This window comes from Sphingomonas sp. TX0543 (assembly GCF_048565505.1).
In the GTDB taxonomy this organism is placed as follows: domain Bacteria; phylum Pseudomonadota; class Alphaproteobacteria; order Sphingomonadales; family Sphingomonadaceae; genus Sphingomonas.
On record NZ_JBLZUS010000004.1, the window covers coordinates 227,098 to 284,768 of the forward strand.

The following is a 57,671-nucleotide window of genomic DNA, read 5'->3' on the forward strand; positions in this document are numbered from 1 at the left end:
CGCCTGCGTATAAAATGTCTCGCCCAGCATGTTCGCATGGTCGCGCGCCAGTCCGTCAAGCGTGGCATTAGGGCTGCCGCCTAGCGCCTCCACAGCGCCCTTCACGCCACGCGCGGCAGCGGCGATCAGCCGCTGCGCCGCCTCAGGCGCGTCCGCGTTCTTTTCAAGCAGACCCAGCATGACCTTGTATTTGGCGATCGTACCAAAGGCGAGCGTTGGAAAATTGACCATCAGGAAATCCTGATTGGCCCCCCCGAGGGTGGGTGACAGGCGCTCGCCCCCAACGCCGATGACCTTGACCGCAAAGCCGCGCGGGGCCGGCACTGCATCGCTGTGAATATCACCCGGCGCCGATGACAGTCGAGCTACGATCTCATGTTCGCCAGGGTGGGCGAAGATGCCCTGCGCCAATTCGGCAGGCAGATCCTGATGGACTGTCATCCGCCCTTTCAGGATCGCATGGCTCTTCGCATGTGCGTCTCGGTGCGCATGATGATGCCGCTCTGCGTGAGCAGCCTGTGTCGCCGCCATTCGAGCCACGATCTCACGCGTCAGCGCAGCTTCGTCGGGCTGCTCGATTTCGAGATCGTCGCGATAGGCGATGGGGCGGCGGGTGGTCACGGATGACGGCTTTCATTGAGGCGGGCGTCATTAACATATCAAGCGATATATTAGTTGCAATACCTGTGTGGCTGTTGCTCTTGACGCCAACGGGCTGCATCTGGTGTCGGTGGATTATGAGACGACACCGACGACGCAGACGGTACCACGCCGCAGGAAGCGTCCCGAGATGCGCATGGAGACGCGGACACGACTGCTCGACGCCGCGATAGGGCTGATCGTTGCAGGAGGGGTCGCAGCCGCCTCGATTCGAGGCATCTGCGAACGGGCCGGCTTTTCGCAGGGCGCATTCTATTCGTATTTCGCCAGCAAGGACGATCTGCTCTTCACGCTGGTCGAAGAGCATATGGCGAACCTCGCAAGAAAGTTCGACATGTTGGTGGCAGACACCCGGTATCAAACGGCGGAAGCCATCCTGGATACGATCGGTGCCAGTCTGGATGCCTTGTCCGTCGACGCCAGCTATTCGGTTCTGGTGGTCGAACTTCACCTGCACGCACGTCGCAACGCCGCGTTCCGTGCTCGCTTCGAACCGGTCAAGATCGCGTACGAGTCCGCTTTCGCCGGTGTAATGTCCCATCTGCTACGGCGTACCGGCCTGACGCCGGTCATACCGAGCATTCAACTGGCGCGCATCCTTCTTTCGCTGTGGTCCGGTTTGACCCTTCAGGAAAGCAACGATCCTCCTCCCTCTATACAAATGCGACATGTGTTCGCTGCGCTCGCGCAAGTTTGATCGATGCCGCCCGGCAGGATAGTCAACGTTGCCGATGCGGTTGGGGGCGGTACCGCGGAGATGGCTGCCTTAGGAAGTCGCGGTGGCGGCCAAAGTAAGTGCCAGTCGCAAAAGGCTCATGATGCTATCTCCTAGGCATATTTTTACGAACGCTCCCGAAGTGGAGAGACCCTCAGTTCCGCGATGCTAAGCAATCACTGAGGAATCTGTCGATCACTGCGCGGTAGGCCGTGGCGGCGAACGGCGCCTCAATCGAATGGCCGATCGCTGCAGGCAGTTCCCGGATCCCGTCGCACTGAAGCATTGGCTTTATGGCGGCAAGATCGCCGCGCAGCACCGCGAAATCGCCCGAGGCATGGACGATGCGAACGTTTTCGTGTGGGCCGGGTCCGATCAGAGCAGCAATGTCTCGATCCTCGCTGCCAGCGAAATAATCGAGCAATGCCCTATCGAAAGCCTGCTGTCGTCAGTCTGAATCCGACACTCGCGAAGGTCCGGCCGCAGGTGAAGTCATTCCTCTCTCGAAGCCAGTTGCTCGCCGCGAACACACGCGAGCGAATGTCGCTCCCGCAAGACACGAATGGCGCTGACGGCGGCATATTGGGAACGGGAGTGAACTGGGCCTCTGGATCGGGGAGGGCGATGGTTTCCCCCGCAATGATCAACCTCCGGGTGCCGGCACCCGCAGTGTCATGTGCCCACGCCTGCGCCGGCTGCCCGCGATCCGCCGCGCGGCGCCAGTGTTTGTTCTCCGTCCACCACGTAACTCCAGCGAAATCCTGCAACTTTGCCACAGTTGGTGCGGATCCACATGCAGACGTCCCTGGACGCACCGACATAATCATGGAGCCAACCTGCGCACCTGCCTCCCTAGCTGATTGCCGGTCGTTACACGCGGTGATCAGCAGGGGCAGCGCGAATCACAAGAAAAATCGGATGCAGCGTGGCATCAGGTGGCTGTTTCCCTTTACGCCTTCGCCACATCGAACGATGCTTATCATCGTGCCAGCGGTTTGTTGTGATTACGACAAGGTTTCATTTCACGGTCGATCAGCGAGGAAAACGACCGGGGCTGTTGAAAAATGCGCCGCTGGTGGCCGGGTCCGGTTGGGGGCGGAATGACACCCCAACGCATAGCGATCCCGTCTCGCATGGGATGGCATTTCAGGAAAAACCTACCCGTCCCACAGCCTGTGGGCCTTGCATTTGGGACCGGCTTTCGAGCTACTCGCTACACGAGATCATCGGAACTGCCTCGGTCGTTTCACAGTTAAAACGAGCGAAAGCGGGAAAGTCGGCATGATCGCGTGCCTGCTTCGCTTCGCGATTCCGAAAAGGGTCGAAGCCGGCCGACATCGAAAGCACGCGCATGAATGCTGGCCTCCGCCGCCTCGCTGACTATCTGGGTTCCAGCTACTGGTTCGTGCCCACACTCATGGCCTTCGCCGCCATCCTGTTAGCCGGTGGGATGGTGGCGCTGGACAGCTACATTGGTTCGGCATGGATGGACGGCTACGTCTGGCTCTACGCCTCGCGCCCGGATGGCGCCCGCCAGGTGCTGTCCTCGATCGGCGGTTCGATGATTACGGTCGCTGGCACCGTCTTCTCGGTGACCATTGCGGCTGTGGTGTACGCATCCGGTCAGTATGGGCCGCGCCTGCTCACCAATTTCATGCGCGATCGCGGCAATCAGGTGACGCTCGGCACCTTCATCGCGACGTTTCTGTACTGCCTTCTCGTCCTGCGCACCATCCATTCGCCGGAAGAATCCGACGGGGCCGGCTTCGTACCGAACCTGGCCTTGCTCGTCGGCGTAGTGCTCGCACTCTGCTCGATCGGCGTGCTGATCTATTTCATTCACCATGTGCCATCCAAGATTCACATCAACAGTGTGCTCGAGGATGTGGGTGATCGGCTGCTGCGCGGTGTCGACGACCGGTTTCCTCGCTTCGTCGGCGAGGCGCCGGACGATCATCAGGCTGCATCGTCCGACATCCCCGCGACGTTCCGCGACAATGCGGACGCAGCGGCCGGGCGGGAGCGGCAATCGGTCAAAGCCAAAGATACCGGCTACATCCAGTTCCTAGACGACGAAGCCGTCATGCGCCTCGCCAAGAGGCATGATCTCGTGCTGCGCCTGCAATATCAGCCGGGCGACTTCGTCCATGTCGGGCGCACACTGATGGAGGTATCGCCTCCAGCGCCGTGTGACGATGACTGCACGGACGCTCTGCGCGGGGTATATACCATCGGCTCTCGGCGCTCGGCGCTGCAGGATCTGCGGTTCCTCATTGACGAGCTAGTCGAGATTGCCGCCCGCGCCCTGTCTCCGGGCGTGAACGACCCTTTTACCGCCGTAACCTGCCTTGACTGGCTGGGGGCGGCACTATCGGATCTCGCCGAGCGGTCGCTGCCCTCGCACCTGCGCGTCGATGACGAAGGCACTTTGCGCGTCATCGCCCATCCCGTGACATTCGGCTCGTTCATGGACCGGTCGTTCGGCGCGCTGGCGCAATATTGTGCGACCGACATGATCGCCGCCATGCGCTACCTCAACGCATTGGGCGAAGTGTCGCTGGAGTGCGATCAGCCTGATCGTCGCGCCGTCGTCCGGGACTATGCCGACAAGCTGGTCGAGCTGGCGGCAGAGGGCCTGAGCGGCTTCAATCTCGCCCGCGTCCGAGAGCGTGCCGACGAACTGCGCCGCGCGCTCGACGCGCCCGACTTCAAGCGCCGCCTGCGGGACGGCACCGCCTGGCTTGCCGGAACGGCTTGATCCCCATGCTGACACCCTTCGATGCCGCCGCGATCTTGATCGTGCTTGCCGCCACCCTCGGCTATCTGAACCACCGCATCCTGAAGCTACCATCCTCGATCGGCCTGACGGTCATGGGCTTGGTCGCGTCGCTGCTCGTCATCGGCCTCGATCATCTTCTGCCCGGCAGCGACGTCGGCGAACAGGTGGTCGGGTTCATCGCCGGCATCGACTTCCATACGACGCTCATGGATGGCATGCTGTCGTTCCTGCTGTTCGCGGGTGCCCTGCACGTCAAATGGGACGATATGCGCCGTGGACGCTGGCCGATCATCGGGCTGAGTACCGGGGGTGTCCTGCTCTCGACGGCGGTGATCGGCTTCGGCTTCCACTATGTCGCTGGTTGGCTGGGCCTCATCGTGCCTTTGATCTGGTGCCTGGTGTTCGGAGCGCTCATCAGCCCGACCGATCCGGTTGCGGTCATGGGCGTGCTCGGTCGCACCGATGTGTCGCCGACGCTGAAGGCGACGGTCGCCGGGGAAAGCCTGTTCAACGACGGCGTCGGCGTCGTGGTGTTCGCGATCCTGCTGGAAGCCGCGCTCGGCACCGAACCGCTGTCGATCGGACATGCGGGTGCCCTGTTCTTGCAAGAGGCGGGGGGCGGCGTGCTGCTCGGGCTCGCAGTCGGGTGGATCGGTTACCGCGCGATGCGATCGATCGACGAATACAATGTCGAGGTGATGATAAGTCTCGCGGTGGTGATGGGCGGCTACGCGCTGGCCTCGCAGCTCCACCTCAGCGGCCCGGTCGCAATGGCCGTCGCCGGTCTGCTGATCGGCAACAAGGGCGTGGCCGACGCCATGAGCGATGTCACCCGCGACTATCTGCTCAAATTCTGGTCGCTGATCGACGAAATCCTGAATGCGGTCTTGTTCCTCATCATCGGCCTTGAGGTGGTGGCGATCCCTTGGGATCCGCGTCTCGTCACATTGGGCGTGGCGGCCGTGCCGCTGGTCCTGCTGGCCTGTCAATCGGCGTCCAAAAAGGACCCCCTATCGGCGTCCAAAAAGGACCCCCTATCGGCGTCCAAAAGGGACCCCGTTTGTCGAGCGGTGTGACGGGTATGGCGGGCGTGCCGTTCGCGCTGGTTGCGGCGTAGGGCGGGCGTAGCCCGACCGGAGGCGCAACCAGCGCGAAGCATCTTCTGCCGGTGGTCCCGCGCGTCAGCTGCGGTGCTTGAATCGCCAGCTGTCGTTGCCGGTCTCGACGATGTCGCAGTGGTGGGTAATGCGGTCGAGCAGCGCGGTGGTCATCTTGGGGTCGCCAAAGACGGTCGGCCACTCACCGAAGGCCAGGTTCGTGGTGACGATGACCGAGGTCTGCTCATAGAGCTTGCTGACGAGATGGAAGAGCAGCTGACCGCCCGAGCGTGCAAACGGCAGGTAGCCAAGCTCGTCGAGCACCACGAGGTCGAGACGCGAGAGCTGGGCCGCCAACGTGCCGGCCTTGCCGAGGCGCGTTTCCTCCTCGAGCCGGTTCACCAGGTCCACCGTGTTGAAGTAGCGCCCGCGGGCGCCGGCTCGTACCACATTGGCGGTGATGGCGGTGGCGAGGTGCGTCTTGCCGGTGCCCGTCCCACCGACCAGCACGACGTTGCGCCGGCCGGGGAGGAACGAGCCGCTGTGCAGGGAGCGCACCAGTCCTTCGTTGATGGGAGTGTCGCCGAAGACGAAGGCGTCGAGGTCCTTCACCGCCGGCAGCCTGGCGGCCGACATCCGGTAACGAACCGACGCTGCATGGCGGTGCGTCGCCTCGGCACGCAGCAGGTCGGTCAGGACCTCCATGGTCGTGCGCTTGCGCTGGAGACCGGTGGTCACCGCCTCGTCGAAGGCGCCAGCCATGCCCTTCAGCCCCAACTCGGTCATGGCCGTCATCATCTCATGCCGCTGCATGGAGGCCTCGCAGGCTGTCATAGCGGTTGCAGTCGGCGCGGGGCGGATGGCGCAGCGCCAGGTCCTCGGGGGTGACAATGGTCAGCGGTCGTGGCGGTTCTCGCCTGCGGGCCAGGATGTTGACGATGACGTCGTCGCTGGCGGTGCCGGCCAGCAGCGCCTCTCGCACGGCCGCTTCCACCGCCTCCAGTCCGTCGTCGAGCACCGCTGCCAGCACCCGCACGAACCGCCGGTCGGCATCGTCACCGACGCCGAGCTTGCGCCGCAGTCGTGCCAGCGCAGGCGGCAGCTCCCAGCCCTGGAACGGTGCGCCGTTGCGCAGGGCGCCCGGCTTGGTCGCCAACACCGGCAGATAATGCCACGGGTCGTAGATGGTCCGGTCGCGGCCAAAGAACCGGGGATGGTCGGCGACTACTTCACCATCGCAGCGCACGACGATGCGGTCGGCATAGGCGCGAACCTGCACCGCGCGTCGCGCCACCCTGGCAGAAACGGAGTAGCGGTTGCGGTCGAAGCTGATGAGGCATGTGCCGCTTACCGCATGCTCGCTCTCGTGGAAGCCGTCGAAGGGCGCGACAACAGGCTGGAGTACAGCCTGTTCGGCTGCCCATGCCTCAGCGACCGTCAGTTCCTTCTGCTCGGGATGCTGGTGCATGTCGGCCCAGCGCCGACACTCGGCCTCCAACCAGCCGTTCAGCTCCGCGAGGCTGGTAAAGCGCAGGCGTGGCTGGAAGAAGCGGCCGCGCGCGGTCTGCACCTGGTTCTCGACCTGACCCTTCTCCCAACCCGACGCGGGCGAGCAGGCGGTCGGCTCGACCATGTAGTGGTTGGCCATGACCAGGAAGCGCCGGTTGAAGACACGCTCCTTGCCGGTGAACACGCTCGTCACCGCCGTCTTCATGTTGTCGTAGATGCCGCGCGTCGGCACGCCTCCGAAGAAGGCAAACGCCCGCGCATGCGCGTCGAACAGCATCTCCTGTGTCTCGCGCGGATAGGCCCGCACATACATGGCCCGCGACGCGCACAGTCGCACATGCGCGACCTTCACGCGCATCGGCTTGCCCGAGATCTCCACGTCCTCATGGCTCCAGTCGAACTGATAGGCCTCGCCCGGTCGGAACAGCAGCGGGATGAACGCCGGCGCATCCATCACATCGCGACGTCGCGCCTGCCGCCAGCGGGCCGCATAACGGCGAACCGCGTCGTACGAGCCGTCGAACCCTTCGCGTAGCAGCAGGTCGTGGATGCGCGTGAGGCGCAGCTTCTCGCGCCGCGGCCGTGCCTCATCGTCCTCCAGCAAAGCATCCAGTCGCGCCTGGAACGGACCCAGCTTCGGCAGCGGCTGCACTGCCCGCCGGTAGCCCATGTCCGCCTCCGGTGCCCGGATCGCCTTGCGCACCACCTTGCGCGACAGGTGCAGGTCCCGCGCTATCGCCTTGATGGCCTTCCCCGACGCGTGCTCGCGCCGGATCCTCAACACCGTCTCCAATACCAGCATCCCGCTCTCGCCGCCTGACACACCGCCAAGCGAACAGCCTAGACCACCGGGATGAGGGGTCCCTTTTCGACGCCGATCACCCCGCTACCGGGGTCCTTTTTCCACGCCGATCCACATCGTTTGAGGGTCGAGAATGCTCGCAGCTGTTAGGACAAAGCGACGGGCTCTTCCCGATTGGGAACGATCATCGAGACGGCCGGAGCGTTGGACAGCCCGTGCCCCGTAGTGACCGACCGGCTTTCCCGAAACCTGTTCCCGAATGCGCTTTCCCGAAACTGCCCGCTGGACATGGAGAAACGGGACGCTCCGCAAACGAGCGTATGCGTGACGGCGCCTGCCCCGCGTAATTCCATAAGGCGGTGTCACCTAACCCGTCATGCGATCTATGCACCGTAATCGGTCCGGCTTGGGGCGGAATGACATGCTAACGCCGGACCCTTAGCGTACGATTTTGACCATCCTCTCACCGGCCCCGTAGACTGAGACCAACGGTCGACTTCAGCGGCCTCAGGTCCAGAGCCAATGCGCTCAGTTCGGCGATCTTCGCATCGCTGCCTCTCGCCAGATGATTGACCAGATCCTCCTGGTTCGGCTGGCCGAGCGCGAGGCGATAGAGCAAACGCTGACGCTGGAGGTAGTCGAACCGTGCGATGTCACGGCTCCTCGACAATGCAAGCACGTGGCGATCGATATCGGCATGCTTGAACGTCCACCAGGGTGCCAGCCCGGTGCCGTCTTGAAACAGGAGCTCGCCCAACGCTGCGGCCTCCGTCCAGGGCGAGCAACCGGTACCTGCCGCGGCCACAGCGTCGTCCCGCACCAGCGCGCCGAGCGGACGTCGTACAAGGAGACCACCATAGCGCAATATGCGACCTTCACGCTGTTCAAGGTCGACCGGGTTAGATGGCAAATCCCAGTGAACGATGCGTCGGCACCAGCTATGGAAGTCGAGCCCTTCCTGACCGATCGAGGTCGTCGCGAGCACATGGGGCCAGAATGGCGTGTTGAACGCGCGCCGGAGGCTTTCAGCGCGTGGCGGCGCTTCGGCTTCAGGCTCGCTCAACGCGCGTTGTGCTGATTCGGCATCCCCGCTTTCGGTGCCGCTGAACGGCACGGCAGCGTGGCAACGAAGGCGGATTGAGCTCGATGTTGTCGGGATCCCACGAAAGGTGAACCAACCGAGCGAGGCGTGCAGCGCCGATGCCAGCTCATCGAGAAGGTTCGGGGCGTCGGTCTGCCCTTGCGCTAGCCAAAAATGCTCGTCGAGCACGCTCTCGAGCCCGCCGTCGCGGACCGCCGCCATCAGCACCTCGGTGGGATTGCCGTCGCCCAGCCGGCCCCAGAACACCCGGTTGTCGAGATAGGGGCGCAGCCTGTGCCAGCAGAACGAGACGAGCTTCGAAAGGTGGTCTGCCTCGATGGCCGCCGGAAAGTGCCGGAGCAGTGCGCGGCCGACAGCGACCGCCGGTGAGGCCAAGGCGATCTCGGCCAAGCGTTGCAGCTCCTTGGCGCTGATCCAGTCGATACTCTCGACGTGGTTGCGCTCGGTGACGATGCGCCCGAGCACTGCCTCAGCCCCCGCCGTCTCGTTCCATGCCGCCTGGGATGCCGCGAAATCGCCGGACTTTCGCTCGATCGCGGCAAGGAGGTTCCAAAGCGGACGTGCCCGTTCGGCGTCCTTCTTCGGCTTGCTGCGAATCTCGACCTTCTGATCCCTGAGCGCCTTCCGTAATTGTCCGATGACCGTGCGCAGCGCGTAGCGGGCGGACGAATGGTTGCCCTTCAAAGGATCGGTCGCCCGGATCAGAAACGGCGATGGATGGAACAACGACATCACGGGCAGGCCGGACTGCGGAGCCAGCCGCTTGCTTTCCCAGGGTCGCCGGCGGGCGGTTGGTCCGACGTCGAGGTAAGCGTCCTCGACACCGAGGCTGATCAAGGATGCAACACTCTGCGGGGTGGCGCGAAAACGGCTGAACAGAAGCGTTTTCTGCGCCGGGCTGTGCGCCCAGGGACCTGCAAGCGGCCACCACTGCATGGAAGGGGCAACCCAAGGGAGCGCGAGATCGGGTGCTCGCGCGATCTCGCGAAGGGCTCGGAGCTTCGGGCTGCCCCAGCCGTCCTTGCCGTCGCCGGTGCGTCGTGCAGAGCGCAGCACCGGCACGCCCGGTTGGCGGCCGAACTCGACCTTGTCGGCGATCTTGTAACGGGACCCGAGCGCCTGCGCCGGTAGTGGGACGGACAGCCAGTAGGCAGAGGCCGCGGTCTTGTTCCGGTCGGACACCTTGCTGGCGAAGTGCCGGAAGGTATGAAGATCGCCGGGGGCAAGGGCCAGCGGATCGCGGCGGGTGCGGTGATCCAGGCCTATAGAGGGCGGGCGCTCGGTACGTGCTATGCAGGGGCGCAGCAGGCGGTCGATCCGGTCGCGCGTCGCTTCCGCACGCTCCTTCAGAAGCGGATCGATGGTGTCACCCTCTGCGTCACCGATCGCACGCAGGATCTCGCCGAAGCTGGCAAAGAGCTGCTCGGCGTCCTCCCGCACGGCGGTGCTGCGCGTCAGAAACTCGATCGTGTCGAAAAGCTCCTCGTGAGCCTGAGGACCGTCTTTTCCGTCCCAGGACTCGCCATACAGGCGATAGGGTGTGGCCGACAAAAGCAGCATGGCAGGCTTTTTCGAGCCGATTCCAAGAAGGGCGCGCCCCAGCCGGTCGCTTTTCGAAGGTGCCAGCAGCTCGCGGAAGCGCTGAAATTCGTCGAAGACGATAAGGTCCGGCGGGGTCGCCTCGAGACATGCCTCCGCAAGAAGGCGGCGCAACACCGTCAGCGTCCGCGCCTCGGGCTTTGTCTGTGCGGCTGTCGCGATGCGTTCGCGAAGACCCGGACGTTTACCCTCCGGATTGAAGCGCGACTTGAGCGCGGTGCGGAAGGTGCCGACAAGCTTCGGATCGATGCCGCCCATCAGCCGCTGCGCAGTACGGCAGGCGCCCTCCCAGCTTACGGTCGCGCGCTGTTGGATGAAGCGCTCGGGGAGTGTCTCCAATATCCCCGGCACGGCGCGCTCGAGCAGCAGGCTCAAAAAGGCACGCTCGACCGCAGCGCCAGGTGTCGGTCGTGTGCCTTCGGGCGGGAAGGAGGTCTGAGGAGACAGCGAATAGAGCCGGAGCGGCGATGGCGGCTCCTTGTCGTTCGGCCGTTGATCGAGCGGGATCATCGACAGCCGATCGACCTTGGAAAGGGCCCGCAGCTTGGCGCGCTTGTCCTCCAGAAAGTCGACCAGACGCGCCGCGTTCTGGTCGGAGACACGGGCATTGCTGGTGACGTAGTAGACCGTAAACTTCTTCCTACCGCCACGCGACAGCTGCCGGACGACCTCCCGAGCGACTGTCGTCTTGCCGAGGCCGACCTCGTCGGCCACCAGAAAGCGGCGACTGCCATTACCGGTCAGCGCGGCTACGGCAGCGCCTACCGTCGCGTTCTGAAAGGCGCGCGGTGTGCTGCTCATCTTGCGATTAGGACCTCGCGCGCGATGCGCCAAGTCTGCTGGAGGGCGGTCAGATCGTCTCTGTCCGCCTGCGTAAGGTGCTCGCCATGAGCCAGGACCGCAGCCACATAGCGGTCGATCACGGCATCGACACGCTTCAACGAACCGGACTTGTTGGTCTGGTCCTTGGCCCAGGCGGTCAGGATATCCTCGAGCGCGAGCCCGTCATGCTTCCAGCTGCTCCGCTTGGGCGCAACCGCTTCCGGCTCCGTGTCCCAGTCGTCCTCGCTCCCCGCCCCTGCTCCACCCTCGAGCATCTCGCGCAGCCACGCCTGCAGGCCGTCGACGCTCAGAAAGCGGCTGATCGCGGCAGCGTCCCGCTCCGCGTCGATCGAGGGGACCACCGGCACGCGCAGGAGCCATGACGCCGGCGGCAGATCCCCGATCGTCAGCCGAAACTGAACAAGATCCGTTTGCAGGGACAACGGAACCTCTCCGAGCTCGATGTGCGTCACGCCGGGCTGCCAGCGGTGGAGCGCCATCGTGGCGAGCCCTGCTTCCAACTGAGCTGAGGGCGGCAGCGGCACGACTTCGCCAGAGGTGAGACGATACTCCCTGCCGTTGCGGTCCAGGCTGAGTGACGTGTCCGCAAGCGTCCAGCGCAGCCTTTCGAGAGCAAGTTCGGCTGTGTCAGCTTCTGTTTCCGTCAGCGTCTGCAGGAGAGCATCGGATACCGGTGTCGCTGACCCGACGATCGCCAGGACGCCGTCGATCTCGGCGCTGCCGCCGGTGAAGCGGGCGGCGACTTCCGCATTGCGGCCCGACCAAGCCCGGTCGGTGGCATTGGCGCTGCCGGCGACGATCTCGATCCGCTCGCCCTGGATCGCCGCGAACAGCTTGGCGTGCAGCCCCGAATGACTAGCGCCGCCCGAACCTTCGTCTTCCTCGTCCGTTGCCGGCTCCCGCCCTATCAGCTCAACCTCAGCGACGTCGTCTCCGTCCGGGATCGGTGCCCCAAGCGCCAACAACTTGAAGTCGGAAAGACCCGCGCGGCCGTCATTGCCAAGCTTGCGCAGCGCCGGCAGCGTCGTCACCAGAGTGCGGTCCGCGCTTGCCTTGGTCATATCGGCAAGGGATCGTGCGAAAGCATCGCAGAGGAACGGGCTCAGGACGACGATCTTGTCTCCGGACGTCGCATCGAGCGGAGCGATCGGCTCCGAGCCGCGCGTCCAGAGGTCGATCCGTGACACATCGATGTCGTCCGGCGCGATCCAGCGCACGGCCCTGAGCTCCTTCGCGAGATCGTCCGGATCGACGTCGGGCAGCTTGGCTGCGCGCGCGAGGGTTACACCCAGCGCATCGATGCCATCGACGACCTGGCTCCCCTTCCTGCGGCGGCTTTCGCCGTCCAACACCAGCCCGAGATCCAGGTCACGGCTCATGGTCAGGTTGCGGCTGCCGACCCAAAGCCGCCAGAACCGTGGCAATCCCTCCGCTTGATAGCAGATCAACGCAGCCTTCGGGTGCCAGCTGTTCGCGCTTTCCCGATAGGGCATCTCCACCACGAACTGGTCGAGCACGGCCGCGATCTTCGGGAGCCTCGGTCCACGATGGATGCGCCCGCGCTGGACAATGAAGCGCACCCGTTCGCGCAAGGCCTCGATCGCGCCGGCGAAGTCGGACTTGTTGCCGCGCGCATTGTCGCGGCCGCGGGCGTGGAGATTCAACAGAGCGCCCCCAAGAACGATCGGGTCGGCGGAGTAGGCGGCGAACAGGGCCAAGCGGGTTGTGGTCAGCTTGGGTGGCCGCAGGAGCTCAAGAAAGGCCTGGCCGGGGAAGTCCTTCGGCGCCCTTCTCATGCGCCGACGAGGTCCTGCAGCAGCATCTGCACCCGGTCCCAGCGGTAATGAAGCGGCGCACCCAGCGGATGGTGATCATTGTCCCAGTCCGCACGCTGATCGACGCCGAACTGGCTGCGTGAGAGCCGCGCTCGTCGCCCCTTTCGCGCCTCTTCGGCGTCACGGTACACGCGCTCCAACCGCATCGGATCGGTGTGTCCGGCGCGTACCCATGCGAGCGTGTCCTGAAGCGCAACAGAGACGACGGGAGCCAACTCGGTCCGGTCCGTCATATCGTCGAGAAAAGCTGGCCAGTCCAGGCGAGCGGCCTGGGCCTTCCAGCGCTGGACGATGCCGGTCAGTGCCGCGCGTTGCGTATCGGAGCGCTTGCTACGGTCCAGCTCCTCGCACAGCGTCTCCACTTGGGCGGCGTAAACGCCGCGGCCGATCGCGGCGAGAGCAGCGGCGTGGCCGGCCCGCTCAAGCGCTGGCCGTTCGGTTTCCGCAAGGTCCCGGACTTGTGGACCCCAAGCAGTACGGCTCGACGACACGTCGTGCCCGACCAGCAGCGAGAAGATCGATCTCGCCCCGGGATTTCTGGGCGACGTCAGGCTTCGCAGGCGTTTGGCGAGGAACTTCCGCTCGCTACGAGTGAGATCGAAGCTCAGCGTACCCTCGCCCTCCCCGTACCAATCGTCGGCCGGTTCCGGAACGACGAACGGCCAGGAACCTCCTCCGAGCGGCGTCCCTTCGTCGTCCTTCAGTAGCGCGCCCGGCTTACCCGCGACCATCCGCTCGACCTGATAGCGGCTAAGCGGACCGCTGCCTTCCTGCTCGCGCACCAGCCCCCAGCGTTGCAGCGCACCCCAATAGACCTGGCTGGGACGCTGCTCGACCGGAGAGGGATAGTTGCGGCTGCCGATCACACCGCCCGGCTCGTTGATCAGGCGCCCGGTGAGCAAATATTCGCGCCGCTTCACGCTTTCCTGTGCGCGTTGCCCCTTGGCTGGTTTGAGGTGCTCATCGCGGTAGAGCCAGGGCACGAAGAGGACATAGCGCAAGCGGGTATGCAGGACTGACGTGCCGGGAAAGAACCGATCGGCGTAACGCTGGTGGACGATCAGGAACCCGATCTCGTCCCGAACCCCTTTCTGGTCCGAGTTCATGAATTTGCGCGCCTCGCGCATCGCGTCCGGCGACAGATAGGTCATTCCAAAAGACGCCAAACGCCACCCCCAAACTCTATAGCCGCCCACAAGGAGAGCCGCTGACAGATCGACGCGGTTAGGCTGTTTCCAGCACCCGCACTGCGCCGATCCCCTCATGTCGCGGCCGGACCCGGATCTCGACATCGTGGCCGAGTTTCCGGAGACCATCGGTGATGTAAGCTTCGCTGATGCCGTCGAAACGGCCGCGGAGGATCTTGGAAAGCTTGGGCTGTGGCATGCCCATGCGAGCAGAGGCAGCGGTCTGCGTCAGCCCCAGTTCGCCCATGCTTCGCTGAAGAGCGGCGGCGAGCTTGGACTTCACCAAACGACCTTCCGGATCCGAAAGGCCGAGATCCGCAAAGACGTTGCCACTGGAGGTCACATGCTCGATTGCCATGTCGGGGTCCTTTATAAGGCTTGTTTGCGTTGCGCTCTCTTCTCGGCAGCCAATCGTTGAGCCGCTTTCAGTCGAGCTTCGATCGTTTCCTTCTGGTGCTTCGGAACGGCGATGCCGCTCGTCGATTTTTTCTGGAAGGCGTGGAGAACGTAGATATCGTCGTCGATCTTGACGTTGTAGACGCAGCGATAGGTGTCGCCGTCGTACCGTTCGATCAGTTCGATACTCGAGCCATACGGCTTGGCGTTGACGTGTCTCATTCCAAGCTGGGCTAGGTAGAGGCCGTGTCCGAACTCGCTTCGGACATCCTCGGGCATGTCGACCAGGTCGTCCCTGCTACTACCCATCCACTCCAGTTCGCGCATTCTCCATCTCCGTTGACGATGGAAGAAGACCTATATCCATTTAGGTATAATGTCAACCGGGCTGACGGCTATCCGCTTGTTCAGTGCCCCGGACCTCGTCCGTTCTGCAGCCTTCAGTCCGCCTCCGGGCAGTTGGCGTTGATGCTATGTTCCGCTGCCGCTACACTGCCGGAAACGGCGAAAACGCCGATAGCCGTCAAGAGTGGGGTGGTCAGTGCAGCGCCAAACATTCGTCTCCCATGGCAGGCTGGCTGCTCGTGAGATCAGATTGGAGGCCGCGCGTGCCCAGCGGCACGGCGTCCAGGTCATGACATTGGAGCAGCTTGCGGCTCGATTGGCGGGTGGGTTCATCACCGGCATCGATCCGGAGGCGTTGCGCAACGCGATCCAGGCGTCGTTGACCGACAGCAACCTGGGCGAGCTCGACGACATCAAGGCCCTGCCCGGCTTTGTCGGCGCCGCGGCTGACACGCTGCACAAGGCATGGCGCGCTGGTGTGGATCTCTCGGCTCGTGCGGGCGAGCACCCGCGCCTCGCCGCCATTGCCGCGCTGGAAGATGCCGTCATCGGCCGTCTCCCCCACTCGATGCTGCGGCCCTGCGATCTCGTCGCGCGTGCAACCGAGCGCCTCGCTCATGCCCCTGCCCTGTTCGGGAGCATCGACGTCGTCGGTCACTCCGAACTCTCGCCCTGCTGGCGCGAACTCCTGTTCCTGTTGGCCGACACGGTAGCGGTCCGCTGGCATGCCGGCCCCCGTTCCGTGCCAAACTGGCTTGCCGGTTGCGCCATCGAGGTGCTCAGATCCGACCCCGCCAGTCCGAGCCTTGGAGCGGTGACCTGTGCAACCGGTCATCACGAGGCCGTCGAGGCGATGCGCTGGGCACGCGAGCTGATCGCCAGCGGGGTTGCCCGCCCCCATGAGATCGCCATCGCGTCCGCGGCGCCAGCCGCCTATGACGATGTCTTCCTCGCGCTGCGCGCCGATGCCAATCTCGACCTCCACTTCGTTCATAGCATTCCCGTTGTATCGACCCGGCCGGGCCAGGCAGCGGCCGCCCTCGCCGATGTCCTCGTGCGCGGAGTGTCGCAGGCGCGCATCCGCCGGCTGGCGTCACTGCTCGGCAGCGAAATGGGACCCATGGCCCAGCTGCCCGCGGGCTGGACGCGGCTGCTCCCGGATGGGGCGCCGCTCAATTCGATCAGTGCCTGGAACAGGCTGATCGACCGGCTTACCGCCGACGACTGGCCCGACGGTGTCGACCACGCGCCTGAGTTACGCGGCATCATCGCGATGTTGGCCGAAGGTACGGCGCTTGCGGCGGACACGGGCGAGAAGCTGCTTAGCGGTCCCGCACGCCGCATCTGGCGGCGCGCGCTTGGTCTCGGCAGTCCGGCCGCCATCGATATCACGATCGCGCAACTTCGCCTCGAGGACGAGAGCGAGCCCTGCGCGTCGGTCGCCTGGATGCCGGCTGAGGCGCTCGCGGCATCGCCACGGCCTTTCGTTCGCCTGTTGGGTTTGACGTCATCCCAGTGGCCCCGGCGCATCAGTGAGGATCGGCTCGTGCCCGACCACGTCGTGCCGCTGGCAGACCTTGATCCCCTGCCCGTCTCCGCTGTTGACCGGCGTGACTTCGAGACGATTCTGGTCACCACCGCCAGCCAGGTCGTGCTCAGCCGGGCGCGGCGTGATGAGGAAGGACGTCTGCTAGGCGCCAGTCCGCTGCTTCGGGGAAGTCCTCCGCCTGCCTATCTGCGGCGCAACCGGCGCCCCGACCACGCCATGAGCGAGACGGACCGGCTCGCAGCCCGACCGGGCGATGCTTCAGAACTGGCGCGGGCCGCCTCCGCTGCAACATGTTGGACGAACTGGCGCTCGTCGCACGTGACGCCCCACGACGGACAGGTTCGCCCGGATCACCCCGCGCTGGCCGCAGCCCTGGACCGCGTTCAGTCGGCCAGTTCGCTCAAGCTTCTCCTGCGAAACCCGCTTGGCTTCAGCTGGAAATATGCGCTCGGCCTCCGTGCTCCGGCCACAGCCGACGAAGCGCTCGTGCTTGATGCCCGAGCGTCGGGCGAGTTGCTGCACCACCTGCTCGACAACGCCGTGCAGCGGCTCGAAGCCGGTCAGGGGCTGGCCGGTGCCGACGAACAGGCCTGCGTGTCAGCGCTCGATGCGGCCTGTGCGGACGTCGCGGCGATGTGGGAGGCGGGTCAGGCCGTGCCGCCCGGTATTGTCTGGCAGCGGACCTTGGCGGACACCCGGCAAGTCGCGCTCGCTGCACTCGAGGGCCGACCCGAGCCCCTGCCCGGCCAACGCTCCTTTGCCGAAGTGCCGTTCGGCGGCCAGACCGCCAAGTCCGATGGTGCCCTGCCCTGGGCGGCTGACACGGTCGTGGAAGTCGCTGATACCGGCTTTCGGATCTCCGGTTACGTGGACCGATTGGACCTGTCAGACTGTGGCACAAAGGCGCGTGTCACCGATTACAAGGGCGGCAAATGCCCGAAGGACGCTGTGACGCTGGACGGCGGAAGTGAACTCCAGCGTTGCCTGTACGCCTATGCGGTTCACTCGCTTCTGGGCGATGACATGGAGGTGGAGGCGGCGCTCGTCTATCCGCGCGCGGGGGTGACCCGGCCGCTGCAGGACGCGAACGGCACGCTTGCCACGCTGGCCGGGCATCTGCGCGCTGCACGTGCCAACCTTATGGCCGGGCGAGCGCTCCCGGGCCCGGATACGGGCGGCGATTATGACGACCTCGCCTTTGCTCTGCCGGCAATGGCGGACAAGGGGTGGTGCCGCCGCAAGCAGGAGGCGGCGACGATAGCCCTCGGCGATGCCACCCTCGTCTGGGAGGCGGAGTGATGAACGTGATGGCACCCGTGCTTGCGGATGACCAGCCAAGGCTGACCGCGCTTACCGCTCACGACCGATCGCTGCTCGTCGAGGCCGGCGCAGGCTCGGGCAAGACCGCCGTGATGGCAGGGCGTGTGGCGCTGATGCTCGCCGCCGGCGTCGCGCCGAAAAGCATTGCCGCAGTGACCTTCACCGAACTCGCCGCCAGCGAACTGCTCGCGCGCGTGCAGGACTTCGTGGAAGAGCTGCTATCCGACCGCATCCCGCGCGAGTTAAGTGCGGCGCTCCCTCACGGGCTCTCGGACGAACAGCGCCAAGCGCTGACCGGTGCGTGCGAGAACCTCGATGAGGTCACCTGCTCGACCATCCACGGCTTCTGCCAGCGCCTGATCAAACCCTACCCCATCGAGGCCAACATCGATCCGGGCGCGAGCCTCGTGGACCCGGTCGAAGCGGAACTTGCGTTCGGTGACACGCTGGAACGCTGGCTGCGCGCGACGCTGGACGGCGCTCTGCCAAGCCTGATTTCGGAGCTGGTGTACCACGAGCCGGTGGGGGACTCGCTCTGGTGCGAGAGGTTGCCGACAGGTTGCGTCGACACCGCGTGCTGACAGGACCGCCGTCTCCCGCCCTCCCGCCTCTGATCGACGCCTTGCACGACGCAGTCGATGCCTACAGAGCCTTCGTCACCAGCACCTCCGCGCGGGAAGAAGAGAGCATCGCGGCAGCGGAAGCGTTCGCCGGGATGAGCGAGCGGCTCGTGGCGGCCGGGCAAGGTCAAAGCTCTCAGTCGTTGGTGGCGCTACTCACCGCCGAGCCCGACGCTTCGCTCCTCACCGGCTCCGGCTGGCGCAAGTATCAGAAGAAGGGGAAGTGGGAGGCTGCGGTCAAGCTGAAGGGCCTGCCCAAGGCACGCGGTGGCGAGTTGAACGGCGAGGCCGAGCGTCTGCACAACGCTGCGCGCGATGCCTGGATCGACCTCAAGGGGGCGGTCGCAGCGCGGGTTCTCTCGGAGGTGTTGGCCGCGGTCGCGCCCGTGGCGGACGGGTTCCGCGCCTACAAGCGCGCAGCGGCCTTGCTCGACTTCGATGATCTGATCTTCGCCGCGCGTGACCTGCTGCGCGATCATGAGCCTGTCCGGCAGGCACTCGCGTCGCGTTATGCGCATGTGCTGGTGGACGAGTTCCAGGATACCGACCCGCTTCAGTTGGAGATCTTCTGGCGCCTGTGCGGTGAGCCGATGGACGGTGCCGATCCCGCCGACTGGCAGACGTACCGGATCAGGCCCGGCGCATTGTTTCTCGTCGGTGATCCCAAACAGGCGATCTACCGTTTCAGGGGCGCCGATGTCGCCGCCTATGTCCGGGCACGCAACGCGATCCGCGCTCAGGGCGCGCAGAATCTGCTCAGCATCTCGACAAATTTCCGGTCCTGCGCCGGCATCCTGTCCTTCGTGAACAAGCGGTTCGAACCGCATATGAGCGAGGACAAGGGGCAGCCCGGGTTCACGGCGCTCGATCCCTTCCATCCCGATCCCGCCCACGGGCTGTGCGTCACCGCCCTGCCGGTCGCGTGCGCGGGCGAGGACGGGAAGGCGTCGGCCGACCGGAAGCGTGACTGTGAGGCAGAGGCGGTCGCGGAGCTGGTCGCGCGCCTGATCGGCAGCCATGAGATCGCCGACCGTCGGGCCGGAATGCAACGTCCGTGCCGACCCGGCGACATCGCTCTGCTCGCGCCGACCGGCAAGGACCTGTGGCGCTACGAGCAGGCGCTGGAGCAACGCGGGATCGCGGTCGCCACGCAGGCCGGCAAGGGCTTCTACCAGCGGCAGGAAGTGCAGGATCTGGTCGCGATCGCGCGCGTGCTCGCCGATGGCCGAGACACGCTCGCATTGGGTGCGCTGCTCCGGGGACCTCTGGTCGGGCTGACCGAGGAAGAGCTGCTCGACCTTGTCTGGACGCAGCCGCGCGCACCGGAGCGGCCGGGCGCTCTTCCTCACCTGCACGTCAACATGGACCTGGACGCGATTGCGCATCCCCTCGCGAGGGACGTGCTGGGCAAGCTTCAGGGGCTCAGGCGCCGGATCAACGCGACCACCCCGCATCAGCTGATCGCCGAGGCGATCGACACGCTGAACGTACGCGCGATCCTGCTGCAACGCCATCGCGGCCAAGCCGAACGTCCACTCGCCAACGTCGACCTGTTCCTGAGCCTGGCCCGGCCTTACGGCGTTCGCGGCCTGAGAGCGTTTGCACAAGCGATGGCGGACGCCTGGGCCGGCAAGGCGCGCTCGGCCGAAGGTCGGCCCGACGCGCAGGAGGAATCGGTGTCGCTTCTCACGGTGCACGCCTCCAAGGGGCTGGAGTGGCCGATCGTCGTCCCGATCAACTGCATGACGGCGACGATTGCAGCCGACACCACCGTCATCGATCGCGACGCCGGCATCCTGTTCATGCCGGTGGTGGGCAACCTACCCTCTGGCCACGCCGATGTGCACAGTGCTGAGAAGGCCGAGCAGGACCGCGAACGCATGCGCCTGTGGTATGTGGCTGCTACCCGCGCGCGCGAGCTGCTGGTGTTGCCGCGGCTCGATGTCGCGGCGGGCTCGAACAGCTGGTCGGGGCTGATCGACTTCGGGCTTGATGAGCTCGAGGTTCTCGACCTCGACGCTTATCCCGACCAAGCGCCTTCCGGCATCCACGAGGACGACAATCAGCAGACCCGGGAGCGCTTCGCGGAAGAAGCAACTGCGATCGTCGACGCTACCGCGAAAATCGCTTGGAGCGCGCCGAGCAGGGACGAAGGGCGCGGGGTAGATGACCACTCGCAGGCTGAACCCGAGCTGGTGTTCGGAGAGGTGGCCGGTGCTGCTCCATCGGGACCGGTTCAAGGCGGGCGCGAGCGGGGGCTGATCATCCACAAGCTGTTCGAGGAGGTGCTTACGGGTGAAATCCTGGACGAGGAAGCGCACCTCGCAGACCGGGCACGCGAGCTGATCGTGCAACTCGGGCTTGAGCCGGCCGGGGCCGCGGCGACCAGCATCTCCGAACAGGAGGTGGCACGGGTTGTTGTGCGCACGCTGGCCCTCCCCGAGATCGCAGCGATGCGTGACCGCCTCGTGCCGGAGCTTCCGGTTCTCGCTTCGGAGGAGGTCGACGGCATCGAAGTCGTCACCGCCGGGATCGTAGATGCGTTGCATCTTGATGAGTCCGGACAGCCGCGCGCGGCGATCGACTGGAAGAGTGATGTCGATCCGGATTTCGCCGCCACCGAGCAGTATCGCGGTCAGGTGAAGCGCTACCTTCATGTAACCGGCATCTCGGAGGGTATGATCGTGTTCGTGACGCGCGGAACCGTCATCCGAGTCTCGGCCTGATAAAACCGGCTCGCGCTTGCAGCTGCCAGAGTCAGGTCGGCGGAGCTGACTTCCTGCGAACTGTAGCTGTACGGTTGAGGGCGAAGCACCTCCCTGAAGTTCTGCGGCTCCGTCCTGACAATAATTGAAAACGGGACGGCCACCGTGCTCAGCGTACGATTTTTACCATCCTCTCACCGGCATCCTCATTGTTTACTCTCTTGCTCACGTTCGAGTCACGCAGCAAGGCGTTGGTACCCTGCCCGACCGCGACTAAGCATGGGCCCAGAATTGGGCGAAGCACCGCAGTCGAAGTACATCGCGTACTCCGGATTGTAGACTACGGCTTCAACAGGGGAGGTTGAGCCATAAATACACGGTCCATTCGGTTCATGAGGTCGGTGCGACCGCAGCTGTCTTTGCACGGTGGAGCGCGGTTACTCTCTTGACGTGGGCGATACTGCATCCGGCAAGGACCGCCGTCTTCGCGATGCTCATGCCCGCCTCGCGCAGCCCAACTATCCGCCTGTGATGGGCAAGATCGGGCTTGCGGCCGGTGTACCGGCCTGCCCGCTTGGCGATCTCGATGCCCTCCCGCTGCCGCTCGCGCCGCGTTTCGTAGTCATCCCGCGCAGTCTGGAGCGCGACGCGCAGCAGCATGTCTTGCACCGCTTCTAGCACGATCCGCGCGACGCCGGCGCTGTCCGCTACCAAGTCGGTGAGGTCCACAATGCCCGGCACCGCGAGGCGCGCGCCCTTCGACCGGATAGTCGCGACCAAGAGCTCGGCCTCAGACAGAGGCAGGCGGCTGATCCGATCGATCTTCTCGGCGATCACCACCTCGCCCGGCTGCAGGTCCGCCACCATGCGCAGCAGCTCCGGCCGGTCGGGTCGAGCGCCGGACGCCTTCTCCCGGTAGACGGCAGCGATATAGAAGCCGGCCGCTCGAGCACCGGCGACGATGCTTTCCTGCCGCGTGAGGTCCTGCTCGTCCGTGCTCACCCGCAGGTACACCCGCGCCGCTCGCACACCGCCATCTACCATCAGTTCGTCGCTCCTATGAGGCGTTTTTGGATATACCTTTGTTAGCCATCACTGCGGCAACCGGCTCGGAATCGCAATGACCGATACTGCGGAGCCTAGCCAAACGAGCCGAGTCTAAATGGCCTGTATCCGATAAGACAGTTTATCGGACAAAGGCCGTCTTGGCTCAAGGCGGGGCTCTTGCCTCATCGGGCAGAACACGCCACACTAGAACCCGTCCGCCACAACAAGGCATAGAGGGTTTGCAATGACATTACAGGTCACAGTGACGGCCAGTGGTCGCATGAGCCTTCCGGCTGACATCCGAAAACGCTTAGGGCTTGCTCAAGGCGGTGCGGTATATGTCGACGAGACGGACGACGGGATCGTGCTCCGCACTGCAGCACAGGCCGTGGAGCGCGCTCAGGCGCTCGCCAAACAATTCACCGGCGGCAACCCCGAGGCGTCGGTCGACGCCTTCCTTGCCCGCCGACGCGACGAAAGCGGCGAATGAGCGTCGTCTTCGATGCGTCTGCCCTCATCGCCATGCTCAAAGGCGAGCGCGGCGCGGCGAAGGTGGCCGATGCCATCGCCGACGCGCGGGTGAGCAGCGTGAACTATGCCGAGGTTGTCAGCCACTTTATCCATGCCGGCATGCCTGCCCGCGAGGTCGACGCAATGCTCGATCCGTTGCCGATGAGCGTGGTGCCGGTCGATAAGAGTCTCGCTCAGCTTGCCGGCCGGCTTCGTGCCGTCACAGCCGAAGCGGGGCTGAGCCTGGGCGACCGGGTCTGTCTCGCGTTGGCGCAGCGCGACGGTCTGCCCGCCTGGACCAGCGATCTCGACTGGAAGAAGGTCGCCGACGCTGCCGGCGTCAAGGTCGTGGCGATCCGGTGATGCCTGATCCCAACGCAGGCGCGTCATTGACGATCGGCGCGCAATGGCATCGCTGGGACCCGCACGTTCACGCGCCCGGCACCAAGCTGAACGACCAGTTCGGCGGCGCCACCTCATGGGACGACTATCTCGGTCGACTCGAGCAGGCGCAGCCAACGCTGCGCGCGATCGGCGTGACCGACTATTACAGCCTGGACTGCTATGAACGCCTCCGCGCGGATAAGAGCGCCGGGCGGCTTCCTGACTGCGCCCTGCTGTTTCCGAACATCGAGATGCGCCTTGGGATCGGCACGGTCCGGAACGCCTTCGTCAATGTGCATCTTCTGGTCAGCCCTGAAACCTACGATCATGTCAGCCAGATCAAACGCCTGCTCACCCGCCTGACCTTCCGTGCCCATGGCGAGACGTTCGCCTGCACGCCTGAGGAGCTGGCGGCGCTGGGACGCCGCAGCGACCCCGAGATCCGGGACACGGTAACGGCGCTCTCGGAAGGGTCACGGCAATTCAAGGTCTCGCTCGACCAGCTGCGCGACGCCTATGCGAACAGCGACTGGGCGCAGGAGAACGTGCTGATCGCGGTCGCCGGCGGCAGCACCGATGGCGCTTCGGGCGTGCGCGACGCAGCCGATCGGACGCTTCGCCAGGAGATCGAGGCGTTTGCGCACATCATCTTCGCAAGCACACCGTCGCAGCGGGACTATTGGCTGGGTCACAAGTCTTCGACCGCGGACATTATCGGCCGCTACGGCGCGCTGAAGCCCTGCCTTCACGGCAGCGACGCGCACAGTCTGGAGAAGGTGGCGGCTCCCGACCTCAACCGCTACTCGTGGATAAAGGGAGCACCACACTTCGACGCCTTGCGCCAGGCGCAGATCGAGCCAGCCGGCCGAGCGTGGATCGGGGACGCATCGCCTGCGACCGCAAGCTTTTCTCAGGTATTGTCGACCGTCGATCTGGTCGATGCGCCATGGGCGGTGACGCCCCGAATCCCGCTGAACCCCGGACTTGTCGCCATCATCGGTGCGCGTGGCTCCGGAAAGACCGCACTCGCCGACGCGATCGCGCACGGGTGCGACGCAACCGAGGATCCACCAAATGCCATGTCGTTCCTGGCGCGCGCTTCCGAGCTGCTCGCCGGCAACAGCGTCCGCCTGACCTGGGGTGACGGCGCGACCGACACGCGGCCACTCGACGGCAGCTATGATCCCGACGCCTCGGATTATCCGAAAGCCCGTTACCTGTCCCAGCAATTTGTCGACGGCCTGTGCTCGGCCGACGGCATAACCGACGCTTTGCTCGCCGAGGTCGAGCGTGTCGTGTTCGATGCCCACGACGCGACCAGCCGTGATGGCGCAGTAGATTTCCAAGATCTCCTGGAAGCCCGGGTCAGCCGCCACCGTCTCGCACGAGAACGTGAGGAAGAGGCGCTGGTGTCGCTGTCCGACCGCATCGGCAGCGAGATCGAGAAGACCAAAGGCGTGGCTGCCTTGGCCAAGCAGGTCGAGGACAAACGCCAGACGGTCGCCCGGTACACCGCCGATCGTGCGCGGCTCGTGTCGAAGGGGACGGAAGAAAGAGCCGAGCGTCTGGCGGAAGTCGCAACGGCTGCGGAGAAGGCGGCAGGCAATGTGCGGTGGTTCACCAACCGCGAGGCGGCGCTGCTCGTCCTGCGCGACGAAGTGGCCGACCTGCGGACCAACCGCGCACCGGCCACGCTGCGCGCCACGAAGGAGCGTCATAAGGCCAGTCGGATCAAGGAGCCGGATTGGGCACCATTCCTGCTGGACTATGAGGGCGACGTCGATGCTATCATCACGGCCGAGGTGGCGAGCGCCCGTTCCGGCGCCGCGGGCTGGCGTGGAAAGCCGGTGGCCGTACCCGCGGACATGACCGTCCCGTTGATCGCCGCCGACGCCGACCTGTCGAAGCAGACGCAAGCCTTGCTCGACGCCGAAGTCGCACGGCTCACAAAGCTGGTGGCGCTCGACACCGACACCCAAAAGCGCTTCACCGCCCTTACACAGAAGATCGCGGCCGAGAACATTGAGCTCGGCAAGCTGTCTGATCGCCTGGCGGACTATCAGGCCGCCAAGGATCGTATCCCACCGCTGCTGCAAGATCGGGAAAGCGGCTATGCGCGGGTCTTCGACTTCATCCTCGCCGAAGAGCAAGTCCTGCGGGATCTGTATGCACCAATCCGGCAGAGGCTGGAGGCCGAGAAAGGCACACTCGGCAAACTGTCATTCAGCGTGCGCCGGTCGGTCGATGTGGAACGCTGGGCCACGGCTGGGGAGAAGCTGCTCGACCTTCGCCATACCGGGAAGTTTCAGGGCCGCGGCTCCGTGGCGGAGCGAGCCGAGCGTGGCTTGGCGTCGGCGTGGCGCACCGGCGACGCGGCAGCGGTGACAGCGGCCATGGCCTCGTTCCGTGACGACAACCAGGACGAGCTGCTGGAGGCTGCGCGTGTGCCGAAGGGCAACCCCGTCGACTACCGGGCGTGGCTCAAGCGGTTCGCGCAGTGGCTCTATAGCACCGATCACATCCAGGTTCGCTACAGTGTCGATTATGACGGCACCGACATCCGGAGCCTGTCCCCCGGCACGCGCGGGATCGTGCTGCTCCTGCTCTATCTCGCGCTCGACACGGAAGACGATCGCCCGCTGATCATCGACCAACCCGAAGAGAACCTTGATCCCAAGTCCATCTTTGACGAGCTCGTCGGGCTGTTCATTGCTGCCAAGGCCAAGCGCCAGGTGATCATGGTCACGCACAATGCCAACCTCGTCGTCAACACGGACGCAGATCAGATCATCATTGCGGAAGCCGGGCCACGTGAGGCGGGCGGCCTGCCGGGGATCAGCTACATGGCGGGCGGCTTGGAGGACGCGGCCATTCGAGAACGCGTCTGCGAGATCTTGGAAGGCGGCGAGCACGCCTTCCGCGAACGAGCACGGCGGCTTCGCGTCCGCTTCCGGCGTTGACCTAACATGGTGTCGATGAAGTCACGCTTCCTGCAGCTTGTCGACCTCCCGCCGTTCCATCCCGATCATAGCTTGTCGAAAAGGGTGCTGAGCATCGATTCGAACAGCTGAAGCCTGATGGAGTCAGCCGTTTCGCGTCTCCGCAAGGAGCTCGTCAAGCTCGCTGAAATGACCCCAATCGGCACCCATTATTACGCGCAATCTAGCGAACCATTCGCGCGTCACGGACCGACCGTCCTGAACCTCATCCCTACAATGAGCATTGTAGATGCAACATGCGGCGTAAAGCGCCTGCTTGTCAGCCTCATAGGCGCTTGACCGTTCACCATGGCGCTGTCGAGTGCCTATGCTCTCCACATAGGCTAAACGCGACTCCATCATCTGCCCTGCTCGCGCGAAAAGCTGGTCGAGAGTTGCCCGTGCTCCCTCGGGAAGCTGATCGAATGCAGCCAAGTGCCTATCATAGGCTCTGTCATCGCGAGGACGTAGAAGACGTTGAGGAGTGGCTTTCGTCACGGCCACCGGAGCTGCGGCCCCAGGAAGCGACGATCGTTGCAGCTCCCGACGAACATTGTCGGAATAACGTAAGGCTGGGCGATCGTGACGGAGCTTGGTCATAGCGCGTGACCATAACCGGAGCCGTCCGGTGGTTGAAGCAACCCGATGACCACCGTTCAACGCGGGCTAATCGCCAATTCGTACCCAAAAGCACGAATCGATGCGCCATGATGACGACCTGACGGGTTGAACGTCGCACGTCAGCCCCATTTTCCCTTGAGTTCGGGCGTGGTGTGATCGACCATCAGCCGAACGCCGACGACATAGGATGGGAGAGGTGTCGAGCTGCTGGTTCACGGTCGACGTCGAACCCGATGTCCATCTGACGTGACCCCCGTTTCTTCATCCAGGTGGAACTAGAGACCGGCCCCTCAAAGGGACGGACAGAATGAAGCGGAAGCAGTTTTCGGAAGAGCAGATCATCGGCATTCTGAAGGAGGCCGAGGCGGGCGCGGTGGTGACCGAGCTGTGCCGGAAGCACGGGATGTCGAGCGCGACCTACTACGCGTGGAAGGCGAAGTTCGGCGGGCTGGAGGTGTCCGACGCGAAGCGTCTGCGGTCGCTCGAGGAGGAGAACGCCCGGCTCAAGCGGCTGCTCGCGGACACGATGCTCGACAACGCGGGTCTGAAGGATCTGCTGTCAAAAAAATGGTAGCGCCCGCCGCGAAGCGGCAAGCGGTCGCGCATCTCCAGGCGACGTTGGGGATGAGCGAGCGGCGGGCGTGTGCTGTCGTCGGGGCTGACCGCACGAGCATGCGGTATCGTTCGTGCCGGGCAGATGATGGCGACCTGCGGTCGCGGCTGTGCGAACTGGCGCAGCAGCGCCGGCGGTTTGGCTATCGACGGCTGCACATCCTGCTTCGTCGGGACGGCATCACGATCAACCGCAAGAAGACCCAGCGGCTCTACCGTGAGGAAGGTCTGACGGTCAGGCGCAGGAAGGGATGAAGGCGCGCCGTTGGCGCGCGGGCGCCTGCGCCGGTGCTGGCGCTCCCCAACCAGCGCTGGAGCTTGGACTTCGTCCACGACCAGCTCGTCACCGGACGGCGGTTTCGCGTGCTCAACATCGTCGACGACGTGACGCGCGAGTGCATCCGGGCGGTGGTCGACACGTCGATTTCGGGGCGGCGGGTCGTGCGCGAGCTGGCCGATCTGATCACCGAGCGTGGCAGGCCGAAGATGATCGTCAGCGACAACGTCCTATGTCAGGAAGCAGCGGCGGGTTTTGGCCAGCAGATATCCATGCGCCGACAACCGTCGGCGCGGCATGCAATCTGAGCCAGATGGCTCCCACCGTCAACGGGATCGCTCCCTGCCATAGCAAACACAGGATCCAGCAGCGCCGAGGCGGCCGTGGTCCTCACCATCCTTAAAACGAGATACGCACCCAGGTGGAAGGCCCGAACATTATCTACAGGGTCGCTCGACGAGCGCCCTCACGGCACTTGCAGAGAGGGGTCCTTCCACCTGGCATCCGACCGTTCGAGGAACGGCCGGTACTCTGTCCCCGTCTTGATGACGGCGTGAGCCACGCGCGCCATCTTGGCGGTGAGCGCCGTCATCGCCTTGCGGCGACGGTCGGCATCGTCCGCGTGCCCGGCGACATATCGTCCGAGCTTGTCGCGGAAGCTGTTGTCGCGCTGACGCGCGGCGACCTGGGCAGCCATCCAGAAGGTCCGGCGCAGGCGCGCATTGCCGTACTTGGACAGCTTCGTGCGGCCACGGAACGTGCCTGACTGACACGTTGCGAGATCGAGACCGCAGAACTTCAGGAACTGACGATGATGGTTGAAGCGCCGCAGATCACCGGCCTCGGCCAGGATGGTCAGCGCGTTGATCGGACCGATGCCCGGAATGTTGCGCAGCAGCTGGTAATCGACGTCATCGGCGAGCCGCGCATGGGCCAGCCGCTCGATCTCGTCTCGCTGGTGGATGAGGCTGCGGCCCTGCGCGATGACCATGCGGAACATGGTGATGGCGGCTGAGCTCTCCGGCACCGGCAGTGCCGTCGAGGCGGACGCCGTCTCGTAGATGTCGTTGATGAGGCGTGCCTTGGAGACCTTGCGGCCGATGAGCGGCCATGCCGCGGCCGAGAACGCCTCGCGGTCCAGCGCCGTGATGGTGGCCGGCGTCGGAAACCGCTCGATGAGCGCCAGGAACCAGTCGGACCGGCTGTTGCCTGCGAAGCGGGCGATCTCGGGGAAGTACAGCGGCAGGTAGTGGGTCAGGATCCGATGCCAGGTCTGCGTCTTCATCCTTGAGATCGTCTCGTGAGTCTTCGAGAGCTCCTGCAGGTCGTTGATTCCGGCCACCAGCGGGTCGACGTAGCGCTGCGTCGCACCGATCCGCAGCATGTGCAGGATGACCTGCGCGTCCTTGGAGTCGTTCTTGTCCCAGCCGTTGTGCAGCGCCTCGCGCGTTCTGGCGAGCGCGACCGACGAGATGAGGCGCAGCTCGAACCCTGCCGTCAGCAGCCGGTGCGCCAGCGTACGATGGTAATTACCCGTCGCCTCGAACCCGACGATGATAGGGCGCCCGATGGCAGCGAGTTGCTCGGCAAAGCCGTCATAGTCCTGCCTGGTCGCCATGACGGTCATCCGTCGGCGCCGGCCGCCTTCCGGTCGCTCGATGAGAACCTCCTGTCGGCTCTTGGACATGTCGATGGCTACCAGCACGGCGCCGGCAGGCGTAGAGGTGAGCTTGGTCATGGTCGGTCGGCCTCCAAAGTGTTGTCTCGACAACCTCACTTTAGATACCTGCTGACCGGCCATGGCTTGCCCTGATGAAGTCTACGGCCGCTACGCGGCCTTGTCTTCATCAGGGCCATAGCGGCTCCCGAACCAGCGCTTCCCAATGTGCTACGGCACCGAGCTCACCTCGAATGCGGTGCTCGCCTGGTCCGGCGACGCCGGCATCGAGTGGCACTACATCGCGCCGGGCAAGCCGACCCAGAACGGCTTCGTCGAGAGCTTCAATGGTCGTATGCGCGACGAGCTTCTCAACGAAACGCTGTTCTTCACCATCGGCCAAGCCCGTTCGATCCTGGCCCGCTGGGTCGACGACTACAACAACGAGCGCCCGCACTCCTCGCTCGGCTACGCCACCCCGGTGGCATTCGCCGCCGAACTCGAACAGCAACGGGCGGGGTTAACCCCGCCCGTTGCTTCACCTGCGCTCATGCGCGACATTGCCGGTCAGTCTCTGGTTGCCGCTGGATGAAAGGCGGGGGTCACGTCACTGCGATATAGGCAAGCGAATACCATCGCAGATCCAAACTACCGAGCGAAAGCGCTACCGGATGTAGGCCAAGGTCGGTAAACTGAATGTGGTGCATTTTGACGATCCCGGAGCATGACCGCGGACCGCGCTAAGCCTCCCCGGGCCTCCAGCCAAGACACGCATAGCAGCAGTAGCCGTCGATTGGCCCTGTACCTAATAGCAATGAGTCAGCGCGACCCGTCCGCGACCGACCTTGGAGTGCGTTTCTGACCGTAAACGTAGAGGATCGTCAGGCAGACGAGTGCCCAACCCGATCCCATTGCCCAGCCTGCAAGCACGTCCGTTGGCCAATGAACACCCAGGAACACGCGCGAAAAGCCAATTCCCATGACCAATGCGATCGATGCGCCGACAAGGAACACGCGGCCACGACGGGTCGGTGCCCATTGCGCAGCGAGAAGAGCGATCGATAGATAGACGATCGCCGAGTTCGCCGAATGGCCGCTTGGAAAGCTCGCGGAGCTGAAAGGCGCCCAGTGCTCCACCACATCGGGACGCGCCCGGCCGAACCAGGGTTTCACGAGCGCTGTGATTGACGTCCCAACTCCTGTCTCGGCTACCACGAAGGCAGCCAAAGCCGTTTTTCTACTAGCGGCGGCGAAGCCGGCGGTGAGCATTACCACGAGGGTCAGTGTTGCCGTGTCGCCCAACGCGGTCAGATCCAGCATCGCGGCACGTAGGGGTGCGATGCCACCCAGATGGACTCGCACCCAATAAAGCGCTGAACGATCGAAGGCATTTGTTTCGCCTTCCCGGATCTCGGAGCCGAGTTTCCAGACAACGAAGCCGACAATCGCAGCCACGGCCAACGTGACCATCAACAGGAGCTCAGGTTGGCGCCGCAAACGGTCCCACCCCATCGTTAACGTCGCCATGTCGCTACCCGCCAGACATATGCAACCACGAGCAGGACGATGATTCCAAGCGAGATCGGTCCGACGAAACGCTCTACCGCGCCATAGCCCTGCCCCAAGCCAGCGCCGGCGACGGCTAAGATCGACGTCCAGGCGGTGGTACCAAGGAGAGACCAGAAAACGAACCGGCCGAATGGCATCGCCAGAAGTCCTGCCGGGATCGATACGATCGAGCGGATTGTCGGCACGAGACGTCCCACGCAAACGAAGAGCGCTCCCCCGTTGGCAAAGAGGCGTTGCCCGCGGTCGACGTCGTTCCGGCTTATAGTGAGCCATCGGCCATACCGTTCGATCAAACCGTCGAACCGCGTAATGCCGAGCGCGCGTGCGACGAGATACCAGGCGATGTTTCCTGCCATCGCACCCGCGGTTCCTGCGGCGATCACTCCCGGCAGCGCCATCACGCCGCGACCCGCCTCCATGCCCGCAAGTGGCATGATCACCTCGGAAGGCAGTGGCGGGAACACCGTTTCTGCAAACATCAAAGCCGCAATACCGAGGTATCCGAGCTGCGCGATCAGGTCGTGGATCCAGCTGTCCATCGTTCACCAATTAGACCGATAGCGCGGCGAGGGAATGGCCGCAGGATTGTGATTTCCCAATCTTCGGGGCCAAGTGCCGACTTAGTGGCGTGCATTGGGAAATTGTATAGTTCCGGCAAGTGGGAGCCAATCGACTGCACCTATGACGGTGCCCATGCGCACACCCTTTCTTCTCGCTCCGTTGATCATCGCGGGCTGCGGCACCGAACCGTCGAAGTCGCCCGCCGCTCCGCCCGCTCATGCCGAGTTGATCGCGCATGAGGCCGAATTGCTCAAGCTGACACTGACGCCGGCCGCCCAGCAGCGTCTCGGGATAGCGTTGGTACGCGTGGCAGGTGGTTCGGCCAGCCAAAGGCGCCAGGTCGCCGGCGAGATTGTCGTACCCCCGATCAGCGCCAATGGGGTGCCGGTTAACTCGCTGACCAACCTTCAGCAGATCGGCAGCCAGCAAGCTGCGGCCAACGCCGAACTGGCCCGCGCGACGGCGCAGGCACAGCTGGCGCGTATCGCACTCAACCGCGCCGAAAGCCTGGTGCGCGAGGAAGCAGGCAGTGTGCGCGGTCGCGACGAAGCCGCTGCAGCGCTGGTTGCTGCTCAGGCCGCGCTCGGTGCTGCGCGCCAGCAGCGACAGTTACTGGGGCCAGCGGTCGCCTCACTTGGCTATCAAACTGTGTTGTGGGTACGCGCATCGGTGTTCGGCAGCGACGTGGGCGATGTGCGTCGGGAAGGCGCTGCAACGATCCGCGCGCTCGGCCAGGGCGGCGCACCCCGCGCTGCGCGTCCGGTGCAGGCAGCGCCATCGGCCAATACCGCCGCTGGCACCGTCGATCTCTACTATGCAGTCGATAACCGCGACCGCCATTTCCGCGTTGGTCAGCGTGTCTCCGTCGACCTACCGCTTGCCGGGCAGACCGAGGGACTGTCGGTGCCGTCGTCCGCGATCCTGCGCGATATCTATGGCGGTGAATGGGTCTATCAGAAGACAGCCGCCAACACCTTCGTTCGACAGCGCGTCGAGGTAGCAACGGAAAGCGACGGTCGTGCTCTGCTCGCCCGCGGGCTGGCGTCCGGCGCCCAGGTCGTGACGGACGGCGCGACCGAATTGTTCGGGACCGAATTCGGGGCGGCGCACTGATGCTCGGCCGGCTCGTCCATTTTGCGCTTGCGCAGCGCGTCCTCGTCCTCGCGCTCGCCGCCTTGCTGGTCGTGCTTGGTGTCCGCGCCGGGCGGGACGTGCCGCTCGACGTGTTCCCCGAATTCGCCCCGCCGATGGTCGAAATCCAGACCGAGGCGCCGGGCCTATCGACCGAGGAGGTCGAGAGCCTGGTCACGGTGCCGATCGAGACGGCGGTCAACGGCGTGCCCGGCCTTATGACGCTGCGCTCCAAATCGGTGCTGGGACTATCGTCGGTACAGATATTATTCGAGCGCGGGTCCGACGTGGTCAGCGCGCGCCAGATGGTCGGTGAGCGGATCACGCAGGTCCAGCCGCGCCTGCCGCTCGCGGCGCGTCAGCCGGTGCTGATGCCGCCGCTGTCCTCGACCAGCCGCGCGATGAAGGTCGGGCTGTCCTCGAAGAAGCTCGACCAGATGCAGATATCCGAGCTGGTGCGCTGGACGATACGGCCGCGGCTGATGGCCGTCCCCGGCGTCGCCAACGTCGCGGTATGGGGCCAGCGTGATCGCCAGCTTCAGGTGCTGGTCGATCCCGACCGCCTGCGCGCCGCCGGCGTGACGCTGGCCGAGGTCCGCGCCGCAGCGGGCGACGCGGTGCTGGTCGGCGGCGGCGGGTTTGTCGATACGCCCAACCAGCGCCTCGCGGTCCAGCAGGCGGGCACGGTCCAGACTGCGGCCGACCTGAGGCAGGCGATCGTCAAGCAGGCGGGCGAAGCGCCGGTCCGCATCGGCGACGTCGCTCGCGTGGTCGACGGTTTCGCCGCGCCGATCGGCAACGCCATCATCGACGACAGCCCCGGCATCATGCTGATCGTCGAGAAGCAGCCGACCGCCAACACGCTGGAACTGACCCGCGCGGTGGAGGCCGCCTTCGCCGAGCTGAAGCCGGGCCTGAAGGACGTGAAGGTCGATACCACGATCTTCCGCCCCGCGACCTTCATCGAACGGTCGATCGACAACCTCACCCGCGCCCTCCTGATCGGCTGTGTGCTGGTCGCGGTGGTGCTGTTCCTGTTCACTCGCGACTGGCGTCACGCGACGATCAGCCTCGTCGCGATTCCGCTGTCGCTGCTCGGCGCAGGCCTAGCATTGCTGTGGTCTGGAGCGACGATCAACGTGATGATCATCGCCGGGCTCGTCATCGCGCTGGGCGAAGTGGTCGATGACGCGATCATCGATGTCGAGAACATCGCGCGCCGCCTGCGGCTGAACCGCGAATCCGCCGATCCGAAGCCTGCGTTCGACGTGGTGCTCGCCGCCTCTTTGGAGGTGCGTTCGGCCGTGGTGTTCGCCTCGCTGATCGTGATGCTGGTCTTCATGCCGATCTTCTTCCTCGGCGGCGTCGCCGGCACCTTCTTCCAGCCGCTTGCCGTCGCCTATGTGCTGGCGATCGGCACGTCGCTGCTCGTCGCGCTGACCGTCACGCCGGCGATGTGCCTGCTCCTTCTCCCGAATGCGCCGCTAAAGGAGGAGCGCGACACCCGGTTCGTGGCCGCTCTGAAGCGTCGCTACGTCGGCTTCCTGCCGCGCGTCGTCGGGCGGCCGTCGCTCGCGGTCGGCATCGTCGCCGGCGGGCTGCTGCTCGCCGGGGTCGGCTATGCGACCTTCAAGGACCAGTTCCTGCCCGATTTCCGCGAAACGGACTTCCTGATGCACTTCGTCGAGAAGCCGGGCACTTCGATCGAAGCGATGGACCGGATCACGATGCGCGCATCGAAGGAACTGCGCGCGATCCCCGGCGTGCGCAATTTCGGCGCGCATATCGGCCGCGCGGAGCAGGCCGACGAGGTGGTCGGCCCGAATTTTACCGAACTGTGGATCAGCCTCGACGAGAACGCCGACTATGACGCCTCGGTGAAGCGCATCAAGGACGTGGTCGAGGGCTATCCGGGTCTCTTCCGCGACGTGCTGACCTATCTGCGCGAGCGGATCAAGGAGGTGCTGACGGGCGCCGGGGCCACGATCGTGGTTCGCATCTATGGTCCCGATCAGGACGAACTGCGTGCGGCGGGCGCGCGGGTCCGGTCGGCCATCGCGGGCATACAGGGCATTTCTGACCTGAAGCTCGAAAGCCAAGTGCTCGTACCACAAATTCGTATCCGCCCGAAACCGGCCGAACTGGCGCGGCTCGGACTGTCGGCCGGCGAGGTCCGGCGGCAAGCTCAGATTCTGGTGGCCCAGCAGAAGGTCGGCGAAATCTATCGCGACCAAAAAGCATTCGACGTCGCTGTCTGGGGCGAGCCGGCCGTCCGCAACAACATTCACGCATTGCGCGATCTGATGATCCAGACTCCGGCACCTGGTGGCACGCTGCCGAGTAACGGCAGTGGGTCGGGCGCCGGTGCGCCGGTACGGCTCGGCGACATCGCCGATGTTGAGATCGTCCCTGCCCCCAACGAGGTGAAGCGCGAGAACGGCCAGCGCCGGCTGGACGTGACGATGAACGTCGCGGGCGCAGACCTGGGAACGGTGGCGCAGGCGGTCGACGCCGCGGTCGCCACGGTGCCGTTCGCCACCGGCTATCACCCCCAGGTGCTGGGCGAATATGCCGCGCTGAAGGATTCGCGTCAGCGTCTCTGGTCCACCGGTGCGTTCTGCCTGATCGGCATCCTGCTCCTCGTGTGGATCGAGTTCCGCTCACGCCGCATCACCGCGTTGGTCGGCGTCAGCCTGCCGTTCGCGCTCGTCGGGGGCGTGGCGGCGGTGGCGCTCACCGGCGGTGTGCTGTCGCTGGGCTCGCTCGTCGGGTTCGTCACCGTGATCGGCATCGCGGCGCGCAACGGCATCATGCTGCTCTCGCATTATCAGCATCTGGAACGTCACGAAGGCGTGGCGTTCGGGCGCGAACTGGTGCTGCGCGGTGCGGAGGAGCGGCTGGTGCCGATCCTGATGACCGCAGCGTGTGCCGGCCTGGCGCTCGTCCCGCTGATCGTCGCAGGCAACGCGCCGGGGCACGAGATCGAGCACCCGATGGCGATCGTGATCCTCGGCGGCCTCATCTCGTCTACCGCGCTTAACCTGCTGCTGCTGCCGGCGCTCTACGCCCGCTACGGAGAGGAACGCGCGGCCTCGCCCTCGCCCGAGCGCAAGGAGGCGCTGGCATGACGCATCGCTGCCTGACGCCGATCCTCGCACTGCTCGCTTCGGCGTGCATGAGCGTGCCGAGGTCGCCGCCCACGGTCGCGCCGGGGAGCGCCACGGGCGGGTTCGCGACGCTACCCATCGCGTCCATCGCGCCCGTTCCGGACGACTGGTGGCGGCTCTACGACGATCCGGTGCTGGACGGGCTTGTGCGATCGGCACTGGCCGCAAATGCCGATCTGCGCGTCGCCTACGCCAATCTCGACGGCGCGCGCGCTGCGCTGCGGCAGGCACGGGCCGCGCGACTACCGCAGACCACGATCGAAAGCGCGCTGGGCGTCGACAACCCCGCCTCGCAGCCGAGCGCATCGGGCAACGTGCCCACGACGGATTACGATATCGCCGCGACGGTGAGCTGGGATATCGATCTGTTCGGTCGGCTGCGCTCCGCTGCGACCGCGACGCGTGCCGATGCCGACGCGCAGGTCGCCGTCGTCGACGGGCTGCGGGTCGCGGTCGTCGCCGACACCGTCCTCGCCTATGTCGACCTGTGCGGGTCGACCCGCGCGATCGCCGCCGCGCGCGCGGTCGCAACCGCGCAGGATCGCTCCGTCGGTCTCGTGCGCGAACAGCTCCGCGCCGGTGAGGTGTCACCGCTGGAGGTATCGCAGGTCGCGACGATCGCCGCCGCGACCCGCGCCGCAATCGCGCCGTTCGAGGCGCAGCGTGCCAACGCGCTCTACCGCCTCGCAACGCTTCAGGGGCGGCCACCCGCTGAAGCACGCGACTACAGCTTCGCCTGTACCGCCGCGCCCCGCTTGCGCACCGCCGCGCCGGTCGGCGATGGGACTGCCCTGCTGCTGCGTCGCCCCGACGTGCGCGAGGCGGAGCGTCGCCTTGCCGCCGCGGCGGCGCGGGTCGGTGTCGCCCGCGCGGACCTCTACCCGCGCGTCAATCTCGGCGGCGCGTTGGGGCTGCTCTCCGGTGGGATCAAGGCGGTCGCCTCGCCGCTCGTGACATGGGCTTTTCCCAATCAGGCGCCGGCGCGTGCCCGGCTCGAGCAGGCCCGTGCGACCGAACGCGCCGCGCTCGCCGGTTGGGACGTCGCCGTGCTACGATCCCTGCGCGAAGTGGAGACGGCGCTGGCCGCCTATGACGCGGAGACGCGGCGCAATCGCGATCTGGAAACGGCCGCACGCGAAGCACAGGCCTATGCCCGCCGGGCCGCGGCTCGCGTCCGCCTCGGCGACGCACCGGGCCTGCTCCAGGTCGACGCGCAGCGCGCGACCGCGGCCGCTACGCTCCAGCAGGCTCAGTCCGACCTGGCAGTTTCGCAGGGCGAGGTCGCCTTGTTTCGCGCGCTCGGCGGCGGGTGGCGAACGGGAACCGCTTCCGAGTAGAATATGGTCATGCGCATCCTGATCATCGAGGACGATCTCGAAACCAATCAATTCGTCGCCAAAGGTCTGAGCCAAGCCGGCCATCAGGTGAGTACGTGCGCCGATGGCCGAGATGGACTGTTTCAGGCCACCGGCGGCGACTTCGACGTGATCGTGCTTGACCGGATGCTGCCCGGCCTCGACGGCCTGGCAGTCGTCAAGGCGCTGCGGGCAGCCGGCGACGCGACGCCGGTCATCATGCTGACCGCGGTCGGCGGCATTGCCGACCGGGTGGAGGGGCTTGAGGGCGGCGCCGACGACTATCTCGTAAAGCCCTTCGCCTTCTCGGAGCTTGCGGCGCGGCTGAACGCGCTGGGCAGGCGGCCTGCCGCGCGGGTGGAGTCACCTACTCTCACCGTCAGTGGAATCGCGCTTGATCTGCATCGGCGGACCGTCGAGCGCGACGGTCGTCGGATTGTCTTGCAGCCCCGCGAGTTCGCCTTGCTCGCCGAGCTGATGCGCAACCCTGGCCGCGTCATGACCCGTACCATGTTGCTCGAGCGGGTCTGGGATTTCGATTTCGACCCGCAGACGAATATCGTCGAAACCCATCTCTCCCGCCTGCGATCGAAGCTGAATGCCGGTTTCGAGAGGGACGCGATCGAGACCGTTCGCGGCGCCGGCTACGTGCTGCGGGCCGAATGATGCTGAACCGCTTCAGGCGCTCGACCTCCGGCCTTGTCACCCTCGTTGCGCTCCTTCTCGGCATGGCGACGGCTGTCATCGGAACGGTCGCCTACGAAGTGACGCACGAGGCGCTGGAGCAGCAGCTCGATCACCGGATCGAGGCGGAGATGCGCTCGCTGATTGCGGAAAGCCGCGGTACGATGCCGGGCCTGACCGCCGCGATCAGGCGCAGAAGTGCCGCCCGATCTACCTCCAGCCTCGATTACATCCTCCTCGATCGCGAGGGGAATGCAATCGCCGCGACGATCGTGACCGATCATCCCGCCGCTCCCGGATACGAAGAGTTCCTGCACTATCGACGCGGAGAAGCCGTCGGGGTCGCCCAGGCGCTGACGACATCTCTTGGGGCCGGCACGTTGATCGTCGCGGCGGATCGCAGCGGGCTCGACGAGATTGATCGAACGCTCATGCAGCTGTTCGCCGGCGCTCTGGCGGTGACGCTGCTCATGGGGAGCGTTTCCGCGCTGCTCGTCGGCTGGATTACGCGGCGGCGGCTTGCGCGGATCGACGCGACCGCAAAGGCGATCATCGCAGGCGATTTCACGCGCCGGGTGCCGGTCGACGGCTCGGGGAGCGAGTTCGATCGCCTCGCCCGGACCATCAATTCGATGCTCGAGCGGATCAATACCCTGCTCGACAATCTGCGGCAGGTATCGAGCGACGTCGCACACGACCTGCGGACGCCGCTCACGCGCCTCTACAATCGTCTGGATGGCGCGCTCTCGGGTCATGAGGCGGAGCCGCAGCGGGGTGCAATCGAGGCGGCGAGGAGCGAAGCGGCCGAATTGCTGGAGATTTTTGCGGCGCTGCTGCGGATCGCCGAGATCGAAGGAATGCAGGATCGATCCCGGCGACAGCCAGTGGACCTGACGGCCTTGGTGGAGCAAATGGGTGAAACCTACGCGCCCGATTTCGAGGCGAACGGACATCGCTTCGAAGTCGATGCAGGCCCTGGCGCCGTTATCCACGGGGATCAGCGGCTCCTCAGTCAGGCCGTGGCCAATCTGCTCGACAATGCCTTGCGCCATACGCCTGCAGGAACGCTGGTGCGGCTTGTCGGCGAAACCGGCGGCCGGACTGCGAGCATCACCGTGCGGGACGACGGACCAGGCGCGGCGGTTGCAGACCCCAGCACGTTGTTCCGCCGGTTCGTGAGGGTCGAGCACGCCAGGGCCTCCCCCGGCAACGGCCTGGGGTTGGCCTTGGTGGCTGCGATCGTTTCCGCGATGGGAGGTGACGCCCGGATCGATAGCGGACCGGGGTTCGCGGTGATCCTCACTTTTCCGACCGTCGATGTCGGCCTGAAACCTGCCTGACGGACCACGGCGTTGGTAGGATCACCGCCAAAATTACGATTCCCCAATGTGGCCGAGTGTTCGATTGTCATCGTCCTCGAAGTTTTCCATTTTCGGCGGCGGGAGGCGCGAGTTAGGTGGAGATGATCAAGCCCGTTGAAAGTCTGCCGCTCGATGTCCTCTACGGCGTGCATCGCGCCGAGCTGCTGCGCTTTCTGATCTCGCGTACGGGCGATCCGTCCGAAGCCGAGGATCTGGTGCAAGACCTTTGGCTCAAGGCAAGCCGCGTCAGTGCTGGTCCGACGGCGAACGGCCGGGCCTATCTGTTCCGAATGGCGCAAAACCTGATCGTCGACCGCGCACGCGAACGGCAACGCCGAATGCGGCGTGAGCGGTTGTGGATCGACGACGGGGCACCACCCAGCGCCGCGTGCGAGGAACGCGTCGATCCCTCGCGTGACGCCGAGAAAGCGCTGATCGACCGCGAGGAGCTCGCTCGCTTGTCGCAGGCGATCGAAACGGTTCCCGACGGAGCGCGTCGGGTCTTTGATCTGCACAAGTTGAAAGGACTGTCGCACGCGGAGGTTGCCGCCCAGCTGGGCATCTCCCACAGCGGTGTCGAAAAGCACATGGCGGTTGCGATGAAATATCTTCGTCGCGCGCTGGCCGACTGAGGGCGAACGATATGCGTGTCGTCTTTGATCGCTTAGGATTTTTCGGAAAGGCTACCGCGCAATGAGCGCGCCCCGTCAAAGTGACGATGACGTCTTCGAGCAGGCCGTTGCCTGGCACCGCGCCCTCGCGCGTGACGACGCCGATTGGGACGCGTACATGTCATGGCTCGACCAGGATCCAGCGCACCGGGTCGCCTTTGATGAGGTCGCATTGCTGGACCGCATGATCGAGGATCATGCTCCTTCGCTGCAGCGCGAAGAGGACGCGGGCGTCGCCGATCATGCCCCGCAAAACACGCGCAAGCCCCTCTGGATCGGAGGCTCGATCGCCGCAGCGCTCGCGGCAGCGATCGCCTTGCCCATGCTGACGAAGACCCCGGCCGACATGGTCTATCACGCCGCCGCACAATCTCGGAGCATCACGCTCGCCGGCGACACGCGCGTGACGCTCGCTCCCCGGTCGAGCCTTGTCGTTCAGGCTGGCGATCCGACGAGACTGCGGCTTGCAGCGGGCGAGGCCTATTTTGCCGTGCCTCATGTCGCCGGTCGCACCTTGTCGATCCGGGCGGGTGATTATGACGTTCGTGATATCGGTACGAAATTCTCGGTCAATCTTACGCCGTCCTTCCTGACCGTTGCCGTGGCGGAGGGAAATGTGTCCGTCCAGCCGCATACGGGCAACGCCGCGGCCGTTCCGGCCGGCAAACAGCTTCTCGCCGAGCGCGGGCGCGGCCGCGCTCGTCTTTCGACGGTGGTTGCATCCGACGTCGCCAGCTGGCGACGCGGCCGGCTCGTATATGCCGACGCGCCGCTCGACGTCGTCGTTGCCGACCTCTCTCGTTATACGGGCAAGCGGGTGAGCGTCGATCAAAGGCTGCGAAACCGCAAATTCTCGGGAGTGCTAGCGATTGCCAATGGTCCGGGGATGTTTCGCGATCTTGCAGAGCTCATGTCTATCTCAAGCCGCCCTGATGGTGCTGGTGTCCGCTTCATTCCTGTCGGTGAGCGCTGAAGCGGTTGCACAAGCATCGGTCCGACTCGAAAAATCTACCGCCATCACCATCGACCTGCCGGAAGGCACGCTTGAAGCAAGCGTCGCACTCCTCGCGCAGCAGGCCAGTATCGCGGTGGCGTGGCCCAATCCGCTTCCGAAAGCCATGGTTCCGCGGCTCCGCGCGCGGCTGACACCGCTGGCTGCCCTGCGGCGATTGCTGGTTGGTACAAATCTGACGGTCACGCAGGTGGGGCCCAGAACATATCGCATCGAACCCCGCGGGAACCTGCGGCCCCGAACGCAGCCGGCGCCGCGCGCGCCCCGCGCTGCGCCGCCCATCGCGGTCCCGGAAGAGCTGCAGCAACAGGAAATCGTCGTGACGGCGCGGAAGATCATCGAGCCGGTCAGCGGCGTTCCGGGCGGGATTGCCGTCCTGCAAGACGCCAGGCTCCCGGTCGGCCGCCTCGCTGTCGCGACGACCGACGTCGCCCGCGGGCTGGAGGGGCTGTCGCTGACGAATCTGGGACCAGGCCGGAATCGGCAATTTATCCGCGGGGTCGCCGACAGTCCGTTCAATGGCCCTAGCCAATCGACCGTCGCGGTCGTCCTCGACGAGGCGCGCATCACTTTCGACGCGCCCGACCCCGACCTGCGGCTGGTCGATATGGAGCGGATCGAACTGCTGAAAGGGCCTCAAGGACCGCTCTACGGCTCGGGTGCGCTGGGCGGCGTCTATCACATGGTGACGAGGAAGCCCGACCTCGCCGCACATCAGTTCCACACGAGTGTGTCGACCGAGATCGTGCAGGGCGGCGGGGTGGGCGCCGGCATAGAGGGAATAGCCAACCTGCCACTGGCCGACGATCGCCTGGCCATACGCGGTGTGGGATATGCGTCGCGCGAGGCGGGTTGGGTCGACCGCGTTGGACAGAAGAGGAACGCCAATCGCGCCGAAACGACCGGGGGACGGCTGGCGCTGCGCTGGCAGCCCGATCCGGTCTGGACACTGGACGTCGCCGGCATTCTGCAGAATGTGAATACGCGGGACAGCCGTTATGTCATCCAGGAGGACGTGGTCCGCCGCCCGGCCGGTATCACCGAACCCAGTGACAACGACTTTTCGGCGCTCAGTGGATCGCTCGCAGGTCGTATCGGGGATTTAAGGCTTCTGGTCTCGTCCAGCTACGTCGATCACGCGGTCGACTATGTCCAGGACGCTACCGATGCCGCGCCGGCGTTCGGGCGTGTCGGCCCCCTTCGCTTCAGCGACATGCGACGCTACTCCGTCCGCAATCACGAAGCGCGACTGTCGTCGGCAACGCCGGGCGCCTGGTTGATCGGCGCCTCGTATATGCGCGCTGTGAGCGATGAAACCGGAACGATGGAATCGGTCAGCCGCGATCCGAATTCGACCCTGGTGCAAAGCCGGTTGCGGCGCGTGGTGGAGATCGCCGGGTTTGGCAATGCGACCCTGAACGTCGCGCCGCGCGTTCAGGCGACGGTCGGCGTCCGCCTCTCCCACACGGTCGACGAGGACGAAACTGCGGAGGAAGCTGGCGCTACCGTCAGCCGGATCGGGAAAACGACGCTCTCCCCCAGCCTCGCCATATCGTGGCGCCCGCCCGGCAGGGGACTGGTCTATCTGCGTTACGCCCGCGCAGTGCGTCCAGGCGGCCTCGCGCCAAATGCGACCACGCAAGCGACTCGCTTCGATGCCGACGAGTTGGGATCTGCCGAACTGGGCTATCGGGGATATCTGCACGGTGACTCGCTTCGCTTCGACGTCGGCGCCTTTCATACGAGCTGGTCCGGCATCCAGAGCGATTATCTGCTTCCGAACGGGCTGGTATCGACACGCAATGCCGGCAGCGCAGCCGTGCTCGGCACAGAGATCAGCGTGGATTGGGACGCATCGGCAAGGCTGCGCATTTCGGCAGGCGCAAGCTATGTCGACGCCAGGCTGACGCGGAGCGAGGACGGCGTGGAAGTCGATGATCGTCGGCTGCCGATCACGCCGGATCTCAGCGCCCGGCTCGTCGCCGCCTGGCGTTTGAACGTCGGACACTGGTCGGGGTCATTGGGAGGACAAGCGAATTACGTCGGCCATGCCCATCTGACCTTCGATCCCGCCGCCGATCGCACGATGGGAGGATATGCTCTGCTGTCGGCCAACGCGCAGATGAGCAGAGACCAGTGGACTGTCACTGGCCGAATAGACAATCTGCTCGACACGACCGCAGATACGTTCGCATTCGGCAATCCGTTTTTGAGGGAACGCCAGTTCACACCCCTGCGGCCCCGGACCGTCACGCTGTCGGTGTCACGCTCCTGGTGATCGGACGCAGCCGGTAGGTCGCAACGTAACCGACGTGATCAGACAGCATGCTGCCCGACGCATCCCGGCCGAACGGGGTCGTGATGCGGACCGCGTCGAGCGCCATGTCGGCACCGTCGAAGTGAAGCTGCCAATCACGGGCCCGCTGCAGCGACCAGCGTGCATCGCGGTCGAGAGCACCCCCTGTTGCCGCCACCTGCCGCAGGGCATCGCGCACCACGGGTTGTGCCGTCCAGCGCCGTACAGCGGCCTGCATCGGGAGCCGGCGAGCCGGCACCGACCCGACGTTGAGGTCTCCGGCGACGATCAGGGGGCGGCGCGCATCATGCGTTCTGGCGATGAACGCGGTCAGGTAAGCGAACTGCCGCTTCCAGGCGGCGTCGGCCCGTTCGGCTGGCACGCCCGACGCACCGCGGCTGTTCAGATGCGTGGTCAAAACGTCGATCCCGCCGGGGGCGTCCGGTGTTGCAATCGTCGCGATCATCGCGCCCTTTGCCGCGAGACAGTCGTAGCCGGCGCAGTCATAATGCGGGAATGTCATGCTACGGACGCGAAGGATCGGGTAGTCCGACATTATGGCAAGTCCACTGCCGACAAATTTGCCCTCAGTCTCACCAACCGACCACCGCGCGGCATCGGCGAAAACCCGCTCGTCGGTAGATGGCCGGCCTTCCGTCGTTGAATCGGTTCCCGGCCCCAGCGCGGCATATCGATAGCCTGACGCGTGGATCATCTTGCGTGCGCCTTCAGTGAATGCCTCTTGGACGACAGCGATATCCGGCGCATCTCCGGGTCGTGTCCGTCAACGTGGTGTAATTTCAGGTGTGCCACCGGGCCGCATCGTTCAGGCGGCCTTGGGTGTAATCTGTAGGGGCGGTACCTCCTCGATCTGTGGTGTGGCGAGAGCGGTCATGCCTTCGATCTGCATGTAGCGGTTCTGGAGCTGGTATTCGTCGTTCTGCTCGAGGAGCACGGCGCCGATGAGGCGGGTGATGCTATCCTCGTTGGGGAAGATGCCGACCACGTCGGCGCGGCGCTTCACCTCCTTGTTCAGCCGTTCCAATGGGTTGGTGGAGTGCAACTTCGTGCGATGCTGTTCGGGGAAGGTCATGTAGGCGAGCACGTCGTGCTCGGCGTTGTCCATGCAGGCGCCGAGTTTCGGCCAGCGGGCGCGCAGCTGGTCGGCGACGTGACGCCAGGTCTGGGTGGCTGCGGCATGATCGGGCTGGAGGAAGACCTGCCGGATGGCGGCAGCCACCATGGTGTTCTGGCCCTTGGGCACATGAGCCAGCGCGTTGCGCATGAAGTGGACGCGGCAACGCTGCCAGGTGGCGCCGACGACGCGGGTGATGGCGGCCTTCAAGCCCTCATGCGCATCGGAGATGACCAGCTTCACACCCTTCAGGCCGCGCCGGACGAGGTCGCGCAGGAAGGTCGACCAGAACGGCTCGGCCTCGCTGGGGCCGATGTGCAGGCCGACGATCTCGCGCTTGCCTTCGGTGGTGACGGCGACGGCGATTATGGCTGCCACGCTGACGATGCGGCCGCCCTCGCGCACCTTGAGGTAGGTCGCGTCCAGCCAGAGATACGGCCACTCGCCGGCGAGCGGGCGCTTCAGGAAGGCGTTCACCCGCTCGTCGATGTCCTTGCACAGTTTCGACACGCTCGACTTCGAGATGCCACTCATCCCCATCGCCTGCACCAGATCATCGACGCGCCGCGTGCTGACGCCGGCGATCCAGGCCTCCTGGATGACGCTGACCAGCGCCTTCTCCACCGTCTTGCGGGGTTCGAGGAAGCCGGGGAAATAGGCGCCGGTGCGCAGCTTGGGGATCTTCAGGTTGAGCGTGCCCAGTCGCGTATCCAGGGTGCGGTCGCGGTAGCCATTGCGCCAGGTGCTGCGCTCGCCGGAGCGCTCGTGGCGACCGGCGCCGATGAGGCCGTCGACGTCGGCCTCCATGATGATCTGCAACACGCTCTCGGCGACGCTGCGCAGAAAATCGCCGTCTCCGGTCTTCGCCATCAGTTCGGCAAGCGGTAGTCTGTCGTCGGTCATCGGGAAAAACTCCTCGGGTGTTGGTGAAGCTCGACACTTCCACCTTAACCGATGAGCCCGGTGGCCACCGAGACGCCGACGCCGGGGTGGGGCCTCGGCCCCACCCCGGCATACACCGTCATCTACACCGGGAAATTACACCACGACCGCGGACGCTACCCATCTCCGCGCAGGTGCATTGATCGCAGGGTAGCGGCGATGCTTTGCAGCGCAGCGACACGGCCCCCTGCGACAGGCCACGGCAACCCTTTCACATTGTAGGTCAAAAGGGAAACGCCGTGAGCGATGCGCGGCGCGCGCGATGGTATCCGCGCCGCTGGGCTGACCCGACCACCGGCAGCGCCGGCGAGCGCGACTGCCGCTGTGATGACCAGTGCTGCTGCTCCCAAACGCCCGATCATGCCTTCTGCCTCCCGCTGAGCGAAGGACGGCACGCAGCAGCAGCAGCCGCAGTCGACCATTGCCGAAGAATTTCTGATCCGCTGACTGCGGTGGGCCGCTGTGGTGCCGTTTAACCCCGTCAACGAGGGACGGGCGGTCGATGAAAGCTGGGCGAAACTATAGACGAATGCGTCGCATGACGCCTCTGGCGCCCTCCTCTTGCGCGGCGGTGCATGAATGACGCCGAGCGCACCATCGAAGCGCCTGCTTCTCTCGATCCATGACGTCAGCCCGCGCTTCGAGTCCCAGGTCGACCGCCTGCACGACCTGTTGAGCCGCTACGCACCCGTCGATCGCATCGCGCTGCTCGTCGTCCCGAACCACTGGGGCACGTCACCGATCACACCGGGCAGCCCCTTCGCGACCAAATTACGCGATCTCGCGCACCGCGGCGCAGAATTGTTCCTGCACGGCTATTTCCATCGGGACGATAGTAAGCACGAAGGTCGTCTCGCCCGCCTGAAGGCAACGCAGATGACCGCGGGAGAGGGCGAGTTCCTCGGCATCGACGAGACCGCTGCGCGTATCAAGATGCAGGCGGGCAAGAGCCTGCTGGAAGATATCGCGGGCACCCCGGTCGCAGGCTTCATCGCCCCAGCATGGCTCTATGGTCCCGGCACCTCGGCCGCGCTCGCCGAATTGAATTTTGCCCTCGCGGAGAACCATTTCAGGGTCTGGCAACCCGGCACGGGCCGGACGCTGGCGCGTGATCCGGTGTTGACCTGGGCGAGCCGCAGCCGGTCGCGCATCCTGTCGTCCTTGGCGGCGGCGCGCACCCTTCCCTTGGCAATGCGCTTCCTGCCGACCGCGCGCATCGGCGTGCATCCGGGAGATGCGCGGGTCCCGGCGATCATGACCAGCATCGAACGCGCTGTCGCCGGGCTCGTCCGAACCCATGAACCCGCGCGCTACGCCGATCTGGTGAAGGCTTAAGCCATGAAGATTTTGACCTTCCTGCACAGTTTCGAACCCGGTGGCGTCGAACGCATCGCGCTGCGGCTCGTGCGCGAGTGGCGCGCGTCAGGCTATGATGCGCCGCTCTTCATGGGCCGGACCGACGGCGCGATGCGCGACGATGTCGGGGTCGATCTCGTTTATCATAGCCCGCGACAGCCGCGGATCGGTTCGGGGTGGTGGGAAACGATATGGATGATCGTCACGCTACCCGGCTTCATTCGACGGACACGACCCGACGCACTGTTCTGTGCGGGCAACACCTATGTCGTGGTCGCGGTCGCGATGAAACTGCTGCTGGGCCGCGCCTGTCCTCGCATCGTCGCGAAGATCAGCAACGACCTCGACCGAGCCGATCAGCCCCGAGCCGGTCGTATGGGCTACCGCCTGTGGCTCCGCTTCCAGGGGATGTTCATCGATCGGGCTGTCGCCATGGCCGAACCGATGGTTGGCGAGATCGCCGAATACCTTCGCATCGCTAGAACACGCATCGACATAGTCCCCGATCCAGCCCTCTCCGACGCCATGATCCGGGATTTGCGCAAAAAGTGTGCGCGCACGCCTGCGGTCACGCAAGGTCGTCGATTTCTCGCCGTCGGACGCCTCGTTCCCCAAAAGAACGTCGCGCTCATGCTGCGCGCGTTCCAGCGGGGCGCACAGGCCGGCGATCACCTCACCATCGTCGGTGATGGCCCGGAACGTCCGAAGCTCGAAATTCTGGCTGCACGGCTCGGTGTCGATCAGGCGGTGACTTTTACCGGCTACGTCGCCGATCCGACGAGCCTCTTCAGCCATTTCGACGCCCTCCTGCTTTCGTCGAACTACGAAGGTGTGCCGGCGGTCGTCCTCGAAGCGCTCGCCGCCAACTTGACGGTGATTGCAGCCGGAGCATGGCGACACTACTCGCTGATGGCCGTCTCGGATTGCTGGTGCCGCCCGGTGACACCGCGGCACTCGCCGCTGCCATTAGCGCCGAATGGCCGCCCCGGAACGAGCAGCTCAGTCTCGATCAGGCGCGGCGCTTCACGATCGAGCGGTCCGCCGAGCTATACGCCGCCAGTTTCCAGCGAGCGACACGGTCCGCGAGCGCGACGACGCTGGCCCCGACCGGCACCGCCCCCACGATCGCCTGACGATCAGCCTCCAACCTGAGAGCAATATGCCACCGGTCGTATCCGCCCTGAGCCCTGCCGCGAGCATCGATGCTCGCACCATCCTGCAGCTCGAACCCAAGCCTCTCCTGGAAGGACGTCGACAATGGTCCGCGACTCTCGGGGGCGCCTTGTCGTTGCTGATCTTTTGTGCGGTCGCGTGGCAGCTGCGCACGGTCAATCTGCCGGATCTGGCCGCGATGCTGCCGAGCAGTGGCGCGTTCTGGCTGACCTTCACCTGCTATTTCCTCGCCGGGCCGGCATTGGAGTGGTGCATCTACCGGCGGCTGTGGAGTTTGCCGGCGATCGGCTTCCCCGCTCTCCTCCGCAAACTGATCAGCAACGAGATGCTGCTGAGCTATTCCGGCGAGGTCTACTTCTATGATTGGGCCAGGCGGCACCTGAAGCTCGCCACGTCGCCGTTTGCGGCCATCAAGGACGTCGCCATGTTGAGCGCGCTGGTCGGTAACATCGTCACGATAATCCTCGTGCTTGCTGCCGCGCCGCTGTTCCGAGGCCTGTCCCTCGGCACCGATGGACGTCACCTGGCCGCCTCAATTGCGGTCGTCATCGCTTCTTCGACAGTTATTCTCGTACTGCGCCGGCGACTGTTCAGCCTTTCCCGGCCCGATCTGCGGTTCGTGATATTTGTCCATACCGCGCGGATCGCGACCACGACACTTCTTGCTGCAACGCTGTGGCATCTGCTCCTGCCCGCAGTCGCGCTCGAATGGTGGATCGTCCTTGCCGCCACGCGACTGCTACTGTCGCGGTTACCGTTCATGCCCAACCACGATGTCGTCTTCGCCGGCGTGGCGACGTTTCTGGTCGGTGCGACCTCGCCTATCGCCGACGCCGTTACCCTGGTGGCCGCTACGTCGCTCGCCGGGTTGATCCTGTGTGGGCTACTGCTCGGCATCAGTAGCCTGGCTAGGACGCTCGCCCGATGAGCGTGCTCCTGCTGCTCGCCGCGCAGGCTATGGGCTCAAGTCCTCACTTGGGGAAGAGCGCAGGGCGCTGCCGCCCCGCGGAAGATGGTTCTGCCTTTCTGGTAGAGATCGTTGGTCTGAAAGATCGCAGGGGCTTGCTGAAACTCGAGCTTTATCCGGATCGCGATGGCGACTTTCTTGCCGACGACAATGTATTGCTTGCTGCAGGCAAGACCTTCCGACGGGTGGAGATCCCGGTGCCAAGCTCCGGTCCGGTAGAGATGTGTATCCGCGCGCCCGGACCCGGTCGCTATGCGATCAGCATCCTTCACGACCGCGACGGGGACCGGCGCTTCGCACTGTCGAACGATGGCGTGGGATTTGCCGGCAATCCCAAGCTGGGCTGGTCGAAGCCTCGCGCGAATGACGCGAGCGCGAGCGTCGGGAGCGGCCTAGCGCGCATCCGGATCATCATGAACTACCGCCGCGGGCTTGTCTCCTTCGGACCTATAAAGGACTGACCATGCGCATCGTCGATGTCTGTGCGTTTTGGACTCCTCATGGCGGAGGTGTCCGGACCTATATCGAAGGCAAGATGCGAGCGACCCGTCAAAGGGGTGACGAGATCGTGGTCGTCGTTCCCGGCGAGCGCCTCGAAAGGGCGGTCACGGAGGGCGGCACGATCGTATCGATTCCGGGTCCGCGTTTTCCCCTCGACACCAGATACCGTTACTTCAATGACGAGGAGGCGATGCATCGCGTTCTCGACGACCTGATGCCGGACGTCGTCGAGGTGTCGTCGCCGTGGGGAAGTCCCGCGATGGTCGCTCGGTGGCACGGGACGGCGCTGCGATCGCTGGTGATGCATGCCGATCCGCTCTCCGCCTATGCGTACAGGTGGTTCGGATCGATCGCAGCGCGCCATACGATCGATCGGCGCTTCGAAATATTCTGGCGCCATCTTCGGAGGCTCAACGAGGCGTTTGACCTCGTGGTGTGCGCCAGTGAGGGACTGACTGGACGCATGATCCAGGGCGGGGTCAGCAAAGCGATGACGATCCCGATGGGCGTGACTCCTGGTCTGTTCTCTCCCTCCCTGCGCAATCCGGCGCTCCGCGCGCATCTACTCGCCCGGTGCGATTTGCCCGAGGATGCGACCCTTCTCATCGGCCTAGGCCGACATGCGTCCGAAAAGCGCTGGCCCATGGTGATCGAGGCCGTCGCGGCCGCCGGGAGCCGTCGGCCCGTGGGGCTTCTCCTGTTGGGGCACGGACGGGACGAGGCGACCGTCGTCCGTGCGGCGAAGGGCAATCCGCATGTTCACCTCGGCGCCCCGGTGTTTGACCGACCGCGCCTTGCCACGATCCTCGCCAGCGCAGACGCACTGGTCCATGGTTGCGAAGCGGAAACGTTCTGCATGGCAGCCGCGGAAGCTCGTGCCAGCGGCATCCCGATTATCGTACCCGATCATGGCGGGGCTGCGGATCAGCTGCGCCCCGGCTTCGGCGAGAAATACGTGGCGCGCTCGGCTGCATCGCTTGCCGACGCCATAGTGCGGCAGATTGACGCAGGCGAGACAATGTTGAGGCGCGCCTCCTCCGCCGCTGACAGCGTGACAGACATGCAAGCGCACTTCGATGCGTTGCTCGCGACCTATCGCGCCACGCGACGCGACGCGCCGATCCTGCAGCAGGCCGCCTGACGATGTCGTGGTTCGGTTGCGACCTATCGACGTGAAGCTGATCGACCGATACATCTTCGCGCAGACCTGGCGCAACTTTGCCGCAATATGCGGGATCATCGTCGCCTTGTTGTTACTCGAAAACCTCTCACGACTCCTGCATCTGCTGGAGAACGTGGAAGAACCCATTTCTCTTCTGCTTCAGTTCCTGCTCGCGCTCGTGCCGGAATATCTTGGGCTCGGCATCCTGGTAGCGATATTTCTCTCGACGGCGCTCGCCGTACGATCGCTGAGCCTCGCGGGAGAATGGCAGATTCTCGCTGCGACGGGCGTGTCGCCGACCCGGCTTCTCCTGATACCAATGATGTTCGGGGCGGTCGGCGCGACCGCAGAGACCGCCATCAACTTCCACTATCGACCCGTCGGAGAGCGCAGGCTCGATCAATTGTTAGACGAGGTTCGGCTCGGTCGACACGGCGTCGGTGCGACGATCCGCTCGATCGTCAGCTTTCCGAACGGCGTGACGGTCACGATCGACGGCCATGATCGCGCGACGGGTATGTTGACCGGGGTATTCGTTGCCATGCCCGAGGTAACGCTTACGGCTCCGCGGGCACGCGCGACTCACGATGGGTTCGGCACAATCGTGCTTAGGCTGGAGAATGGTCGAGGACTGACACGCAGACGTGACGGGTTCAACGTCCTGTCCTTCCGATATCTGACGGTTCGCATCGCAACCACAAACGAGAAGGCGTCTACCGTAAGTCTGCCCGCGCTCGATCGTCTTCCTCTGGACAAAATCGTCGAATTGGCGATGCGCGAGACCTCAAGATCCCAAACCTCGATGCCGGCGCTCGCTTCGATCGCGTCACGGCTGACCTACAGCCTCATGGCGCTCGTCGTTCCGATCCTAGGGCTCGCGCTTGGATCACCTCCCATGCGCGGAAGGTCCGGGGCGGGACTCGTATTGGGTATCCTGATGATCGTCGGGTTCGTCCGCGCGGCGTCCTTCGTGGAAAGCTCTTCGTTGCAGCGACCCGTCTTCGCCAGCGGCGTGCTGATGTTGCTGATCGGCGGAGCAGCCGGTCTGCTTTGGCGGCTCGAAATCAGATCCGGACCAGGCTTCGTAGATCGATTGATCGATCGTCAGCTCGTCAGTCCTCTCCTCTACCTCGCGAAGGGAAAGGCACGAACAACGCTTAAGGTATAGTGCTAGCGGCGACCGCTCGTTCATCTACATTGGGATTTCTAAACTGACGCCCAACCTTGGTGCAAACTAGGGTGGCGTAGAGAGAAAAGCGTGCCCGATCCGGCACGCAGGAGATAAAGTCATGATCAGGAAGACATTGATCGCTGTCGCTACCGCCGCTCTCGCGACCGTATCGGTCAACGCCGCTACCCCGACTGCGAAGCTCGGAATGGCAAAAGCGCGCTCGATCGCGCTGAAGGCGGCGCCTGGCCGCGTCCAGAAGTCGGAGTACGAGAAGGAAGGCGGAGGCTGGCGCTATTCGTTCGACATCCGCCAGGGCAACCGCATTCATGAGATCGGTGTCGACGCGCACACCGGCAAGATCGTCGAAGACAAGTTCGAAGCCTTGGGCGCGAAGGATTGAGTTGCATGATGCGCGTGCTGCTCGCCGAGGACGATATCGACACGGCACGGCTTATTGCCGGTGATCTCACCGGCCGGGGCTATGACGTGACGATGGTTGCTGACGGCGACAGTGCGCGCACCTATGCGATCGAAGAACGATTCGACCTCGCGATCGTCGATCGAATGCTGCCATCGCTTGATGGCGTTGGCATTGTGCGTGCGTGGCGAGCCGCTGGCATCCGCTTGCCGGTGCTGATGCTCACCGCGCTTGGCGGCATCGCCGACCGGGTTACCGGGCTTGGTGCCGGTGCGGACGATTATCTGGTTAAGCCGTTCGCGCTGGCGGAGCTGGCGGCCCGGGTCGACGCGCTCCTGCGCCGGCCGCCGCTCACAACCCAGCCGACCCGCTTTCAGGTTGGGGACATCATGCTCGATCTGCTCTCCCGCGACGTGCGGCGCGACGGCCGGGAGATCCGCCTCCAGCCGCGCGAATTCGCAATCCTCGAGCACCTCATGCGGCATGCGGGCCAAGTCGTGACCCGGACGATGCTGCTGGAGACGATCTGGGGTTTCCACTTCGATCCCCAGACCAACATCGTCGAGAGCCATCTGAGCCGGATGAGATCCAAGCTTAACGCCGGTTTCGCCGTAGATCCGATCGAGACGCTGCGCGGGGTTGGTTACCGGATGCGACGGGATGGGTGAGCTCTGGCGAAGCGCCGCCTATCGTATCGCCTTCGTCTATTCGGCCGCATTCGCGTTGGCGATCGCGGTGCTCGGCGCCATCGTGTTCGTGGCGGCGGATGCCGCCTTCCGGCATCAGCAGGACGTCGCACTGGCCGACGAGACAAAGCAGCTCGTGGTGGCCTATCGCGCAGAAGGGGTGTCCGATCTGCTGGATGCGCTGGCGGCCCGTGGCGACGCCAAGGGCATTGCCGCGTTCGGATACGCGATGTTCGATCGTGAAGGCCGGCGCATCGCCGGGGATCTCGACACCCGACCACCACCGCCGGGCCTTCACGACATCCACTTTCGCGATCCCGAGGAGGGTCAGGACGCCGCACGCGCCATGACCACTATCCTGCCTTCCGGCGAGCGGTTGGTCGTCGCGATCGATACCGAGGGGCTGGAGCAGATCGACCGCACCATCCTTGGCCTTTTCATAGGCGCATTTGGGATCGTGGTCATGGTCGGCATTGCCGGTGCGCTGATTTTGGGCGCCTATCTGCGCCGGCGTCTTTCGCGGATCGAGGCGGCTGCGCGTGCGATAGTGGGCGGTGACCTGACGCGGCGCGTGGCGGTATCCGAGCGAGGCGACGAGTTTGACGCGCTTGGCGCGACGCTCAACGCGATGCTCGACCGGATCGAGCAACTGATGGAGAACCTCCGCCAGGTGTCCTCGGATATTGCGCACGATCTCCGCACGCCCCTGTCGCGGCTACGAACGACACTGGAGGCGGCGCGCGAGAAAGATCCGGTCGGCCAGAGAAAGGCGATCGACGAGGCTGTCACGCAGGGGGATGCGATGCTGTCGTTGTTTGGCGGCATCCTTCGCATCGCCGAGGTCGAGGGATCGACCCCTATAGCGTTCGAGCCGGTCGACGTGACCGCCTTGGTGGACGATATCTGCGAGGCATGCACGCCAGCGGTTGACGATGGCCACCGCTCGCTGTCGTGCCAGGCCGCCCCGGGTATGACCGTGAAGGGAGACCGCGAGCTTCTGGCACAGGCAATCATCAACCTCCTCGACAATGCGCAGGCACACACGCCGCCAGGAACGGCGATCACCATCACGGCATCTAGCGCGGACGGAAACGTCTGCGTCAGCGTCGTCGACAACGGGCCAGGCATCATGGAACACGATCGCGAGCGGGTGACCCGCCGGTTCGTGCGTCTCGATCCCGCACGATCTTCAGCGGGTCACGGACTCGGACTGAACCTCGTCGCTGCTGTGGCAAAGTCGCATGGCGGGCGCCTCGTGCTCGAAGACGCGCATCCGGGACTGGCCGCAGCTCTCGTCTTTCCGGAGCTGATTCGATGAAGACCGGCTTTTCGCTCCTGTGCCTGGCAGGTGCTCTGACAGGGTGCGCGCACTACACGCCGCTGCCGCTCGAGAACGGCGTGGACGTCCCGCTTTCCGTCCCTTCCTCGGAAGGACTGACGGCAGCGGCAGCGGAGCTCAAACGCCCCTATCTCCAGCCGACGACGATCGACCTGTCACAGCCGTTGGATCTGAACGCGATCGCGACGATCGCCGTCATCGCCAACCCGGATCTGAAGGCGCAGCGGGTTCGCGCTGGCGTTGCGGATGCGCAGGCATTTGCCGCCCGGCTGCTGCCCGACCCGACCTTTAACATCGGCGCCAACAAGGTCTTGTCGGGACCCGATGTCCTGCTTGACCTTGCTTCCGCACTCGGGTTCGATATCCAGTCACTTCGCACCCGCGGCGCACGGATCGCTCAAGCCGAGGCGCAAGCCCGTCAGGTCCGGCTCGATCTTGCCTGGGCTGAATGGCAGACCGCCGGTCAGGCCCGCCTTCAGGCGGTACGGGTTGTCGGACTGCAGCGTGCACAAGCGATCACGGCCGCGTCACGGGACGCATCGCGGTCACTCCTGACGCGCACCCTGCGCGCAGCAGGCCGCGGCGACCTGTCTGGCGATCAGATCCAGGCCGCCCGGGTCGCGGCATTCACCGCCGAGCAGCAGGCAAGGACCACCGAACGCGACCTGAACGTTGCGCGGTTCGCCCTGACGAAGCTGCTCGGGCTGCCGCCGGCTTCAATCCTTCGGTTGGCGATCACCGCCGATGCTGGCGCTCCGCCGGACGCCGAGCGTCTCTTCGCCCTCGCGCGGAGTGCGCGCAGCGACCTGGCCGCCTTGCGGCAAGGCTATTCCGCTCAGGAGGCTGCGGTCCGGCTTGCCATCATCCAACAATTCCCGACGTTGGACCTGACGGTTAACGCCAACCGGGATTCTGCTGGTAATGTCCTGACCGGCCCCGCGGTCGCCTTCACACTGCCGCTGTGGAATCGCAACCGTGGCAACATCGCCATTGAGCGCACGACGCGCGAGGCGCTGAAGGCGGAATATGAGGCGCGCCTGGTCCAGGCGCGGGCGGATATCGCCGCAGCAGTCGGCGGCATCGCGGTCGCCGAACGTCAGCGCGCCACGGCACTTGCTGACCTCCCGGCACTGACCCGCTTCGCGGCCGCCAGTCGCCGCGCCGCGAACCGAGGCGACCTAGCCGCAGCCACTGCCGAGACAGCCGAACAAGCTTCGCGGGACCGCGAACTCGTGGTGACACAGACAAGCCAGGACCTGGGGGAACAGATGATCGCACTCGAACTCCTGACCGGCACGCCCCGCGCGGAGTGGCTGAAGTGAGCGGCCGGATTGCGATCGTGCTGGTGGGCACGGCTCTCGCCTCCTGCAGCGGTTCTGGCACCGACACCCAGAAGGCCGCGGACCCGGTGGCGCTGGTCAAGCTCGCACCCGTGACGAACGGCGCGGTATCAGAACAGACCGCGGTCTATGGCGCGGCGGAGCCAGGCGCCGGTGCCACCGCAACGCTGGTGGCTTCGGAGGAGGCGCGGATAGTCAGGATCGTGGCACCGGTTGGGACGCGGGTCTCGGGTGGCCAGCTCGTCGTGCAACTCGCGCCTGGGCCGACCGCGAGCCTTGATCTCGTCAAGGCGAACAGCGATGCACGCGCGGCCGAGGCCGCTTATGCGCGGGCTGGACGCCTGCGTCAGGACGGCCTGGTCGGCAATGCCGAGGTCGAACAGGCCCGCGCAGCCGCGGCGACCGCCGGCGCAACCCGGTCCAGTCTTGCGCAGCGCACCGCATCGCTCGCCCTGACCGCCCCATCACCCGGCATTGTCCAAGCGGTCACCGGGTCGCCGGGCGATCTCGTCCAGCCCGGCACCTCGATTGCCACCATCGTCCGGGACGGCGTCGTCCGCGCTCGCTTCGGGATCGATCCGGCGATCGCGCAATCGTTGAGACCCGGTCAGCCAATCAGAATCGAGGGTAACGGAACCCGCGGCCAGCTGACGGTGCCGATCGATGCGGTCGATCCTGTCGTTGATCCGCAAACCCGGCTTGCCGCCGTTTTTGCGCGACTTCCGGTCGGCGCGCGGATTGGCACCGGCGAGATCCTCACAGGCGCCGTCACGACCAGCGCTGGCTCGGGCCTCCCGAGCATTCCCTATGCCGCACTGATGGATGACGGCGGCCAGCCCTATGTCTTCGTCGTCGCGAACGGTACGGCGCACCGGCGCAACGTGCGGACCGGGGCGAGTGATCGCAGGACCGTTGCGATTGTTGAGGGTGTCAAGGCCGGCGACCGGGTCGTGGTCGAAGGCGGCACCGCGATCGAGGACGGCATGAAGGTCCGCACCCGGTGAGCGTCCTGTCCCGCCACGCAAACGCGCTTATTCTGGCCGCCCTCATCATCGTTGCCGGGGGTGCCGCAGCAGCGTTGCGCATCCCGGTCAGCCTGTTCCCCTTCATCAGCTATCCTCGGGTGGTGGTGGCAGTCGACGCCGGCGAACGCGACCCCGCGCAGATGGCGGCGCAGATCACCCGCCCGATCGAGATCGCACTACGCGGCGTGCCGGGCGTGACGCATGTGCGATCAACAACCAGTCGTGGTTCGGCGGAGGTTGCGCTCTCTTTCCCCTGGGGTCAGGATATGGCCGGCGCCACGATGGCGACCCAGGGTGCACTCGCAACGGTCTTGCCCGATCTTCCGGCGGGCGCGCGCTTCGAAGTACGCCGATCAGATCCGACTTTGTTTCCCGTCCTGGGCGTCGCACTCACTTCATCCTCGCTTGATCCTCAGGCATTGCGTCAGCTTGCCGATCTGAAGGTTCGCCCCGCCCTCCTCGCCGTGTCCGGCGTGGCCGGGGTCGATGTTCTGGGCGGAAGCGCCCGCGAGTTCGCGGTCGATGTCGATCCCGCACGCGCCACGGCGCTGGGGCTCAGCCTCGCCGACGTGGCGACTGCGATCGGCAAGGACAATGCGGTTCAGGGCGTCGGGCGGCTCGAGGATCGCCACAGGCTTTATCTGGTGCTGGCCGAGAACCGGCTTGCGTCGATCGCCGACCTCGCCGCCACGCCGGTCAAGGCGGGCCAGACAGCCGCTGCAGGGATCGTCACGCTTGGCCAGATCGCAACGATTACCCCATCGGTCGCCCCCAGTTACACCCGCATCACCTCGGACGGGAAAAGCGCGGTGCTCGTCAATGTGCGCCAGTCGCTGACTGGGGACACGGTCGGCATCGTCCGGGAAACTGCGGCCCGGCTCAAGACGCTGGGTCTCCCGCCGAGCGTCACCGTCACGCCCTTCTATGATCAATCGGAACTGGTGACGGGAGCTGCCAACGCGGTGCGCGATGCGATCCTGCTCGGTGCCGTGCTCGCCGGGGTGGTGCTGTTCGTGTTCCTCCGTTCGGGCCGCCTCATGCTCATCACGGGGCTGATGCTGCCGGCCGTCCTCGCGGGAACGTGCCTCGTTCTGCTCGCGCTCGGCATGAGCTTCAACATGATGACGCTCGGCGGGATGGCGGCGGCGGTCGGTCTCGTCGTTGATGATGCCGTCGTGATGCTGGAGCATATCATGCGGCGACTCCAGGAGGGCCAGGCGTCGGACCGGCGCAGCATTGTTGACGCGGCGGCAGAAATGACCCGCCCGCTCGTCGGATCGACCACGGCCACGATGGTCGTCTTCCTGCCGCTGGCGTTCGTGACAGGCGTAACGGGGGGGTTCTTCAAGGCCCTCGCGCTGACGATGGTAGCTGCGCTCGGCCTGTCGCTGCTGTTCACGCGCTTCGTCCTCCCGATCGCGGCGGCCCGTTGGGTCGGCGCCCGCGAGGCGGAGGCGGCCGAGCGGGCCGGTGGCGTCCTCGCCCGGCTCGGCCGCAGCT

At 65.2% G+C, this 57,671-nt stretch carries 43 protein-coding genes and 3 pseudogenes (2 of these 46 only partly in view); 31 read left to right on the forward strand and 15 right to left on the reverse strand.

What is annotated here, in order from left to right; all coding sequences use genetic code 11:
• Positions 1-621, reverse strand: the 5' portion of a protein-coding gene (locus tag ACM61V_RS20740; RefSeq protein WP_239017960.1) for a catalase family protein. 468 nt of this gene lie to the left of the window's left edge; 621 of the gene's 1,089 nt are visible here — the first part of the coding sequence; it begins with the start codon at positions 619-621; its stop codon lies off the left edge, out of view.
• Positions 622-688: 67 nt separating this feature from the next.
• Between ACM61V_RS20740 and ACM61V_RS20745 the strand changes: the two genes are divergently transcribed.
• On the forward strand, positions 689-1,357 hold the full coding sequence (locus ACM61V_RS20745; protein WP_116462792.1) for a TetR/AcrR family transcriptional regulator: 669 nt from the start codon (positions 689-691) through the stop codon (positions 1,355-1,357).
• A 172-nt stretch (positions 1,358-1,529) separates the two neighbouring features.
• On the opposite strand, the gene ACM61V_RS20750 is transcribed toward ACM61V_RS20745, so the two are convergent.
• On the reverse strand, positions 1,530-1,799 hold the full coding sequence (locus tag ACM61V_RS20750) for a hypothetical protein (RefSeq protein ID WP_116462793.1): 270 nt from the start codon (positions 1,797-1,799) through the stop codon (positions 1,530-1,532).
• A 927-nt stretch (positions 1,800-2,726) separates the two neighbouring features.
• Here ACM61V_RS20750 and ACM61V_RS20755 point away from each other — a divergent pair.
• Together ACM61V_RS20755 and ACM61V_RS20760 are read left to right on the forward strand one after the other, a co-directional pair.
• Positions 2,727-4,133 (forward strand): DUF2254 domain-containing protein, encoded by a 1,407-nt coding sequence (locus ACM61V_RS20755; RefSeq protein WP_116462794.1) that lies wholly within the window; start codon positions 2,727-2,729, stop codon positions 4,131-4,133.
• Positions 4,134-4,138: 5 nt separating this feature from the next.
• Positions 4,139-5,230, forward strand: a complete 1,092-nt coding sequence (locus ACM61V_RS20760; RefSeq protein ID WP_419714660.1) for a cation:proton antiporter — start codon at positions 4,139-4,141, stop codon at positions 5,228-5,230.
• 105 nt (positions 5,231-5,335) lie between these two features.
• On the opposite strand, the gene istB is transcribed toward ACM61V_RS20760, so the two are convergent.
• From istB to ACM61V_RS20795, 7 genes are all read right to left on the reverse strand, one after another.
• The gene (gene istB, locus ACM61V_RS20765; protein ID WP_061781605.1) at positions 5,336-6,064 is read right to left on the reverse strand and encodes an IS21-like element helper ATPase IstB; all 729 of its coding nucleotides are present in this window, start codon (positions 6,062-6,064) and stop codon (positions 5,336-5,338) included.
• Complete coding sequence (gene istA / locus ACM61V_RS20770) at positions 6,051-7,562, reverse strand: IS21 family transposase (RefSeq protein ID WP_125961258.1); 1,512 nt, start codon at positions 7,560-7,562, stop codon at positions 6,051-6,053. Before istA ends, istB begins: the two co-directional genes overlap by 14 nt.
• A gap of 463 nt (positions 7,563-8,025) precedes the next feature.
• Positions 8,026-11,064 (reverse strand): DEAD/DEAH box helicase, encoded by a 3,039-nt coding sequence (locus ACM61V_RS20775; RefSeq protein ID WP_116462966.1) that lies wholly within the window; start codon positions 11,062-11,064, stop codon positions 8,026-8,028.
• Positions 11,061-12,902 carry a phospholipase D family protein gene (locus tag ACM61V_RS20780; protein WP_419714661.1) on the reverse strand — a complete coding sequence of 614 codons (1,842 nt, stop codon included), beginning with the start codon at positions 12,900-12,902 and terminating at the stop codon, positions 11,061-11,063. Before ACM61V_RS20780 ends, ACM61V_RS20775 begins: the two co-directional genes overlap by 4 nt.
• A complete protein-coding gene (locus ACM61V_RS20785; RefSeq protein WP_147035994.1) occupies positions 12,899-14,092 on the reverse strand; it encodes a DUF6361 family protein in 1,194 nt (397 codons plus the stop codon). Before ACM61V_RS20785 ends, ACM61V_RS20780 begins: the two co-directional genes overlap by 4 nt.
• Before the next feature lie 73 nt (positions 14,093-14,165).
• Positions 14,166-14,486: a helix-turn-helix domain-containing protein gene (locus ACM61V_RS20790; protein ID WP_285139406.1), complete on the reverse strand. Its 321-nt coding sequence runs from the start codon at positions 14,484-14,486 to the stop codon at positions 14,166-14,168.
• A gap of 11 nt (positions 14,487-14,497) precedes the next feature.
• The gene (locus tag ACM61V_RS20795; protein ID WP_285139405.1) at positions 14,498-14,851 is read right to left on the reverse strand and encodes a type II toxin-antitoxin system RelE/ParE family toxin; all 354 of its coding nucleotides are present in this window, start codon (positions 14,849-14,851) and stop codon (positions 14,498-14,500) included.
• A gap of 214 nt (positions 14,852-15,065) precedes the next feature.
• Here ACM61V_RS20795 and ACM61V_RS20800 point away from each other — a divergent pair, with 214 nt between their 5' ends.
• Genes ACM61V_RS20800 through ACM61V_RS20810 form a run of 3 tightly spaced genes read left to right on the forward strand, consistent with a single transcriptional unit; the run spans position 15,066 to position 21,084 of the window.
• Positions 15,066-17,717: a PD-(D/E)XK nuclease family protein gene (locus ACM61V_RS20800; protein WP_419714662.1), complete on the forward strand. Its 2,652-nt coding sequence runs from the start codon at positions 15,066-15,068 to the stop codon at positions 17,715-17,717.
• A complete protein-coding gene (locus ACM61V_RS20805; protein WP_419714663.1) occupies positions 17,717-18,319 on the forward strand; it encodes a UvrD-helicase domain-containing protein in 603 nt (200 codons plus the stop codon). Before ACM61V_RS20800 ends, ACM61V_RS20805 begins: the two co-directional genes overlap by 1 nt.
• 41 nt (positions 18,320-18,360) lie before the next feature.
• Positions 18,361-21,084: a UvrD-helicase domain-containing protein gene (locus ACM61V_RS20810; RefSeq protein ID WP_419714664.1), complete on the forward strand. Its 2,724-nt coding sequence runs from the start codon at positions 18,361-18,363 to the stop codon at positions 21,082-21,084.
• 369 nt (positions 21,085-21,453) lie between these two features.
• Here ACM61V_RS20810 and ACM61V_RS20815 read toward each other — a convergent pair whose 3' ends face one another.
• Entirely contained in the window at positions 21,454-22,107 is a 654-nt protein-coding gene (locus tag ACM61V_RS20815; protein WP_207774271.1) for a recombinase family protein, read from the reverse strand.
• A 247-nt stretch (positions 22,108-22,354) separates the two neighbouring features.
• Between ACM61V_RS20815 and ACM61V_RS20820 the strand changes: the two genes are divergently transcribed.
• The 4 genes and pseudogenes from ACM61V_RS20820 to ACM61V_RS20835 form a co-directional block, all read left to right on the forward strand.
• On the forward strand, positions 22,355-22,600 hold the full coding sequence (locus ACM61V_RS20820) for an AbrB/MazE/SpoVT family DNA-binding domain-containing protein (protein ID WP_419714665.1): 246 nt from the start codon (positions 22,355-22,357) through the stop codon (positions 22,598-22,600).
• Positions 22,597-22,983 (forward strand): type II toxin-antitoxin system VapC family toxin, encoded by a 387-nt coding sequence (locus ACM61V_RS20825; RefSeq protein ID WP_419714666.1) that lies wholly within the window; start codon positions 22,597-22,599, stop codon positions 22,981-22,983. Before ACM61V_RS20820 ends, ACM61V_RS20825 begins: the two co-directional genes overlap by 4 nt.
• Complete coding sequence (locus ACM61V_RS20830; RefSeq protein ID WP_419714667.1) at positions 22,983-25,964, forward strand: TrlF family AAA-like ATPase; 2,982 nt, start codon at positions 22,983-22,985, stop codon at positions 25,962-25,964. Before ACM61V_RS20825 ends, ACM61V_RS20830 begins: the two co-directional genes overlap by 1 nt.
• A 946-nt stretch (positions 25,965-26,910) precedes the next feature.
• Positions 26,911-27,719 (forward strand): annotated as a pseudogene (locus tag ACM61V_RS20835) (IS3 family transposase); the annotation flags it as partial.
• 214 nt (positions 27,720-27,933) lie between these two features.
• Here the strand turns inward: ACM61V_RS20835 and ACM61V_RS20840 are convergent.
• Positions 27,934-29,230: pseudogene (locus tag ACM61V_RS20840) on the reverse strand (IS110 family transposase).
• Between the two features lie 154 nt (positions 29,231-29,384).
• Between ACM61V_RS20840 and ACM61V_RS20845 the strand changes: the two are divergent.
• A pseudogene (locus ACM61V_RS20845) lies at positions 29,385-29,741 on the forward strand (integrase core domain-containing protein); the annotation flags it as partial.
• A 227-nt stretch (positions 29,742-29,968) separates the two neighbouring features.
• Here ACM61V_RS20845 and ACM61V_RS20850 read toward each other — a convergent pair.
• Both ACM61V_RS20850 and ACM61V_RS20855 read right to left on the reverse strand, forming a co-directional pair.
• Positions 29,969-30,676, reverse strand: coding sequence for a phosphatase PAP2 family protein (locus ACM61V_RS20850; protein WP_419714668.1), 708 nt, complete (start codon positions 30,674-30,676; stop codon positions 29,969-29,971).
• Complete coding sequence (locus tag ACM61V_RS20855) at positions 30,664-31,257, reverse strand: DedA family protein (RefSeq protein ID WP_419714669.1); 594 nt, start codon at positions 31,255-31,257, stop codon at positions 30,664-30,666. Before ACM61V_RS20855 ends, ACM61V_RS20850 begins: the two co-directional genes overlap by 13 nt.
• A gap of 154 nt (positions 31,258-31,411) precedes the next feature.
• Between ACM61V_RS20855 and ACM61V_RS20860 the strand changes: the two genes are divergently transcribed.
• The 8 genes from ACM61V_RS20860 to ACM61V_RS20895 all read left to right on the forward strand — a co-directional run bounded on the left by ACM61V_RS20860 (position 31,412) and on the right by ACM61V_RS20895 (position 42,938).
• Positions 31,412-32,392: an efflux RND transporter periplasmic adaptor subunit gene (locus ACM61V_RS20860; protein ID WP_419714670.1), complete on the forward strand. Its 981-nt coding sequence runs from the start codon at positions 31,412-31,414 to the stop codon at positions 32,390-32,392.
• Positions 32,392-35,538, forward strand: a complete 3,147-nt coding sequence (locus ACM61V_RS20865) for an efflux RND transporter permease subunit (protein ID WP_419714671.1) — start codon at positions 32,392-32,394, stop codon at positions 35,536-35,538. Before ACM61V_RS20860 ends, ACM61V_RS20865 begins: the two co-directional genes overlap by 1 nt.
• Positions 35,535-36,914 (forward strand): efflux transporter outer membrane subunit, encoded by a 1,380-nt coding sequence (locus ACM61V_RS20870; RefSeq protein ID WP_115381703.1) that lies wholly within the window; start codon positions 35,535-35,537, stop codon positions 36,912-36,914. Before ACM61V_RS20865 ends, ACM61V_RS20870 begins: the two co-directional genes overlap by 4 nt.
• 9 nt (positions 36,915-36,923) lie before the next feature.
• A complete protein-coding gene (locus ACM61V_RS20875) occupies positions 36,924-37,598 on the forward strand; it encodes a response regulator transcription factor (RefSeq protein ID WP_419714672.1) in 675 nt (224 codons plus the stop codon).
• On the forward strand, positions 37,598-38,956 hold the full coding sequence (locus tag ACM61V_RS20880; RefSeq protein ID WP_115381772.1) for a sensor histidine kinase: 1,359 nt from the start codon (positions 37,598-37,600) through the stop codon (positions 38,954-38,956). Before ACM61V_RS20875 ends, ACM61V_RS20880 begins: the two co-directional genes overlap by 1 nt.
• 122 nt (positions 38,957-39,078) lie before the next feature.
• A complete protein-coding gene (locus ACM61V_RS20885) occupies positions 39,079-39,609 on the forward strand; it encodes an RNA polymerase sigma factor (RefSeq protein WP_115381704.1) in 531 nt (176 codons plus the stop codon).
• 61 nt (positions 39,610-39,670) lie between these two features.
• Complete coding sequence (locus ACM61V_RS20890) at positions 39,671-40,621, forward strand: FecR family protein (protein WP_115381706.1); 951 nt, start codon at positions 39,671-39,673, stop codon at positions 40,619-40,621.
• Positions 40,581-42,938 (forward strand): TonB-dependent receptor domain-containing protein, encoded by a 2,358-nt coding sequence (locus ACM61V_RS20895; RefSeq protein ID WP_419714673.1) that lies wholly within the window; start codon positions 40,581-40,583, stop codon positions 42,936-42,938. The genes ACM61V_RS20890 and ACM61V_RS20895 overlap by 41 nt, the downstream gene beginning before the upstream one ends.
• On the opposite strand, the gene ACM61V_RS20900 is transcribed toward ACM61V_RS20895, so the two are convergent.
• Complete coding sequence (locus ACM61V_RS20900; RefSeq protein WP_419714709.1) at positions 42,910-43,713, reverse strand: endonuclease/exonuclease/phosphatase family protein; 804 nt, start codon at positions 43,711-43,713, stop codon at positions 42,910-42,912. The genes ACM61V_RS20895 and ACM61V_RS20900 overlap by 29 nt on opposite strands.
• 69 nt (positions 43,714-43,782) lie before the next feature.
• Positions 43,783-44,994 carry an IS256 family transposase gene (locus ACM61V_RS20905; RefSeq protein ID WP_062127151.1) on the reverse strand — a complete coding sequence of 404 codons (1,212 nt, stop codon included), beginning with the start codon at positions 44,992-44,994 and terminating at the stop codon, positions 43,783-43,785.
• 618 nt (positions 44,995-45,612) lie between these two features.
• Here ACM61V_RS20905 and ACM61V_RS20910 point away from each other — a divergent pair.
• The 12 genes from ACM61V_RS20910 to ACM61V_RS20965 form a co-directional block, all read left to right on the forward strand.
• Positions 45,613-46,368, forward strand: a complete 756-nt coding sequence (locus ACM61V_RS20910; RefSeq protein WP_419714674.1) for a DUF2334 domain-containing protein — start codon at positions 45,613-45,615, stop codon at positions 46,366-46,368.
• A 3-nt stretch (positions 46,369-46,371) separates the two neighbouring features.
• Entirely contained in the window at positions 46,372-47,541 is a 1,170-nt protein-coding gene (locus ACM61V_RS20915) for a glycosyltransferase (RefSeq protein ID WP_419714675.1), read from the forward strand.
• Between the two features lie 136 nt (positions 47,542-47,677).
• A complete protein-coding gene (locus ACM61V_RS20920; protein ID WP_419714676.1) occupies positions 47,678-48,490 on the forward strand; it encodes a hypothetical protein in 813 nt (270 codons plus the stop codon).
• Positions 48,487-48,990 (forward strand): DUF2141 domain-containing protein, encoded by a 504-nt coding sequence (locus ACM61V_RS20925; protein ID WP_419714677.1) that lies wholly within the window; start codon positions 48,487-48,489, stop codon positions 48,988-48,990. The genes ACM61V_RS20920 and ACM61V_RS20925 overlap by 4 nt, the downstream gene beginning before the upstream one ends.
• A 2-nt stretch (positions 48,991-48,992) precedes the next feature.
• Positions 48,993-50,171 carry a glycosyltransferase gene (locus ACM61V_RS20930; protein ID WP_419714678.1) on the forward strand — a complete coding sequence of 393 codons (1,179 nt, stop codon included), beginning with the start codon at positions 48,993-48,995 and terminating at the stop codon, positions 50,169-50,171.
• A 31-nt stretch (positions 50,172-50,202) separates the two neighbouring features.
• A complete protein-coding gene (locus ACM61V_RS20935; RefSeq protein ID WP_419714679.1) occupies positions 50,203-51,360 on the forward strand; it encodes an LptF/LptG family permease in 1,158 nt (385 codons plus the stop codon).
• A gap of 121 nt (positions 51,361-51,481) precedes the next feature.
• Positions 51,482-51,763, forward strand: a complete 282-nt coding sequence (locus ACM61V_RS20940) for a PepSY domain-containing protein (protein WP_419714680.1) — start codon at positions 51,482-51,484, stop codon at positions 51,761-51,763.
• Positions 51,764-51,771: 8 nt separating this feature from the next.
• Entirely contained in the window at positions 51,772-52,449 is a 678-nt protein-coding gene (locus ACM61V_RS20945; RefSeq protein WP_170172123.1) for a response regulator transcription factor, read from the forward strand.
• Positions 52,442-53,785, forward strand: a complete 1,344-nt coding sequence (locus ACM61V_RS20950; RefSeq protein WP_419714681.1) for an ATP-binding protein — start codon at positions 52,442-52,444, stop codon at positions 53,783-53,785. Before ACM61V_RS20945 ends, ACM61V_RS20950 begins: the two co-directional genes overlap by 8 nt.
• The gene (locus ACM61V_RS20955; RefSeq protein WP_419714682.1) at positions 53,782-55,128 is read left to right on the forward strand and encodes a TolC family protein; all 1,347 of its coding nucleotides are present in this window, start codon (positions 53,782-53,784) and stop codon (positions 55,126-55,128) included. Before ACM61V_RS20950 ends, ACM61V_RS20955 begins: the two co-directional genes overlap by 4 nt.
• Entirely contained in the window at positions 55,125-56,150 is a 1,026-nt protein-coding gene (locus ACM61V_RS20960; RefSeq protein ID WP_419714683.1) for an efflux RND transporter periplasmic adaptor subunit, read from the forward strand. The genes ACM61V_RS20955 and ACM61V_RS20960 overlap by 4 nt, the downstream gene beginning before the upstream one ends.
• A protein-coding gene (locus ACM61V_RS20965) for an efflux RND transporter permease subunit (protein WP_419714684.1) crosses the window boundary here: on the forward strand, positions 56,147-57,671 show its 5' portion. It continues 1,523 nt past the right edge of the window; the window shows 1,525 of its 3,048 coding nt (coding positions 1-1,525); the start codon lies at positions 56,147-56,149; its stop codon lies off the right edge, out of view. Before ACM61V_RS20960 ends, ACM61V_RS20965 begins: the two co-directional genes overlap by 4 nt.

Excerpts from the sequence above, each read along its gene's own strand:
- ACM61V_RS20820 (WP_419714665.1), top strand. The coding sequence starts at position 22,355 with ATGACATTACAGGTCACAGTGACGGCCAGTGGTCGCATGAGCCTTCCG.
- ACM61V_RS20805 (WP_419714663.1), top strand. The coding sequence starts at position 17,717 with ATGAACGTGATGGCACCCGTGCTTGCGGATGACCAGCCAAGGCTGACC.
- ACM61V_RS20890 (WP_115381706.1), top strand. The coding sequence starts at position 39,671 with ATGAGCGCGCCCCGTCAAAGTGACGATGACGTCTTCGAGCAGGCCGTT.
- ACM61V_RS20775 (WP_116462966.1), bottom strand. The coding sequence starts at position 11,064 with ATGAGCAGCACACCGCGCGCCTTTCAGAACGCGACGGTAGGCGCTGCC.
- ACM61V_RS20780 (WP_419714661.1), bottom strand. The coding sequence starts at position 12,902 with ATGAGAAGGGCGCCGAAGGACTTCCCCGGCCAGGCCTTTCTTGAGCTC.
- ACM61V_RS20830 (WP_419714667.1), top strand. The coding sequence starts at position 22,983 with ATGCCTGATCCCAACGCAGGCGCGTCATTGACGATCGGCGCGCAATGG.
- istA (WP_125961258.1), bottom strand. The coding sequence starts at position 7,562 with ATGCTGGTATTGGAGACGGTGTTGAGGATCCGGCGCGAGCACGCGTCG.
- ACM61V_RS20930 (WP_419714678.1), top strand. The coding sequence starts at position 48,993 with ATGCGCATCGTCGATGTCTGTGCGTTTTGGACTCCTCATGGCGGAGGT.
- ACM61V_RS20925 (WP_419714677.1), top strand. The coding sequence starts at position 48,487 with ATGAGCGTGCTCCTGCTGCTCGCCGCGCAGGCTATGGGCTCAAGTCCT.
- ACM61V_RS20880 (WP_115381772.1), top strand. The coding sequence starts at position 37,598 with ATGCTGAACCGCTTCAGGCGCTCGACCTCCGGCCTTGTCACCCTCGTT.
- ACM61V_RS20910 (WP_419714674.1), top strand. The coding sequence starts at position 45,613 with ATGACGCCGAGCGCACCATCGAAGCGCCTGCTTCTCTCGATCCATGAC.
- ACM61V_RS20815 (WP_207774271.1), bottom strand. The coding sequence starts at position 22,107 with ATGGTAGATGGCGGTGTGCGAGCGGCGCGGGTGTACCTGCGGGTGAGC.
- ACM61V_RS20895 (WP_419714673.1), top strand. The coding sequence starts at position 40,581 with ATGGTGCTGGTGTCCGCTTCATTCCTGTCGGTGAGCGCTGAAGCGGTT.
- ACM61V_RS20755 (WP_116462794.1), top strand. The coding sequence starts at position 2,727 with ATGAATGCTGGCCTCCGCCGCCTCGCTGACTATCTGGGTTCCAGCTAC.
- ACM61V_RS20825 (WP_419714666.1), top strand. The coding sequence starts at position 22,597 with ATGAGCGTCGTCTTCGATGCGTCTGCCCTCATCGCCATGCTCAAAGGC.
- ACM61V_RS20885 (WP_115381704.1), top strand. The coding sequence starts at position 39,079 with ATGATCAAGCCCGTTGAAAGTCTGCCGCTCGATGTCCTCTACGGCGTG.
- ACM61V_RS20850 (WP_419714668.1), bottom strand. The coding sequence starts at position 30,676 with ATGGCGACGTTAACGATGGGGTGGGACCGTTTGCGGCGCCAACCTGAG.
- ACM61V_RS20875 (WP_419714672.1), top strand. The coding sequence starts at position 36,924 with ATGCGCATCCTGATCATCGAGGACGATCTCGAAACCAATCAATTCGTC.
- ACM61V_RS20865 (WP_419714671.1), top strand. The coding sequence starts at position 32,392 with ATGCTCGGCCGGCTCGTCCATTTTGCGCTTGCGCAGCGCGTCCTCGTC.
- ACM61V_RS20790 (WP_285139406.1), bottom strand. The coding sequence starts at position 14,486 with ATGGCAATCGAGCATGTGACCTCCAGTGGCAACGTCTTTGCGGATCTC.
- ACM61V_RS20950 (WP_419714681.1), top strand. The coding sequence starts at position 52,442 with ATGGGTGAGCTCTGGCGAAGCGCCGCCTATCGTATCGCCTTCGTCTAT.
- ACM61V_RS20855 (WP_419714669.1), bottom strand. The coding sequence starts at position 31,257 with ATGGACAGCTGGATCCACGACCTGATCGCGCAGCTCGGATACCTCGGT.
- ACM61V_RS20905 (WP_062127151.1), bottom strand. The coding sequence starts at position 44,994 with ATGACCGACGACAGACTACCGCTTGCCGAACTGATGGCGAAGACCGGA.
- ACM61V_RS20955 (WP_419714682.1), top strand. The coding sequence starts at position 53,782 with ATGAAGACCGGCTTTTCGCTCCTGTGCCTGGCAGGTGCTCTGACAGGG.
- ACM61V_RS20870 (WP_115381703.1), top strand. The coding sequence starts at position 35,535 with ATGACGCATCGCTGCCTGACGCCGATCCTCGCACTGCTCGCTTCGGCG.
- ACM61V_RS20945 (WP_170172123.1), top strand. The coding sequence starts at position 51,772 with ATGCGCGTGCTGCTCGCCGAGGACGATATCGACACGGCACGGCTTATT.
- ACM61V_RS20795 (WP_285139405.1), bottom strand. The coding sequence starts at position 14,851 with ATGCGCGAACTGGAGTGGATGGGTAGTAGCAGGGACGACCTGGTCGAC.
- ACM61V_RS20940 (WP_419714680.1), top strand. The coding sequence starts at position 51,482 with ATGATCAGGAAGACATTGATCGCTGTCGCTACCGCCGCTCTCGCGACC.
- ACM61V_RS20785 (WP_147035994.1), bottom strand. The coding sequence starts at position 14,092 with ATGACCTATCTGTCGCCGGACGCGATGCGCGAGGCGCGCAAATTCATG.
- ACM61V_RS20760 (WP_419714660.1), top strand. The coding sequence starts at position 4,139 with ATGCTGACACCCTTCGATGCCGCCGCGATCTTGATCGTGCTTGCCGCC.
- istB (WP_061781605.1), bottom strand. The coding sequence starts at position 6,064 with ATGCAGCGGCATGAGATGATGACGGCCATGACCGAGTTGGGGCTGAAG.
- ACM61V_RS20915 (WP_419714675.1), top strand. The coding sequence starts at position 46,372 with ATGAAGATTTTGACCTTCCTGCACAGTTTCGAACCCGGTGGCGTCGAA.
- ACM61V_RS20860 (WP_419714670.1), top strand. The coding sequence starts at position 31,412 with ATGCGCACACCCTTTCTTCTCGCTCCGTTGATCATCGCGGGCTGCGGC.